Annotated in this window: 58 protein-coding genes, 2 pseudogenes and 1 CRISPR repeat array; of the genes and pseudogenes, 36 read left to right on the top strand and 24 right to left on the bottom strand. The window is 29.3% G+C overall.

The annotated features are described in order from the left end of the window. From F553_RS12580 to F553_RS0107050, 3 genes and pseudogenes are all read left to right on the top strand, one after another. Window positions 1-336 (top strand): annotated as a pseudogene (locus F553_RS12580) (S-layer homology domain-containing protein); the annotation flags it as partial. A 121-nt stretch (window positions 337-457) separates the two neighbouring features. Next, entirely contained in the window at window positions 458-1219 is a 762-nt protein-coding gene (locus tag F553_RS0107055; RefSeq protein ID WP_018999558.1) for a MurR/RpiR family transcriptional regulator, read from the top strand. Between the two features lie 133 nt (window positions 1220-1352). Next, window positions 1353-2159 carry a 2-thiouracil desulfurase family protein gene (locus tag F553_RS0107050; protein ID WP_018999557.1) on the top strand — a complete coding sequence of 269 codons (807 nt, stop codon included), beginning with the start codon at window positions 1353-1355 and terminating at the stop codon, window positions 2157-2159. Between the two features lie 93 nt (window positions 2160-2252). Here the strand turns inward: F553_RS0107050 and glgP are convergent, their stop codons facing one another. From glgP to F553_RS0107040, 3 genes are all read right to left on the bottom strand, one after another. Continuing rightward, the gene (gene glgP, locus F553_RS12110) at window positions 2253-3983 is read right to left on the bottom strand and encodes a glycogen/starch/alpha-glucan family phosphorylase (RefSeq protein ID WP_279625111.1); all 1731 of its coding nucleotides are present in this window, start codon (window positions 3981-3983) and stop codon (window positions 2253-2255) included. After that, entirely contained in the window at window positions 3971-4516 is a 546-nt protein-coding gene (locus F553_RS12705) for a glycogen/starch/alpha-glucan phosphorylase (RefSeq protein WP_279625110.1), read from the bottom strand. Before F553_RS12705 ends, glgP begins: the two co-directional genes overlap by 13 nt. 267 nt (window positions 4517-4783) lie before the next feature. Continuing rightward, window positions 4784-5200 carry a cupin domain-containing protein gene (locus F553_RS0107040; RefSeq protein ID WP_018999556.1) on the bottom strand — a complete coding sequence of 139 codons (417 nt, stop codon included), beginning with the start codon at window positions 5198-5200 and terminating at the stop codon, window positions 4784-4786. 197 nt (window positions 5201-5397) lie between these two features. Here F553_RS0107040 and F553_RS0107035 point away from each other — a divergent pair, with 197 nt between their 5' ends. After that, window positions 5398-5745: a hypothetical protein gene (locus F553_RS0107035; RefSeq protein ID WP_018999555.1), complete on the top strand. Its 348-nt coding sequence runs from the start codon at window positions 5398-5400 to the stop codon at window positions 5743-5745. A gap of 110 nt (window positions 5746-5855) precedes the next feature. Here F553_RS0107035 and F553_RS0107030 read toward each other — a convergent pair whose 3' ends face one another. The 5 genes from F553_RS0107030 to F553_RS0107010 form a co-directional block, all read right to left on the bottom strand. Beyond that, window positions 5856-6551: an LrgB family protein gene (locus F553_RS0107030; RefSeq protein WP_018999554.1), complete on the bottom strand. Its 696-nt coding sequence runs from the start codon at window positions 6549-6551 to the stop codon at window positions 5856-5858. 4 nt (window positions 6552-6555) lie between these two features. Next, window positions 6556-6921 (bottom strand): CidA/LrgA family protein, encoded by a 366-nt coding sequence (locus F553_RS0107025; RefSeq protein ID WP_018999553.1) that lies wholly within the window; start codon window positions 6919-6921, stop codon window positions 6556-6558. After that, window positions 6922-7599, bottom strand: coding sequence for a FadR/GntR family transcriptional regulator (locus F553_RS0107020; protein WP_008537446.1), 678 nt, complete (start codon window positions 7597-7599; stop codon window positions 6922-6924). A gap of 172 nt (window positions 7600-7771) precedes the next feature. After that, window positions 7772-8359: a hypothetical protein gene (locus F553_RS0107015; RefSeq protein ID WP_018999552.1), complete on the bottom strand. Its 588-nt coding sequence runs from the start codon at window positions 8357-8359 to the stop codon at window positions 7772-7774. 35 nt (window positions 8360-8394) lie between these two features. After that, a complete protein-coding gene (locus F553_RS0107010) occupies window positions 8395-9054 on the bottom strand; it encodes a Crp/Fnr family transcriptional regulator (protein ID WP_018999551.1) in 660 nt (219 codons plus the stop codon). Between the two features lie 141 nt (window positions 9055-9195). On the opposite strand from F553_RS0107010, the gene F553_RS0107005 reads away from it, so the two are divergent. From F553_RS0107005 to F553_RS12680, 17 genes are all read left to right on the top strand, one after another. Further along, window positions 9196-9429 (top strand): LSm family protein, encoded by a 234-nt coding sequence (locus F553_RS0107005; RefSeq protein WP_008537449.1) that lies wholly within the window; start codon window positions 9196-9198, stop codon window positions 9427-9429. 94 nt (window positions 9430-9523) lie between these two features. Further along, entirely contained in the window at window positions 9524-10369 is an 846-nt protein-coding gene (locus F553_RS0107000) for an aminotransferase class IV (protein WP_018999550.1), read from the top strand. Window positions 10370-10604: 235 nt separating this feature from the next. Next, a complete protein-coding gene (locus tag F553_RS0106995) occupies window positions 10605-11219 on the top strand; it encodes a MotA/TolQ/ExbB proton channel family protein (RefSeq protein ID WP_018999549.1) in 615 nt (204 codons plus the stop codon). 2 nt (window positions 11220-11221) lie between these two features. Then, window positions 11222-11623, top strand: a complete 402-nt coding sequence (locus F553_RS0106990) for an ExbD/TolR family protein (RefSeq protein ID WP_018999548.1) — start codon at window positions 11222-11224, stop codon at window positions 11621-11623. A 3-nt stretch (window positions 11624-11626) separates the two neighbouring features. Next, window positions 11627-12457 carry an energy transducer TonB gene (locus tag F553_RS0106985; protein ID WP_018999547.1) on the top strand — a complete coding sequence of 277 codons (831 nt, stop codon included), beginning with the start codon at window positions 11627-11629 and terminating at the stop codon, window positions 12455-12457. Window positions 12458-12480: 23 nt separating this feature from the next. Then, complete coding sequence (locus F553_RS11785) at window positions 12481-12705, top strand: hypothetical protein (protein ID WP_018999546.1); 225 nt, start codon at window positions 12481-12483, stop codon at window positions 12703-12705. A gap of 23 nt (window positions 12706-12728) precedes the next feature. Beyond that, window positions 12729-13706 carry an ABC transporter substrate-binding protein gene (locus F553_RS0106975; RefSeq protein WP_018999545.1) on the top strand — a complete coding sequence of 326 codons (978 nt, stop codon included), beginning with the start codon at window positions 12729-12731 and terminating at the stop codon, window positions 13704-13706. Between the two features lie 18 nt (window positions 13707-13724). Next, complete coding sequence (locus F553_RS0106970) at window positions 13725-14747, top strand: FecCD family ABC transporter permease (RefSeq protein WP_018999544.1); 1023 nt, start codon at window positions 13725-13727, stop codon at window positions 14745-14747. Continuing rightward, window positions 14744-15544, top strand: a complete 801-nt coding sequence (locus tag F553_RS0106965; RefSeq protein WP_018999543.1) for an ABC transporter ATP-binding protein — start codon at window positions 14744-14746, stop codon at window positions 15542-15544. Before F553_RS0106970 ends, F553_RS0106965 begins: the two co-directional genes overlap by 4 nt. Then, window positions 15544-16284, top strand: coding sequence for an ABC transporter ATP-binding protein (locus tag F553_RS0106960; RefSeq protein ID WP_018999542.1), 741 nt, complete (start codon window positions 15544-15546; stop codon window positions 16282-16284). The genes F553_RS0106965 and F553_RS0106960 overlap by 1 nt, the downstream gene beginning before the upstream one ends. Before the next feature lie 2 nt (window positions 16285-16286). Next, on the top strand, window positions 16287-17024 hold the full coding sequence (locus F553_RS0106955) for an ABC transporter permease (RefSeq protein WP_051081866.1): 738 nt from the start codon (window positions 16287-16289) through the stop codon (window positions 17022-17024). Between the two features lie 106 nt (window positions 17025-17130). Beyond that, complete coding sequence (locus F553_RS0106950) at window positions 17131-17670, top strand: flavodoxin family protein (RefSeq protein ID WP_008537463.1); 540 nt, start codon at window positions 17131-17133, stop codon at window positions 17668-17670. Further along, window positions 17667-19070: a heme anaerobic degradation radical SAM methyltransferase ChuW/HutW gene (gene hutW / locus F553_RS0106945; RefSeq protein ID WP_018999540.1), complete on the top strand. Its 1404-nt coding sequence runs from the start codon at window positions 17667-17669 to the stop codon at window positions 19068-19070. Before F553_RS0106950 ends, hutW begins: the two co-directional genes overlap by 4 nt. Window positions 19071-19187: 117 nt before the next feature. Further along, the gene (locus F553_RS0106940; RefSeq protein WP_018999539.1) at window positions 19188-21050 is read left to right on the top strand and encodes a TonB-dependent receptor plug domain-containing protein; all 1863 of its coding nucleotides are present in this window, start codon (window positions 19188-19190) and stop codon (window positions 21048-21050) included. 109 nt (window positions 21051-21159) lie between these two features. Further along, window positions 21160-23181, top strand: a complete 2022-nt coding sequence (locus F553_RS0106935; RefSeq protein WP_018999538.1) for a TonB-dependent receptor plug domain-containing protein — start codon at window positions 21160-21162, stop codon at window positions 23179-23181. A 92-nt stretch (window positions 23182-23273) separates the two neighbouring features. Continuing rightward, window positions 23274-23948 carry a ChaN family lipoprotein gene (locus F553_RS12105; RefSeq protein WP_018999537.1) on the top strand — a complete coding sequence of 225 codons (675 nt, stop codon included), beginning with the start codon at window positions 23274-23276 and terminating at the stop codon, window positions 23946-23948. Next, entirely contained in the window at window positions 23921-24148 is a 228-nt protein-coding gene (locus F553_RS12680; RefSeq protein ID WP_018999536.1) for a hypothetical protein, read from the top strand. The genes F553_RS12105 and F553_RS12680 overlap by 28 nt, the downstream gene beginning before the upstream one ends. A 432-nt stretch (window positions 24149-24580) precedes the next feature. On the opposite strand, the pseudogene F553_RS11775 reads toward F553_RS12680, so the two are convergent. The 5 genes and pseudogenes from F553_RS11775 to F553_RS11765 form a co-directional block, all read right to left on the bottom strand. Then, window positions 24581-24982 (bottom strand): annotated as a pseudogene (locus tag F553_RS11775) (transposase); the annotation flags it as partial. Window positions 24983-25121: 139 nt separating this feature from the next. Next, window positions 25122-25709 (bottom strand): Uma2 family endonuclease, encoded by a 588-nt coding sequence (locus F553_RS11770; RefSeq protein ID WP_018999533.1) that lies wholly within the window; start codon window positions 25707-25709, stop codon window positions 25122-25124. A 76-nt stretch (window positions 25710-25785) separates the two neighbouring features. Next, window positions 25786-26241 (bottom strand): hypothetical protein, encoded by a 456-nt coding sequence (locus tag F553_RS0106910; RefSeq protein WP_018999532.1) that lies wholly within the window; start codon window positions 26239-26241, stop codon window positions 25786-25788. Between the two features lie 14 nt (window positions 26242-26255). Further along, window positions 26256-27320, bottom strand: coding sequence for a hypothetical protein (locus tag F553_RS0106905; protein ID WP_018999531.1), 1065 nt, complete (start codon window positions 27318-27320; stop codon window positions 26256-26258). Window positions 27321-27390: 70 nt separating this feature from the next. Beyond that, window positions 27391-28710 (bottom strand): AbiH family protein, encoded by a 1320-nt coding sequence (locus tag F553_RS11765; RefSeq protein ID WP_018999530.1) that lies wholly within the window; start codon window positions 28708-28710, stop codon window positions 27391-27393. A gap of 410 nt (window positions 28711-29120) precedes the next feature. Here F553_RS11765 and hsdR point away from each other — a divergent pair, with 410 nt between their 5' ends. Genes hsdR through F553_RS12460 form a run of 3 tightly spaced genes read left to right on the top strand, consistent with a single transcriptional unit; the run spans window position 29121 to window position 34474 of the window. Beyond that, complete coding sequence (hsdR, locus tag F553_RS0106895) at window positions 29121-31490, top strand: EcoAI/FtnUII family type I restriction enzme subunit R (RefSeq protein WP_018999529.1); 2370 nt, start codon at window positions 29121-29123, stop codon at window positions 31488-31490. 21 nt (window positions 31491-31511) lie between these two features. Next, window positions 31512-32993: a class I SAM-dependent DNA methyltransferase gene (locus tag F553_RS0106890; RefSeq protein WP_018999528.1), complete on the top strand. Its 1482-nt coding sequence runs from the start codon at window positions 31512-31514 to the stop codon at window positions 32991-32993. Beyond that, on the top strand, window positions 32987-34474 hold the full coding sequence (locus F553_RS12460) for a restriction endonuclease subunit S (RefSeq protein ID WP_018999527.1): 1488 nt from the start codon (window positions 32987-32989) through the stop codon (window positions 34472-34474). The genes F553_RS0106890 and F553_RS12460 overlap by 7 nt, the downstream gene beginning before the upstream one ends. Before the next feature lie 166 nt (window positions 34475-34640). Next, window positions 34641-35787: direct repeats of the CRISPR family, unit length 30 nt; unit sequence ATTCAAATACAACTCTTGTTAAAGTTAAAT. 230 nt (window positions 35788-36017) lie between these two features. On the opposite strand, the gene sufU is transcribed toward F553_RS12460, so the two are convergent. Genes sufU through sufC form a run of 5 tightly spaced genes read right to left on the bottom strand, consistent with a single transcriptional unit; the run spans window position 36018 to window position 40948 of the window. Then, complete coding sequence (gene sufU, locus F553_RS0106875; protein ID WP_018999526.1) at window positions 36018-36455, bottom strand: Fe-S cluster assembly sulfur transfer protein SufU; 438 nt, start codon at window positions 36453-36455, stop codon at window positions 36018-36020. After that, on the bottom strand, window positions 36448-37671 hold the full coding sequence (locus tag F553_RS0106870) for a cysteine desulfurase (RefSeq protein WP_018999525.1): 1224 nt from the start codon (window positions 37669-37671) through the stop codon (window positions 36448-36450). Before F553_RS0106870 ends, sufU begins: the two co-directional genes overlap by 8 nt. Further along, window positions 37661-38749 (bottom strand): SufB/SufD family protein, encoded by a 1089-nt coding sequence (locus tag F553_RS0106865; RefSeq protein WP_018999524.1) that lies wholly within the window; start codon window positions 38747-38749, stop codon window positions 37661-37663. The genes F553_RS0106870 and F553_RS0106865 overlap by 11 nt, the downstream gene beginning before the upstream one ends. Before the next feature lie 14 nt (window positions 38750-38763). Beyond that, window positions 38764-40194 carry a Fe-S cluster assembly protein SufB gene (gene sufB / locus F553_RS0106860; RefSeq protein WP_018999523.1) on the bottom strand — a complete coding sequence of 477 codons (1431 nt, stop codon included), beginning with the start codon at window positions 40192-40194 and terminating at the stop codon, window positions 38764-38766. Between the two features lie 4 nt (window positions 40195-40198). Further along, window positions 40199-40948: a Fe-S cluster assembly ATPase SufC gene (gene sufC, locus F553_RS0106855; RefSeq protein ID WP_018999522.1), complete on the bottom strand. Its 750-nt coding sequence runs from the start codon at window positions 40946-40948 to the stop codon at window positions 40199-40201. A 345-nt stretch (window positions 40949-41293) separates the two neighbouring features. On the opposite strand from sufC, the gene F553_RS0106850 reads away from it, so the two are divergent. Together F553_RS0106850 and F553_RS0106845 are read left to right on the top strand one after the other, a co-directional pair. Next, a complete protein-coding gene (locus tag F553_RS0106850) occupies window positions 41294-42187 on the top strand; it encodes a fumarylacetoacetate hydrolase family protein (protein ID WP_018999521.1) in 894 nt (297 codons plus the stop codon). A gap of 221 nt (window positions 42188-42408) precedes the next feature. After that, window positions 42409-43608 (top strand): MFS transporter, encoded by a 1200-nt coding sequence (locus tag F553_RS0106845; protein WP_018999520.1) that lies wholly within the window; start codon window positions 42409-42411, stop codon window positions 43606-43608. Window positions 43609-43661: 53 nt separating this feature from the next. Here the strand turns inward: F553_RS0106845 and F553_RS0106840 are convergent, their stop codons facing one another. From F553_RS0106840 to F553_RS0106830, 3 genes are all read right to left on the bottom strand, one after another. Beyond that, window positions 43662-44546, bottom strand: a complete 885-nt coding sequence (locus tag F553_RS0106840) for a penicillin-binding transpeptidase domain-containing protein (RefSeq protein ID WP_018999519.1) — start codon at window positions 44544-44546, stop codon at window positions 43662-43664. Between the two features lie 99 nt (window positions 44547-44645). Further along, on the bottom strand, window positions 44646-47276 hold the full coding sequence (locus F553_RS0106835) for a heavy metal translocating P-type ATPase (protein ID WP_244263944.1): 2631 nt from the start codon (window positions 47274-47276) through the stop codon (window positions 44646-44648). 98 nt (window positions 47277-47374) lie between these two features. Further along, on the bottom strand, window positions 47375-48172 hold the full coding sequence (locus F553_RS0106830; protein WP_018999517.1) for an MBL fold metallo-hydrolase: 798 nt from the start codon (window positions 48170-48172) through the stop codon (window positions 47375-47377). A gap of 131 nt (window positions 48173-48303) precedes the next feature. Here F553_RS0106830 and F553_RS0106825 point away from each other — a divergent pair, with 131 nt between their 5' ends. The 10 genes from F553_RS0106825 (at window position 48304) to F553_RS0106780 (ending at window position 55747) form a co-directional block, all read left to right on the top strand. Continuing rightward, window positions 48304-48615, top strand: a complete 312-nt coding sequence (locus F553_RS0106825; RefSeq protein ID WP_018999516.1) for a winged helix-turn-helix transcriptional regulator — start codon at window positions 48304-48306, stop codon at window positions 48613-48615. 42 nt (window positions 48616-48657) lie between these two features. Continuing rightward, window positions 48658-49419: an EFR1 family ferrodoxin gene (locus F553_RS0106820; RefSeq protein ID WP_018999515.1), complete on the top strand. Its 762-nt coding sequence runs from the start codon at window positions 48658-48660 to the stop codon at window positions 49417-49419. A gap of 9 nt (window positions 49420-49428) precedes the next feature. Next, window positions 49429-49860, top strand: a complete 432-nt coding sequence (locus F553_RS0106815) for a rhodanese-like domain-containing protein (protein WP_008537590.1) — start codon at window positions 49429-49431, stop codon at window positions 49858-49860. A 36-nt stretch (window positions 49861-49896) separates the two neighbouring features. Continuing rightward, window positions 49897-50328 carry a thiamine pyrophosphate-dependent enzyme gene (locus F553_RS0106810; protein ID WP_018999514.1) on the top strand — a complete coding sequence of 144 codons (432 nt, stop codon included), beginning with the start codon at window positions 49897-49899 and terminating at the stop codon, window positions 50326-50328. Between the two features lie 129 nt (window positions 50329-50457). Beyond that, a complete protein-coding gene (locus tag F553_RS0106805; RefSeq protein WP_018999513.1) occupies window positions 50458-50994 on the top strand; it encodes a flavodoxin family protein in 537 nt (178 codons plus the stop codon). Between the two features lie 22 nt (window positions 50995-51016). After that, a complete protein-coding gene (locus F553_RS0106800) occupies window positions 51017-52309 on the top strand; it encodes a purple acid phosphatase family protein (RefSeq protein WP_018999512.1) in 1293 nt (430 codons plus the stop codon). Between the two features lie 79 nt (window positions 52310-52388). Then, on the top strand, window positions 52389-52727 hold the full coding sequence (locus tag F553_RS0106795; RefSeq protein WP_008537594.1) for a hypothetical protein: 339 nt from the start codon (window positions 52389-52391) through the stop codon (window positions 52725-52727). A gap of 173 nt (window positions 52728-52900) precedes the next feature. After that, window positions 52901-53773 (top strand): ribokinase, encoded by an 873-nt coding sequence (locus F553_RS0106790; RefSeq protein ID WP_018999511.1) that lies wholly within the window; start codon window positions 52901-52903, stop codon window positions 53771-53773. 58 nt (window positions 53774-53831) lie between these two features. After that, window positions 53832-54857, top strand: a complete 1026-nt coding sequence (locus tag F553_RS0106785; protein ID WP_018999510.1) for a LacI family DNA-binding transcriptional regulator — start codon at window positions 53832-53834, stop codon at window positions 54855-54857. Window positions 54858-55018: 161 nt separating this feature from the next. Next, entirely contained in the window at window positions 55019-55747 is a 729-nt protein-coding gene (locus F553_RS0106780) for a Bax inhibitor-1/YccA family protein (RefSeq protein ID WP_008537597.1), read from the top strand. Window positions 55748-55839: 92 nt separating this feature from the next. Here F553_RS0106780 and F553_RS0106775 read toward each other — a convergent pair whose 3' ends face one another. The 3 genes from F553_RS0106775 to F553_RS11755 form a co-directional block, all read right to left on the bottom strand. Then, entirely contained in the window at window positions 55840-56268 is a 429-nt protein-coding gene (locus tag F553_RS0106775) for a hypothetical protein (protein WP_018999509.1), read from the bottom strand. Between the two features lie 492 nt (window positions 56269-56760). Next, entirely contained in the window at window positions 56761-56997 is a 237-nt protein-coding gene (locus F553_RS0106770; RefSeq protein ID WP_018999508.1) for an Ada metal-binding domain-containing protein, read from the bottom strand. Between the two features lie 107 nt (window positions 56998-57104). Beyond that, on the bottom strand, window positions 57105-57266 hold a 162-nt coding region (locus tag F553_RS11755), incomplete at its 5' end, for an IS3 family transposase (protein ID WP_018999507.1).

Raw genomic sequence — 57266 nt, 5'->3', positions numbered from 1 at the left:
AAATCTGATTTAGATGGAGTAACAGATAGTGTTGGCAGTGAAGTGGTAAATGATGGATGGTTTAGTGAACTTCGCTATAAACAACACAATCCAAGTGATGTAGGTTCCTTTGCAATCTTTACAAACTATAGAAATGTAGGTGCATTCTCAACAATAGATGCAACAGTAGACTATACTGAAAACGTAAGAGGATGGACACTTGGCTTTGACTATGTACCAATGGAAAATACAACAATAGAAGTATTCTACACAACAGGTACACAAGTAAATGCAACAAGTACAGAAGGTAGACAAGATGTAGATATCTTCCGTGCACAAATGGAATTTTATTTCTAAGAATAATATTATATTGTAAATAATAAAAGAGCTTAGTTTTGTATTTACAAAGCTAGGTTCTTTTATTTAATTATAAAGTTTTTTATAAATATAATAATCTATATTTTTAGGAGATATTTTGATGTTATTAGAAGAATTAGTTAGTAAAAATTTAAATAAATTAAATCCTACAGATTTAATAATATGGAGATATATTTATGCTAATAAAGCTGAATGTCCATATATGTCAATTTATAATATAGCAATCAATTGTAATGTTTCTAAAACAACAGTACTTCGTTTTGCTAAAAAATTAGGATTAGATGGTTTTAGTGATTTAAAAACTATGTTAAAGATGGAATTAAATCAAAAGATAGAAAATTCTTCAATAGATATAGCACAAGCAACTATTAATTTATGTGAACAAGTAGGCAAAGGGATTGCTAAGCAAGATTTTACTAAATTAAATAAATTATTATATAATGCAAAAAGAATATTTGTATATGCTTCAGGTTATGTACAAAAAAATGTTGCTAGTGAAATATCACGTTTATTTGTTAATTGCAATATATTAGTTTATGAAATAAAAGTACCTGATGAATTTGCTACTATTATTAGAAATATAAGAAAAGGTGATTTATTTATTATTATTTCATTAAGTGGAGAATCTAAAAATGTTATAGATGTTGCACAAAAACTTTATTTACAAAAAATACCAATTATATCATTAACACAATTAGAAAGTAATACTTTAGCAACACTGAGTACAGGAAATATATATATAACTCCTGTAAGATTACCAGCTACAGTGGATTTTGAATATAAATCTATGTTAGGATTTTTTTTAGCAGTAGAAATATGGTTTGTTAGTTATAGTCAATATTGTATAGATAAAAATATATGATATATTTTATATGTTAATTTGCAATTTTGGGATAAGGTTATTTTGATAAATTTCTTGTACTATGATTTATAAGAATAATATAATAGAAAGAGTGATATAAATATAATTAAAATTTAAGATATAAGGTGAAGATATGAAAAGTATAAGAGTTGTAGCAGCTATAATTAAAGATAAAGATAAAATTTTGGCAACTAAAAGAAGTTATGGGGAGTTTAAAGGTGGTTGGGAATTCCCCGGTGGAAAGATAGAAGAAGGAGAAGATAAAAAAACAGCATTAATTAGAGAGATAAAAGAAGAATTAAATGCTAATATTGAAATTGATAGCTATTTTGCTACGATAGATTATACGTATCCTAATTTTCATATGATTATGGATTGCTATATTTGTAATATAGATGATTTTGCAATCAATGAAGAAATACATGATGAGGCAAAGTGGCTGACAAAAGATGAATTAGATAGTGTGAATTGGCTTGCAGCTGATGAAAAAATCGTAAATAAATTAAAAATATATTTAAGTTCAAAGATTGCAGTAAGTGCTTGTCTTTTAGGTGATAATTGTAGATATAATGGCAAAAATAATTATAATGAAGAAATAGAGCATTTATTAAAAGATAAAGAAGTATATAAAATTTGCCCAGAAATATTGACAGGACTTAGTATTCCTAGAAAGCCTGTAGAAATAAAAGATAATAAAGTCATAACGCAGGATAATGAGGATATGACAGAGATTTTTCTTCATGGTGTAGATATGGCATGGGAAAAATTAAAAGATAAAAATATAGATTTAGCTATATTGAAGGCGAATAGTCCAACATGTGGCAGTAAAACAATTTATGATGGAACTTTTTCACATACATTAGTAGAAGGAAATGGATTGTTTGCTAAATTATTAAAAGATAATAAAATCATGGTAATCAGTGAAAAAGATATAGAATAAAAAAATACCTAATGAGTTTATGTGATAAATTTTGCTTTATACATAGCTCATTAGGTATTTTTTATAGAATTAAATTAATAAATTTGTTTAAACTTATTTGTCTAAGTGCCAAATATCATTATTATATTCAGCGATTGTGCGGTCACTGGAGAAGTAACCAGCATTAGCTATATTGATTAAAGATTTTTTAGCCCAAGCTAAGCGGTCTTCGTAATCATTATATGCTTGGTCTTTTGTTTGAATATAAGCTTTTAAATCTAATAAACTCATGAACCAGTCTTTAGAAATTAATTCATGATGTAAACGATGGAGATTTTCTGCCTGTCCAATAGATGTCATTTCTTCAGAAATTAAAAAGTCTACGGCGTTTTTAATGATTTCATCATTATTATAATATTTTCCTGCATCATAATCGTTGTTGTTGTAATGAGCGATAACATCATCACTGCTTTCGCCGAAGATATAGATATTGTCATCGCCAACAAGTTCATGAATTTCTACATTGGCACCGTCTTCAGTACCGATTGTAATAGCACCATTGAGCATGAATTTCATATTACCAGTACCACTAGCTTCTTTACTTGCAAGAGAAATCTGTTCGGAGAAATCGCAAGCAGGAATGAGTTTTTCAGCGTTAGTTACATTGTAGTTTTCTACCATTACCACTTGAATGTATTTGGAAGCTACAGGGTCTTTAGCGATAATATCTTGAAGACATAAGATAGCATGAATTATGTCTTTAGCAATGATATAAGCTGGTGCAGCTTTAGCGCCAAAAATGAAAGTAATAGGTGTAGAAGGAACATAACCACTGCGGATTTTTTGAAGAAGTTGAATGATGTAGAGTAAATTCATTTGTTGACGTTTATATTCATGTAAGCGTTTAATTTGAATATCAAAAATGCTATTTGGATTTAAAGTTAAATGCATTGTTTTATTTAAATAGTTGCATAAATCCTGTTTACGATTTTGTTTGATAGTTAAGAGTTTATTTAAAACAGTTTCATCATCAACAAATTTCAATAAATCTTTTAATTTTGTAGCATCAGTTTTGTATTCATCACCAATTAAAGATGTGATATATTGACTTAACTCATGGTTGCAATGCAATAACCAACGGCGAAAAGTGATCCCATTTGTTTTGTTGTTGAATTTTTCTGGGTATAATTCATAGAAAGCTTTTAATTCGCTATTTTTAAGAATTTCAGTATGCAAGGAAGCAACACCATTGATACTATAGCCAAAATGAATATCCATATGAGCCATATGCACAAGGTTATGCTCATCAATGATTTGTACAGCTTTGTTATCACTGCGAGATTTAGCAATAGCATTTAATTCTTGGATAGTTGGAATGAGTTGAGGTACTACTTGTTTTAAATCTTCAAGATGCCATTTTTCAAGTGCTTCAGCTAAGATAGTGTGGTTTGTGTATGCACATGTTTTGGATACGATATCAATAGCTTCATGTAAATCGATACCTTCTAAAACTAAGCGATTGATTAATTCAGGAATTATCATAGATGGATGAGTATCATTGATTTGGATACATACATATTTATAAAGTTCATGTAAATCATGTCCTTTAGCTTTTTCTTCCATCAAGATTAATTGTGTAGCATTGCTTACCATGAAATACTGTTGATAGATACGAAGCATTTGACCTTCTTTGGTGCTATCATCAGGATAGAGGAATAAAGTTAAATTTTTACGAATGTCTTTTTGGTCAAAAGAAATACCATCATTAACGATAGTTTCGTCAATAGTATCAATATCGAAAAGATGTAATTTATTTAATCCTTTTTGATAGCCTAATACATCAATATCATATAGTTTGGATGAACAGTAAAACCATTAAATTCGACATCAAAACCAATATTAGTATCATTTAACCAAGATTTATCTGTAATCCATGGATTTTTTTCTTCTTTTTGAAGATGATTTTCAAATTTTTGTTTGAATAAACCAAAATGGTAATTTAAACCTACACCATCACCAGATAAATTTAAAGTTGCAATAGAGTCTAAGAAGCAAGCAGCAAGTCTTCCAAGACCACCATTACCTAAAGATGGTTCGAGTTCAATTTCTTCTATATCACTTAAATTTTTGCCATTATCAGCAAGTAATGTTTTTATTTCATCATAGATACCTAAATTTATTAGGTTGTTAGATAATAATTTACCTATTAAAAATTCAGCAGAAATATAATAAAGTTTACGAGGGGTTGAAGTTGGTTTTCTGTCATTGCTTAAATTTTTTACTAGCATTAATAATCCAGTATACAATTCTTCATTTGTACAATCTTCAATTGTTTTATTAAATTGAGCTTGTAAAATATTAGTTAATTTAGTTTGCATATTTTCTACTCCTTTAATATTAAACTTTGATTATGCACCACTATATTTAGATTAGAGAATAAGCAATATTTTGTAAAGGTTATTCTCTAGTTCTATATTATAATATATAGTGTCAATACTTAAGGTTTTTTCTAAAGAGTAAGAAAAAAGAATTAATTACATATATTAAATACATAGATAATAAAAACTGCATTTCTAAAATTATAGTAGGTTAATTTTAAAAATGCAGTTTCTAGTTTATAAATTTAATTTTATCTGGAATTTTTATTATTTTAATTGCAAATATTCTTCATCAGTTACAGGTTCAAGCCATTCATTAGAGCCACCAACAGCAGGAACTTCAATAGCTAAATGAGAAAAGAAACTATCTTTTGTAGCACCATGCCAATGTTTAACTTCTGCAGGAATATTGACAACATCACCAGCTTTTAATTTTTGAGCAGGTTTTCCCCATTCTTGATAATAACCTTCACCAGCTGTTACTAATAATATTTGACCGCCTTTATGATGAATATGCCAATTGTTGCGACAAGCAGGTTCAAAAGTAACGTTACCAATAGAAACACCTGTAGTAGTGAGCATATTCAAATGAGCTTGACCAATAAAAAATTTACTGAATTGCTCTGGTAATTTATCTCCTAATGGAAAAATTAAAGAATCGCTGAATTCTTTTAATGTAGACATATTATTACCTCCAAATAAATATTTTTCTATATATTGTTATACTACTTAGAGTGAACTTCAAGTCAAGGTTTTAAATAAAATATTGTGTATATTAAAATGGATTTCTCATTTGAAAAAGTATTTTATCTATGATAAAATATCTATAAAGTTCGGTTTTCCGAACTAATAGCTTTAATATTTAAAGGTATGGTGATATTATGGCAAATTTGAATAATTTCATGTTTAAGGTAAAAGATTATAATAAAAATAAATCAAATAATATTGTAAATAGTAATATTACTTTTAATGAATATGCAGATAAATGGTTAAAAGAATATCGTTTACAGATAAGAAAATTAGATTTGCCTATAGTTATTAATAATATAAATATTGGTAAATATTATTTTGGTCAAAAGAGATTAAAAGATATTACTTCTTTGGATTATCAACAATTTTTGATGAATTATTCTTTAGGGAGAAAGAAATCTTCTGTAGAACAGGCGAATTCAATTATTCAAAGTTTATTAAAATCAGCATTAAATATTGAACAATATAAATTTTATTGAGAATTTAAAAGATGAATTTAGAAATAAAAAAAGACTGCTAGAATTGCATCTTAAAATCATTTAACGAATTAAAATGCAATACAATAGCAGTCTTTTTTGGAGTGTAAAATTTATAATAAAGTTGCATAGAATGAAACAGCAATTACAGTAACAATACCAGCTACAGCAATAGTTAAGCTACTGATAGCAGCTTCGATAGGACCCATTTCAATTGCTTTTGCAGTTCCCATAGCATGAGCAGATGAACCGATTGCTACACCTTTGGCTACAGGTTCATAAATTTTAAATACTTTGCAGATATATTCAGCAGTCATATTGCCGAATACACCAGTGATGATGATAACAGCAATAGTGATAGTAACGATACCACCTAATTCTTCAGATATACCAATACCTATAGCAGTAGTAATGGATTTTGGTAAAAGTGTTACATATTCTGTATGACTAAAGCTAAATAAAATAGATAAAGCTAAGATACAACTCATACTAGTGATTACACCAGAAACGATACCAGCCATGATAGCTTTTACGTTCTTTTTCAATTCTTCTAGTTGTTCATATAAAGGAACAGCAAGACAGATTGTAGCTGGTGTTAATAAATAACCTAAATATTTAGCGCCTCGATTATATTCTTCATAATCAATATCGAAGGTTACTAAAAAAGTGATTATAAGACCTATTGCTATTAACAAAGGATTGAAAATGGCAATTTTTAATTTACGTTTTATGCGCAAACCTATTTCATAGGCTAATAAGCTAATAATCAAACCAAATAAAGCTGAATTAAAGATAAGATCCTGTAACATCTAATTAGCAAGCTCCTTTTTTCTTCTTACTAGATACAATAATAAATTGTGTTATATGACCAGAAATAACCATTACAATAACAGTAGTTAAGCTTACTACTAAGGTCAAAGGAATTAATAAGTCACGAATTACACTCCATGCATTTAAAAGTCCAACAGCAGCAGGAATGAACATGATAGGCATAGTTTCGATTAATAATTTACTAGCATCTTTGATAGCAGAGATATTTAGAATTTTGAATTTTAAAAGTAAAAGCATTAAAACTAAGCCATAAACACTAGCGGGAACAGGTAATGGAACGAGTTCCTTAAAAGTTTCAACGATAAAAGTTAAAGTTAAAATAATACCAAATTGTTCAAGTAATTTCACTTAAAGAACCGCCTTCCATTTTAATATTTCTTTATCAACTAAATCGTAATGGTGATTAATAGCTGCATAACCAGCTAATTCATTGCGATTGATGATGCAATTTAGAATTTCTTTGTGTGAATTGATAATTGTATTTTTGGTTTCAGCTGTAGCACTGGAAAAAATATTATCAATTAATGTACAACATACATTAGAAAGTGCATTCATCATGCTAATCATTAATTTGTTTTGAGAGATATGTAAAATAATATCATGAAATAATTTGTCATAGTGGCTTTCACGATGACATTGCTCCATTTTTGTTACTACTTTTTGTAGCAATTTTATTTCTCTATCAGTGCATTTTGTAAAAACATGGCGAAAACATTCTAAGGCAATAGCACGTCTGATTTGATTGATTTCAGTAAAATTAGATTGCTCTAAAAGCAACATGAAATTTATAGTGGCGGAGATATTGCCACTGATTTTATTAGATAAATAATTGCCAGAACCTTGACGGCTTTCAATAAAACCCATGCTTCCCATAATGCGAATTGCATCACGGATAGTATTGCGACTTAGAGAAAGTGTTTCAGATAATTTGCGTTCAGTAGGGAGTTTATCACCAACACTGAGATTACCAGAAATGATTAATTCCTTAATATATTCTAAAACTAAGATATAACCTCTATCTTCCAAATGTGTACCCCTATCTATTTAAATAATTGGTAGTACCAATTATTATACATTAAATTATGTTGAAGTCAAGAGAAAAAATCGATAAAATCTGCATAAAAAAAGAAGTAACATATAGTTACTTCTTATAAACTTATTATTTAGTTGATTATATATTTAGTTTTTAATTTTTTAGTTAAGATTTTTGTTGAAGTCTGTTGATTTCGTTGAAAAGTGTATTATATTTTTGTGGAGATAGACGTTTATTAAGTTTTTCTAGAAATATGTCTAATTTATATTTATATTGAGCAAAATTTCTTAAATTATTTTCATCTATAGATTTTATGGTGTTATGTGTTAATTTATAAATATTAATAAAAGCTGTTTGAATATCTGGGCTTAGATGCTTGAATAAATCATGGCTTTTATCATTGATTAGAAAATCTATATCTTGTTGAAATCTCAATAATTCATGGCGAGCGCCTATCATTAAAATTTCATTGCATTTGAACATATTCTTTTTGAATAAACCGATATAAGTTTGAAAATCTCTATTTTTAGTGATGCCAGCTTGAAGAAGTGACATAGATGAGATTTTTTGATGATAATCTTGCATTCGTGCTATATAAAAAAGCACTTCTTCCATTTGATAATCGCTTAAACTTTGTTTTTGCTGATAATAAGCAAAGTCTTTTTTAGTGGCATAGATGATTATTTGATAATGTTTTTTTAGATTTTGGAAATTTTTTCTAAATTTTATAAGCCAACGTAAAGATTTAAACATGTGATTACTCCTAAATTTTAATCATTTAATAAAAATTATAATAAAGTAAAATTATTTTTGTGATAACGAATTAGTTTATCTTTTTGCATGCGTGATAATTCAGCAGACATAGCACTTCTTTCAACAGAAAGAAAATCTGCAAGTTCTTGTCTATTGAAGGGAATGGTAAAGGAATTATTATTATTTTTTAAAGCTTCGCTAGATAGATAAGATAAGATTTTTTCACGAGTTGTTTTTTTGCTTAAATGGTCTATCTTTGTTGTTAATTGTATATTTTTTTTAGCTATGAGTAAAAGCATATTTTGAATAATTTTTGAATGAAAATTGCATGCAAATTGACAAGGTGAAGTTATTTTTTGATAGTTTAAAAACATAATTTCAGCTTTTTCAGCAGTTACAATGCTAAAACAATTATTGTTAATATTCGTGCAAACAAAACTTTCACCAAATAAATCGCCTGTTGAAAGCGTAGTGAGAATTGTTCGATTGCCCCAATAATCTTCTTTGATGATATTTACTCTACCTTTTAAAATTATACCTACTTCAACGAGTGGTTCGGAGGCTTTGAGTATATAAGAATTTTTCTCATAAGTTTTTATGTTCATTAAAAGGCATTTGAACATATTGATTAAATCCTTTGTATCAATACCAGAAAATAAAGCTGAGTTTTTTAGTATATCTAAATATTTTTGCATAAAACTACTCCTTTGTTGGAAAAACAACGTATATAATATTATACTAAATTATAAAATATTGTAAATAATTGTTTAATAGTTGATAATAAAGATGGTATAAGGTAAAATTATAATAATCAAAGTTTTAAGGAGCGATTGTGCATGTTTAATGAAGATTTTAAACAATACAAAGGTCACATTGTAAGAGTTATTTGTAATGATGGTAGAGAATATGTAGGAGAACCTACAATTTTTAGAGATCATGATGCTACATCTTTACCTGGTTCTGATTGTATTTCTTTTTATGAAAGCAATACATATCGTGTAGCAGACTTTTTCCGTGCTGAAATAAAAGATATTGTTGTTATTTGCAAACAAGAAGCGCAAGAAGCATAATTTAGTGAAATAAAAACCCGAAGAATTCTATTAATTTTGTGTATATATTTTAATAGTAATCTTCGGGTCTTTGTCTAATTAAAGGAGATTTTTTATGAAAACTTTAGGTTATTATAATGGAAAATATGATGAAATTGATAAAATAATGATACCTATGTCAGATCGTTCCCATTGGTTTGGCGATGGTGTATATGATGCCACTTGCGCTAGAAATTATAAAATCATGGCTATTGATGAACATGTTGATAGATTTTTTAATAGTGCTAGATTGTTAAATATCAATTTAGGATTTACTAAAGAGTATTTAAAAGATTTATTGAATGAATTAGTACAAAAATTAGATGATGATGAGCTGTTTGTATATTGGCAAGCTACTCGTGGTGGTAATGGTCTTAGAAGTCATAATTATGATAAAGAGCAAAAAGCTAATTTATGGATAACAATTTGCCCAGAAAAAATAACAGATAAAGATAGAGAATATAAATTGACTTCTATGGAAGATACAAGATTTTTACATTGTAATATTAAGACTTTAAATTTAATTCCTAGTGTAGTAGCTTATCAACATGCTAAGGAAAATAATTGTGATGAAACTGTATTTCATCGCGGGAATATAGTTACAGAATGTGCTCATAGTAATGTGCATATAATCAAAGATAAAAAATTTATCACTCATCCTGCTGATGAATATATTTTACCTGGTATTGCTAGAGCGCATTTATTAAAAGCATGTAAAGCATTGAACATTGAAGTAGAAGAAAGACCTTTTACAGTAGATGAATTAATCAATGCTGATGAAGTAATTGTAAGTAGTTCTGGTGATTTGTGTATTCGTGCTACAGAATTTGAAGGAAAAGCTGTAGGTAAAAAAGATAGTGATACTTTCAATAGATTGAAAGAGTATATTTATCAAGAATGGTTAGAATGTACTAAAAAATAAAATTGAATAGATTTAAAAATTGTTCATAAAACATTTGACAATGAGAATTGTTTTCAATATAATTGTTTATGTAATTTTTAAAAGAGAGTCTAGAACTCCATAGAATATATTTTTGAATAAAATTTTTGTGTGTATTTATCTTTATTTAGAGCATAGGAAAATTTTATTTTAGATTTATTCTATGGAGTTTTATCTTTTTAACGAAGATTATTATTTAGAGAAAGGTGCGTTTAAATTGGATTTTATTATTAGTGCATTAGAATTATTTCATCATGGTGGTTGGGTGATGTATCCACTTTTAGCTTGTTCTATTTTAGTTGTTGCTATTGGCATTGAGCGTTTTATCTATTATAAGAGAACTTGTGGCGATAATAAAGATATGGCTCAACAAATTTTAGCTTTAGCTAAAGAGCGTAATTGGCAAGAAACAGAAAAAGTATGTGCTAATAATCGTTGCTTTGTCAGTGATGTATTGGCGATAGGCTTAAAATATCGTGAGTGTCCCATGTCAATGAAGGAAAGTTTTGAGGAATATATTTCTGTTAGAGCAAATGGGTTAAAACGAAATTTAAATTATTTAGATACTATTGTTACAATGGCTCCACTGTTAGGTTTATTAGGTACAGTAGTGGGGATGATTAGTTCTTTTAAAGTATTAGATGTTGCTGGTGATAATCCTGCATTAATCACTGGTGGTGTAGGTGAGGCATTAATCGCAACTGCTACTGGTCTTTGTGTAGCCGTGCTAGCCTTGATTGTGCATAGTTATTTTAGCAATCGCTTAGATAGTGTTTTAACTGATGTAGAAAATGTTTGTACTGTAGTGATTAGTAAGGCAAGAGGTAAATAATAATGAATATACGTAGTAATCGCGTGGCAAGACCACCACGATTGATGATTATACCGATGATAGATATTATATTTTTCTTGATGGTGTTTTTCTTATTTAGCACTTTGCAAATGGTTTATCAAAAATCTATGCCTGTGAATTTGCCAGTAGCATCTTCTAGTCATCAAGAAGCACCAAAGCCAGTGTCTATTACACTAATGAAAGATGGCACAATCAGTATAGGTGATACAGTAGTAAGCATTGAAGAAATAAAATCACGAGTGGAACAATTAGCTGATAAAGCAGATACTCCTGTGATTTTAAGAGCTGATGAGAATGTAGAACATGGAAAAGTAATCAAAGTGATGGATGAAATCAAAAGTGCAGGTGTAACAAAATTATCCATAGCTACTCAGGAGAAATAATCAATGAAAAAACATATTTGGAAAAAATCTTTTTCAATATCATTTGTTTTTCATTTTATAGTGGTTATAACCATTGGTGCTATGGTAGCAGGCTTTCATCAGGAGATACAAAGACCAAAAGAAGAATTGATTACAGTCAATCTAGCGGACACACCAGAACAGATAGCAAAAGCTCAAGAAAAATCATCATTCAATTCATTTAGTAGAGATATAGAAAATATTTTTAAGCATAATGGTGATAATGATAATCAAAATATTGAAAATAAAAATAATGAAGTAAATGAAAATAAAGATATAAAACAAATAAATAATGTAGAAAATGAACAGATTGAAAAAGATGAAATTAGTGCAGAAGATGGAATTTTACCAGCTTCCAATAATATGACAAATACAATATCAGAAGATGATACGCAAGCAATTAGTGGCGGTATTGGTCAGGGAGATGGTGAGGATTTTTCTGGTAGCGAAAATAAAAACAGTGGCAGTGGAAATGGTGGCACAGCAGAAGGCATGGCTGGTGGTGATAATGGAAAAGCTAGTGGCGGAGCAAATGTTACCGAAGATAGATATAGTGTAGCAAGTAGATTTGCTCAAGCTGTGGAAAATCATAAATCTTATCCTTATGCAGCTGTCAAATTAAATCAGCAAGGTACAGTAATTATCAATGTAACTATTGATGCAAGTGGAAATTTAATCAGTGCAGGTGTAGTTTCTAGCGTTAATGGGAATTTAGATAAGGCTGCTTTAAATGCAGTATATAGTGCATGTCCATTTAGTCATGGTTTAGGCGAAAGTATTAGTATGAATGTTCCTGTTAATTTTTATTTGAATTGATATTGAGAAAAGAGCTGTTTTTGATGCAAGAAGTTATATTAAAACAAGAAAAAATCGAAAATATTATTATAGATAATGAAAAAAAGAACGAAAAGAAAACGTTAACTAAATTACCAGAACATAGATGTAAGCGATGTAATAGATTGCTTTTTTATGGAAAAGTTAAATATGTAGAAATAAAATGCCCTAAATGTAGTTGTATAAGTAAAATTGGCAAAGATGTAAATAAAATTTGTATAAAAAGTTGATTGAAAAATAAAGAGGTGAAAATATGAGTGGCTATTTGAGAAAAGTAATCTTTGGAATTATTTGTTTGATAGCTATTGGCGGATTGTTTTTAGGTTTTCGCTCACATGAAGGAGATACAAATAATACTAGCTCAACAAGAGTCGTTACAGATAGCACAGGTAGAGAGGTAACGATACCAACACATCCTAAACGTGTAGTATTATTAAATGCTTCTCATTTAGATTTATATTATTATGCTGGTGGCAAAGAGACTAATACAATAGTGGGAAAACCAACATCAGAAGCTTTGAGTGATGAAGTCAAAGAAGGAACAAAAAATATAGAGCAAATCGGTGTAATTCACAATCCTAGTGTAGAAACTATTTTGAAATTACAACCTGATTTAGTAATTGGTGTAAATGTACCTTTTCATCAGCAATTAATTCCTACTTTGGAAAAAGCTAATATTCCTGTGTTGATTAAATCTTTAGACACATATGAAGATGTGATATCCACTTTAGGTTTTTATGGAGAATTAACAGGAGAAGAAAAAATCGCTCAAGCAAAAATCAAGGAAATAGAAGCTGATTATGAAAAAGCGATTGCTAGAGCAGAAAATAAAACAGCTCCAAGAAGTTTGATAATCTGGGGTACGACAGATAGCTTTAGCATGGCAACAAGTAAATCATTTACAGGAGATTTATTAAAACGCTTAGGTGGTAATAATATAGCAGATAATGTGGATTCTGTAGCAAAAGACAGTGGCTATATCCCGTTAGGAATGGAATATATTGCTACACAAGATCCAGAGGCCATATTTGTAGTAACTCATGGTGATGTGGACGCAGTAAAAAATAGTATAGATGAAAATTTAGGGCAAAATCCTTTGTGGCAAGATATATCTGCTGTGAAAAATAATAGAGTATATGTATTACCATATCAGTTATTTGCTGTAAATCCTGGTACTAATATAGCTAAAGCGATAAATATATTGGCAGATGATTTATATTTACAAGAATAAAAAATATGAGGTATGGTAATGGCTATTGCTAGTATAAGTGAAAAGATAAGAGATCCTAGAAGTAAAAAACGCAATTTAGTGATGTTTTTGGGATTGATTTTGTTGGTAGCAGTTTTATTTATCAGCATGATTATAGGTACAGCAAATACATCATTTAGCGATTTATATAATGTGTTTGTAGGTGTTCAAAATACAGAAAGTTATAGAATTTTATATCACATCCGCATTCCTAGAGTGCTTACAGCAATGTTTGCAGGTATAAATTTAGCTATTGCAGGCTGTATATTACAAGGTGTATTGAAAAATCCATTGGCAGATCCAGGTATTATTGGGGTATCAGCAGGGGCTGGTCTTGCTGCTATGGTAGTCATGATTGTTTTACCTGAATATACGAATATGGTGCCAATCGTAGCTTTTGTAGGAGCGATGGTAGCGACTTTAATTTTATTTGCACTGGCATGGGAAGAGGGTATTCAGCCACTTAAATTGATTTTAGCTGGTGTCACAGTTTCAGCATTTTTTGCTGGTGGTATGACATGCTTGATGGTATTTTTCTCCGATAAAATTCAAGGCACAGTGAATTGGATGGCAGGTGGTTTTTCAGGTGCTTCATGGAAGCATGTAACTATGATTTTGCCATATACTATCATTGGTTTAGTAGGTGTGAGTATCAGCAGTAAATTGTTAAACGCTTTGCAATTAGGTGATGATGTAGCAAAAAGTTTGGGAACACGAGTGGAAGCTACAAGATTTTTCCTCGTTACGCTGGCGGCTTTATTAGCTGCTTCTGCTGTGAGTGTGGCAGGTATGCTCACATTTGTTGGTCTTATAGTACCACATATGATGCGTTTAGTAGTGGGTTCTGATTTTAACTATTTATTGCCAAGTTCAGCTATTTTTGGTGGAATTTTATTGATTGTAGCGGATACAGTAGCAAGGACTGCTTTTAGTCCTATAGAGGTGCCTGTAGGTGTATTTATGTCATTTATTGGTGCGCCGTTTTTCCTTTATTTATTGAAAAGGGGAATGCAAAAGAGATGATTTTACAAGCAGATAAACTTACATTGCAATATGGGCAAAAAATCATTGCTGATAAACTGAATTTTAAGGTAGATAAATCAGAGATAATAAGTATTATTGGGCCAAATGGTTCAGGAAAATCTACATTATTAAAATCTTTAGGTAGATTATTAAAGCCTACACATGGGACTGTTTTATTAGAAGGAAAAGACATTCAAAAAATGAAACCTGGTGATATAGCACGCAAAATGTCGATATTGCCACAATCTTCAACAGCTCCAATGGATATGACTGTTTATGATTTAGTCTGTTATGGTAGAATGCCACATCAAGGATTATTTTCTTCGCCAAATAAAATTGATGAAGAAAAAATCGAAGAAGCATTGACGCAGACAAATACATCACATATGCGATATCGAAGATTAGATACTTTATCTGGTGGCGAACGTCAAAGAGCATGGCTGGCAATGGCGATAGCTCAAAACCCAGAGATTTTATTATTAGATGAACCGACTACGTATTTAGATGTAAAACATCAATTGGATTTGATGAATTTAGTATATAAATTATATGAAACAAGAAAAATCACAGTGATTATGGTCTTGCATGATTTAAACCATGCTGCTAGATATAGTCATCGCTTAGTAGCGGTGAAAAAAGGCAAAATTTTTGCTGAAGGTTTGGTGCAAGATGTATTTACAGAAAAAATACTTTGTGATTTATATGATGTAGAAACGTCAGTCATGTCTTTAGAGCAAAATGGACAAAAACATTTAGTTTGTTTCCCTTATGATGTAAAACAAGGGGAGAAAAATTAGTGCAGGTTTTAAGTTTAAATAAGATAAATAAACAAATTAAGGATAAAATTATTTTAAAAGATATAAGTTTCACACTTGAAGAAGGCGAGATATTGGGGCTTTTAGGCCCTAATGGTGCTGGTAAAACGAGTATGATGAAGATAATATCTGGTTTAAGTAGAGCAAATTCAGGTAAGCTTGAGATTTTAGGGATTGATGCTGATAAAGAAAGGGCAAAGATAAAGTCTCAGCTAGGTTTTGTCATGCAGGATAATAATATGGAAAGAGAATTTTCTGTTAAAGAAGCTTTGCTATATTATGCTCGTTTGTATAAGGTGAAAAATTATAAATATGAAGTGGAAAAAATAATATCTCAATTTGAAATGAATACTTGGCAAGATAGAAAGATTGAGAAATTATCTGGCGGTATGGCTAGAAAAGCAATGATTGCTAGAGCTTTATTAGTAAAGCTTAAAATCTTATTGTTAGATGAACCAAGTGTGGGATTAGATCCTGATGTGAGATATGATATTTGGCAAGAAATAAAAAAATTAAAAAATATGGGGATAAGTGTAATTATCACTACTCATTATATGGAAGAAGCTGAATATCTTTGTGATAAAATCGCTATTTTAAAACAAGGAAGATTATTGGCGATAGATGAAGTAGAAAAAATAAAGCAGATAATGCAAAAAAATGAAAATGAAGATATAACTTTAGAAAAAGCTTTTTTACGATTTATCGGTAAGGAGGCTTATTGATTTTGAATTTTTTAGCAGTATATATGCGTGAAATGGCACTTTTGCAAAAGAAGATGGGAAAATTAGGATATATTTTCTCAGCGGTAATGTTTCCGATAATTTATTTATTTGCCTTTGGCATGGGAATTGGACCTGTAATGAATAATATCCATGGTGGTTATTTACCTTTTTTGGCAAAGGGAATGCTATCTATAACAGTCATGATGAATGCTTTTCAACAGACAGCATTATCAGTGAGTGTGGGGAGATTTTATTTTAAAACATTCCAGACATTATTATTGAGTCCGATTTCTGCTTTTCAAGTTATATTAGGCATCACTTTAGCTGGAGTTACTCGTGGCTTTATAGCTGGAGGTATTATCTATATCATAGCTATGGTATTTTTTGATGTGCCGATGTTGAGCTTTTGGGGACTTTTAGGGATTTTATTATCTGCCTTTTGCTTTGGTATTTTAGGGATTGCCATAGGTCTTTGGATCAAAAATCCAGATGCGTTATCTTCAGTGATAAATTTTATAATTACACCAATGACTTTCTTTTGTGGTACATTTTTTCCGTTGTATAATTTGCCGGATTGGTTGCAGATTGTAGTGGGGATTTTGCCATTGACTTTAGCGAATAATTTATTGCGTACAGAAGTATTTAGTGTGTATAGTTTGTTAGATATGATTTATTTAATAATTATCACATTAATCTTGTTGGTAATTAGTAGATATCAATTAAAAAATTATAATGAATAATCTAATTGATATAAAATAAAAGTTTTAAATTTTAGTGTGTTTAAGATAAATTTAGACTATAATTTGAGTAAAGATATATTTTTTATAGAAAAGAAGGAGATAAAAAATGAAATCAATAGTAGTTTATTCTAGTTTAACAGGTAATACAAAAATGGTAGGAGAAGCTATTGCCGAAGTTTTAGCTCCGAATTGTGATATTTATAAAGTAGAAGATAATCCTGATATTACAGGTTATGATTTAGTTGTTGTAGGTTTTTGGGTGGACAAAGGAACAGCTGATGCAAAAGCTAGTAAATTTTTGAAATCCATTCGCAATAGTAAAGTGGCTGTATATGCTACGCTAGGAGCTGAACCAGATTCAGAACATGCAAAAACTAGTTTGCAAAATGGTATAGATATGTTAGATAGTTCTAATGAGATTATGGGAAGATTTATCTGCCAAGGAAAGATTGATCCTAAATTATTAGAAGCGATGAAAAAAATGTTTGGCACGAAAGTTTCTAAAGAAAATTTTCATGCAGTAGATGAAAAGCGTTTGGAACGTCATCGCAAAGCTAGTACACACCCTGATGAGCAAGATTTGGCTAATGCAAAGAAAGTATTTAGTGAGATTAAAGCAAAAATGAGTGGTGAAATGAATTTATGAGCAAAATAAGAGAAATATTAGATAGTCTATCAACTGAACAATATAAGATGATGATAGGGGAAAAATCTTGTCAGCCTTTGACGGAGACTTTTAGCAAAAAAAGAGTAGTTCATCCAGGGGCAAATGGACAGATGGTACCACCTGTAAAACAGCAAGAAATTTGGCTTGAATATATGCAAAGAAAAGGAGATAAAAGTAAAAAGAAAGCAGTATATATACACATTCCTTTTTGTAGTCAAATTTGTCTATACTGTGGTTTTTTCCAGAATTATTCTAATGAAGAACGCGAAACCATGTATGTAGATAGATTAATCAAGCAATTATCAATGGCAAAAGAATATAAATATGTACAAGATAGTGTGATCAATGCTGTATTTTTTGGTGGCGGAACACCATCTACATTATCACCATATAATGCAGATAGATTATTAAAAACTATGAATGAAGTATTGCCACTTGCTAATGATTGCGAAATAACTATGGAAGCTCGCGTGCATGATTTAGTTGATGAAAAACTGCAAGTATGGTTTAAACATGGTGTAAATCGCATATCTGTGGGTGTACAATCTTTTGATACAGCTATCCGTCAAAGTATGGGACGCAAAGATGATAAAGAAACTGTTATTGAAAATCTCAAACGAGCTGCAAGTTATAATCAAGCAGTATTAATCATAGATTTGATTTATGGTTTACCTGCTCAAAGTGTGGATAACTTTGTAAATGATTTAAAAATAGCAGATAGTTTGCCAATTGATGGTATGGATTTGTATCAATTAAATGTGTTTGAACAATCTGCATTAAAAAAAGCGATAGATAATGGCAAAATACCACCTGCGGCAACGACAAAACAGCAGGCAAAATATTTAGAAGCAGCTATTTCATATTTAGATGAATTAGCTTATAAGCGATTGAGTGTCTGTCATTGGGCAAAAACAAACCGTGAACGCAGTATGTATAATACTTTGGCAAAATCAGGAGCTGATGTGATACCATTTGGTTCAGGGGCTGGCGGTTTTGTAGGAGATATTTCTATGTTTTTAAATAGAGATTTACAGCGTTATATGAATGCTATTGATGAAGGAAAATGGCCATTGATGGTTTTAACTAAAGAAGCAGAAGGCAAAGTTTTATTTAAGGATATTCAAGCACAAACTGAAAATTGTATGGTAAATATACAAAAATTAGCTCAAGTATATAGTGAAGAACTTTTGCAATTAGAAGAAGTACTTAATATTTGGGTGGAATATGGTTTATTTGAAAAATGTGGCCATACTTATAAAATGACAGTTGCTGGTCAATTTTGGCAAAATAATATCACACAGACAATAATAGAACTTACACAACAATTATTAATGGGCAAAAAATCTTTTGAAGTTCAGCCAATAGCAGCACAGGGTTAAATATATAAATAAAATAAGGCAGTTATGATTAATTTTGATAACTGCCATAATTTTTAAGATATAAATGATAATGATTATTATTAATAAAACTTAATTTTATAATAAAGGAGACGAGCAATGCTAACAAAAAAACGTAAATCTACACTTTTAACTTTATCTATATTGATGGGATTGACAAGTTGTACGCAAGCTAGTGAAGTAATCCAAACACCAGATGTAGTGGTAACAGCTACAAAAACACAGCAAGAAGTGAAAGCTGTACCTAATGCTGTAGAAGTCATCACCAGTGAAGATATTGAACAATTAGGAGCAACAGATATTTATTCTGCTTTGAAATTGGCAACAAATGTTGATGTTTCTCAAATTGGTGCAGGTCATAGATTGATGGTTCGTGGGAAAAATGCAGGTGCTTTAGTATTATTAGATGGCAGAAGAATGTCAAATGAATATTCATCAATGACTAGAGGAGCTTTTGATTTAGATAAAATAAATTTATCTAGTGTAGAACGCATTGAGATTGTTAGAGGTGCAGCCTCCGCTCAATATGGTGCAGATGCTGAAAGTGGAGTAATCAATATTATTACGAAAAAATCTAAAGAACAATCTGTAACTGTAGGAGTAAATACAGGAACCGATGTCATGAATAATTATTATCGTTTTGATTTAGGTCAGCAAGGTAAATTCAATGGGGTAATGAATGCTAATTTTGCTAAATATCGTAAACGTGAATTTGTTGGTGGCACAGGGACGAATTATTTTGGCCCTAGAACGAATTATGATTTTAGTGGAACGTATGCATTTGATGATAATAATGATTTAGATTTTTATATAGGTTATTATGATGAAAAATCAAAGAAAATAACAGATTATTCTTCTATGGGAATGGGCAAAAGTTCTACAAATTATGATAAAACAAATCAAGATTATAGTATAGCTTATAATGGAAAAGGCGATAATAGTAATTATATGATTAGAGCTTATTATAATCGATATGATAAGGAAGAATATAAAGGCAGTAAAAATAATGGTTATAAGCAAAATACATTTGATACTTTAGGTATTGAAGCTAAAAATACAGTACAAGCAGGAGATGAACATTTATTAACTTATGGTGTTGAATATAAAAATATAGGTGTAGAAGGCCCAATCTTAGCTTTAGGTGAAGGTAATAGCAAGGACAATTCTGCTTATGCTGGATATATTCAAGATGAATGGTTTATAAATGATAAAATTTTATTTATTCCAGCAGTGAGATATGACCATGATGAACAATTTGGCGGAAAAACGACACCAAAATTAGGTGCAACTTATTTTCTAAGTGATAATAGTCGTATAAAAGCGAATTGGGGTAAATCATGGAGAGCTCCAAATTTAGTAGAATTATATGCTGGGCAAGATCATGGTTTTATTACGATATATGGAAATCCAGATTTGAGACCAGAAGAAGCTACTACATGGGAACTCGGTTTTGAAGCTGAAAAAGATAATAATTGGTTGAAATTAAATTATTTTAATAGTAAATACGATAATTTAATAACATATGATAAGGTAAATGGAAAAAATACATTTATCAATGCTCAAGATGCCAAAACTGATGGCGTAGAATTTGAAGTAGGTCGCCAATTTGATGATAATTGGTCTATTAGAGCGACTAGTAATTGGCTCAATGCTAAAGATAGTGATGGGGAAAAAGTATCTGCGACAGCCGATAATATTTCCACTTTAGAATTGAATTATGATGATAATGATATTAATGGATATAGTGCTAAGCTTTGGAATTCTTGGGTAAGTAATTATCATTATGCTAATGAAAATTATGATTATAATACTTTAAATTTTGTAGTAAATAAAAAATTCGCCTTTGATGATGGTCGAAGTGGACGAGTTTATGCAGGTGTAGATAATATTGGAGATAAAAAAATAGGAGATATTTATTTAGAAGGTAGAATTTGGCGTGTAGGAGCAGAGATTACTTTTTAAATAAAAAATATTCATAGCTAAAGAAAAGCAAATAATACGTTTAATCTGTTTATATTAATGATAATGATTATTGTTAATATAAACAATTACATACAAAGGAGTTAATATAATGAGATTATCTACAAAAAAACAACAAACTTTATTGACTTTATCAGTGTTATTAGGTTTATCAAGTCCAGTATATGCACAAGATATACAAAATAATGATGTGATAGTTACACCAGATGTAGTAGTTACAGCGACACGAACTCAAGAGGAAGTAAAAGCTGTACCGCAAACTGTAGAAGTAATTACTAAAGAAGATATTGAACAATTAGGAGCAACAGATGTTTATTCTGCACTTCGTTTGGCAGCTAATGTAGATGTAACTTCAGCAGGTATGGCAGGTCATAATGTGATGATTCGCGGAATGAGTACAAATCATACTTTAATTTTAATAGATGGTAAAAGATTTGCTGGAGAAGATACAAGTGCCACACAAAACGTTTATGCCTTAGGTCGATTGAGTCTTTCAAATATTGAACGTATTGAAATTGTACGTGGCAGTGCTTCAGCACAATATGGTTCAGATGCTTTAGGTGGAGTAATTAATATCATCACTAAAAAATCAAAAGAGCCATCAGTTATGGTAGGTCTTTCTACAGGATCAGAAGCTATAAATAATTATTATCATATAGATTTTGGTAAACATGGAAATTTCAGTTCTACTTTTGATATGCGTTTTAGTGATGTACGCAAAAATATGCAAGCTGGAGATGAAGGCAGTAATTATTATGGCCCTATTCAAGATTTTAATTTTGCTGGAACATGGGATTTAGGTAATGATAAAGAAATTGATTTGACGCTTGGCTATTATAATGAACATACAAAAGCAGATTATGCTGATAAATATACATCAACAGGCGTTTTTCAAACTAGTAAGGATAAAAAAGAATGGTATGATTATAGAAGATATGATTATAGTTTAGGTTATAGTGGCAAAACTGATAATAGTGATTATATGATTAGGACTTTTTATAGTAGATTGGATAAAGAGAATAATTTATATAATTATCGCAATAATTTCCCAGGACCAATGGAAAATATTTTGGGTTCAATGTATCCAAAATATGATTGGGATAAATCCACTTATACGCTTTGGGGCATAGAAGGTAAGAATACTGTGCAATTAAGTGATAATCATCTTTTGACATTTGGCGGCGAATATCGTCAAAATAAAGTCGAAGGTACTCGTTTGAGTGATGGAGGTGATAATGTACATCAGGTAAGTCAATCAGGAAATGGAATAGTAAGTAATAAATATTATTCAGATAAAGAAATAAATACTTGGGCAGGATATATCCAAGATGAATGGCAAGTGAATGATAAATTATTAGTAATTCCATCTATGCGTTATGACCATGATAGTTCTTTTGGTGGGGAAGTTACACCAAAAATAGGTGCGACATATTTTATCAGTGATAATAGTCGCATTAAGGCTAATTGGGGTAAAGGCTTTAAAGCTCCAACTATTAGTGAATTATATATGGCAATGCATCGTGCAATGGGTGGGCAAACTGTCAATGTTTATGGTAATCCAGATTTAAAACCAGAAAAATCTACTTCATGGGATATCAGTTTTGAAGCTGAAAAAGATAATAATTTTGGTAAATTAACATATTTCAATAATGATGTTAAAAATTTAATTACTACAAAACAAATAGGTAGTAGTTATTATGATCAGAGATATATAAATGTAGATGAAGCTGAAATTGATGGTGTGGAAATGGAAATTGGTCGTAATTTAGACGATAAATGGACAATAAAAGCAACAAGTAATTGGCTAGATGCAACAGATAAAGTGAGTGGTGATCGTTTAGATAATAGAGCAAGAAATATGACTACATTGCAATTATTATATGATGACCATGATGATTGGGGATATAGTGCGATTTTATGGCAACAATGGGCTAATAAATACCATTATGATGATAATGATTATAATTTCACTACAACTAATTTTGTACTCAATAAAAAATTTGGTGAAGGAAATAGAGTTTATGCAGGTGTAGATAATATTTTTGACAAAAAGATTAGTGATATTGGTTTAGATGGTATGATCTGGCGTTTGGGTGCAGAATGGACTTTCTAAGATAATAAGATAAATTAAATAAAGTAGCAGGGTAAAATCTTGCTACTTTGTTTTATTTAATAAATAAATTTTTACTAAAAGGAGATGGTATTTTGAAAAAGTTTTGGCAGATAATTGCTTGTAGTGGGCTAGTATTGACTAGTTGCTTAGGAGGTATGGCTCAAGCACAAGATGAAAAATCTGACATAGAGTATTATTATCAAGGGGAAAAAATTAATTTAGATAAAGCGGTGAGCATTTCTCAAAATTATGATGTAGTATTTTTTGATGAATATCACGACCAAAAATCTATTCATGAAGCAGAATTATTATTTTTCCAAGAGATGTATAAACAAAATAAAGATATGATATTATCTATGGAAATGTTTGAAAGAGATGTTCAGCCAGTAATGGATAAATATTTAAATGATGAAATAACAGAAACAGAATTTATAAATAATTCTCGTCCATGGGAAAATTACCAAACAGATTATAAACCATTGGTAGAATTTGCTAAAGAAAAAGATATGTATGTTTTAGCATCAAATATTCCACGAAGAATAGCTAATCAATATACAAAAGTAGGCGATTTAGCTTTAATTGAAGATAGAGATAAAATTTATTTGCCAAAAAAACATTTAGTAGAGTATGAAAGATATTATGATAAATTCAAAAATTATATGTCTATGGGTGATGGTCAAAGTCATATGATGATGACACCAGAAAGAATAGAAGCTTTCTATAAAGCTCAATGTTTGCCATGGCAGAAAGTATTGTTGAATTTTTAAAGGAACATAAAGGCACAAAAGTCCTCCATGTACAAGGAAGTTTTCATGGTGATGAACATTTAGGCGTGGTAGAAAAAGTAAATAAACTAAATCCTAGCTTAAAGACTGTAGTTATAACACCTATTGAGGCTAAAGAATATGAGAAAATGAAGAATAATTATGGTGAGGATACTATAATTATGACTTTTGTGAGAAAATAATAATATAATAATTATAAATTTTTACTATATAAAAATTTATAAATTCAAATACAACACTTGTTAAAGTTAAATAATGTGTTATACTAAGTATAGGCAAAACATAACAAAAGAGTCATATAGACAGCAAAACCCCATGAAGTTCGCACCTTCATGGGGTTTCTTGCGTTATATAGCTAACGTTGAAGCTAGGCTAGTTGCCACATAAAATCGAAAAAAGCATGTCTAGCCCTTTGCAAATATAGTAGGCAACTACACTTGCCATGACAGCTTTTAAAAACATAACAAAATGAGACATATAGACACCTCCTAACTGTTACCAGTATAGGAAGGGCAACGAAAAATATTATAACATAAAAAATTTTTTTATGTTATGAATTGTTAATCCAAGTGAGACACTTCTTTTAAAAATAAATTAAATGGATTATCTCAATTCTTTTTTCTTCGTTTTCCTTTATGTCGTAAATTCTTAAATGAAATACCTTTTAATTTACCAATATAAATCCAATTATAAATGGTTTTAAAGGAAAGTTTACCATTTAAAAGTGCATTAGAAATCTGTTCTGGAGACCAATTTTCATGTAATTTTTCAGAAATAAGATTAGAAAGAAATTCATTATATTTACTAGAGTGAGAAGAATTTTTACGACGTTTAAGATATTTATTGTGAGCAGATGTAGAGACATATTCATTTTTAATTTTATTACGAGATAATTCTCGAGCAATAGTAGAATGATGGCGATGCAAAAATTTAGCAATAAAACGAGTAGAATAACCTAAAATAGAAAGAACCTCTATACGAATACGTTCAGATATGGTAAGATGATGATAGCTCATTATGAATTTTCCTTTCGTGTAGGTTTTGTGTGGTAACTTTATTTTATACGAAAATTCATAATGAGTTTTTTTATTTTTTAGGTGTCGCACTTCATTATATAATCCATCATATATATAATAATAGGTATAAAAGCTAAATCTATATATTTTCAAATATATCTTTTATTTTAATCACTAAATTATCACAAACAGATACTTTTATATCAGTGTAGATAGTCAATTTATTTTTATCGTCATTTGCTAAAGCATCATTTTCAGCTATTTCTTCATCTGTGAAATATGCATAAACATTGTCTAAGTAAAATCGACCATTATTATTTAAATATACTTCTACAGATTTATCTACAGTATTTACTATCCAGTATTCTTTTACGCCAAATTTTTCATAAATATCTTTTTTTATTCCTTTGTCATTTTTGGCTGTAGATGGAGACAAGACTTCTACTACTAAATCTGGAGCACCTTGTATATTTAAGTCAGTGATAATATCTTTATTACATATAATCATTACATCAGGAATAAAATGATTTTTTTCATCTAAATATACATCTACACCATCGGCAAAAGCTTCACATTTTTTACCTTTTAAATATATACTAAATTCTCTAAAAATATTACCTAATGCTCTGCTATGAGCTATTCTAGGACGTGGCGACATCATAATAATTTTTCCGTCAATTAGTTCAAAACGTTCCTTATAATCATCAGTATATGCAAGATTACTCATATTAGTCACCTCTTATTAAAATAAACTTTCTAATGAACTAAGAACCTTATTAGTAATAGCTCTTTGATGAGCTGTTTTATTTATTTTGGGTTGTATTCTTTATTGCTTTTTGTTCTTTATATTCAGCTAATTTTTTATCACGTCCTACAAGTTCTGAACTTCTATCACGTATTGTTTCTCCTAAAGTTGAAGGCATGATTATTTCTTTTATTTTATGCTCATTACCACTAGCTGTGGGTATTGAATGATTATTTTCATAAATAGCATATTCATGAGCAGAATATCGATTATCTTTATAGAAAATTTCTATATGTTCTAACATAAATATATTTTTTGCTGGTCTAATCAAACAAATCCATAAATCTGTACTATCTGTTACAGGATTGTATTTAATGGTTTCTTTATCTATATATGTTGTATATTCATTATCAGAAGATATCCAAAACCATCTATTTTCATTTATATTTTGAGCAAAAGCTGTAGATATAAATATCATTAAATTTAAGATACATATTATACATATTTTTTTCATGGTATCACCTATTATTATAATTCTGTTTGATATTTGATATTTTTATCAGGTGTTTGTATATTAGTTATTATTACATTAGTTGTAGTATTGGAAAATACTTTTATTAAGTTATTATCTTTATCTATAAATGGATTTAATTCAAAATTTGAAGTTATAGTATTTTCTTGATTAGGTTGCATTACTATATTGTCGGTAATAGTTTTTTCATAAACAATATTATTATTATTGTCTATAAATTGTATCTGGATATTGTTTATAGTTATATTTTGATCAGTTAAATTTTTTAAAGGGATATAAACAACGACTTTTCCATCAATTAAGCCAAATATATTTTGAGTTTGTAAATTAGCTTTTACATTAGCCATATTAATAGAAATATTTTGTGATATTTCATCAGATATTTGTTTATTTATTTCATCTAGTTTTTCTTTGGTAGCTTGAGTATATTCTTTGATAAATTCATCTAAATTTACAAAAGTATCAATTCGCCATGTGCCATCTTCTAATTTTGCCATACCGATTTTTAAAGTGAAATTTTTATCTGTTTTATTATCATAGAGAATTATATCAACAGTTGCACGATTTCCATTTGTTTCTGTATTTGCAATGTCTTTAAATTCTAGTCTAGTATATCCTTTGATTTTATTTTCATTTTGTTTTTCGCTATTAGCAATTTTATTATTTGTCTTATTCGTTTCAAATGGATTAGTCATATTAAAATTGCCATCACGAACATAATTAATAAATCCGTCTTTTAAAGATTTAACTATAGCTGGTTTTACTGTTTGAATTATTCCTTGAATAAGAGGATTATTCATATCATTAGTGGACATCTCTTGGGCTAAAAATCCATCTACTGCTTGAGTACATAAAGCTTCAGTATCGACATGTTTTTCAAAAGCTACTACATCATGATTTTGTACAGATTCTTGTATAAGTTTTAAACTATATTGAGGTGTTTTTATCCAATAGAAGAAATAAAATGCACACCCTGCTAAAATTAATAATACTATTAATCCTATAATTTTATATATTTTTTTATTATTTGTAGATTGAACTTCTGAATTAGTTTCTTCCATGATAAAATGCACTCCTTTAAATAAAAATTTTTATAATCAATATGATTAAAATAAGAAGGTATCATTAAATTTATTTTTTAGATGTTTGTTTAATAAAAATTATTCTATTTTGAAAATAGTATTTTTGAAATACATCTTTTCCTAACACTTTGATTAAGTTAGTAACTTCTTGTCTGTAATGTTTTTCATCATAATAGAATATTTTTACTGTAGAAGTATCTTTTTTTAGAACACTATTTATAATTTTTTCTAATATTTCTTTGTCGCTTTCATCTAATGAATGACCATGTATATATACTGTATCAAAATCTGCATAGTTTTCAGAGTCCGTAGAGTCTAGCCAACTAACATATTGATAGTCAGTCTTTTTATATATACGTTGAAAATATTTTTTGAAATATACAGTATCAATAATTTTGTTTTCTGTATCTTCTGTTAAGGTTTCATTTATACCTAATACTAGATTATTTTTATTTAATGAGCCATGAATAAAATCTATTTTATCATTATCTAATTTAGAATATAATTTTCTAAATGTATCAGTATAATTAAAGCTCAAAACATGTGTTATTTTATAATCGATATCAGAAATATCTTTAGTTTTTGTGAGATTAGAAATATCTTGTTCTAATAAATAATCTCTTAACATATTTGTTAATTCATTTAAATTACTTTCAAGATTTTTAATACTAGTATCATATTCTTTTTTTATATATTTACAATAATTAGCAGCTTCAGCAAATGGAAATAAATAATTTTTGAAGTAATAGCTTGATTTAGAATATATTTTATAAATAGTAGTATATTCATTTTCTCCCTTATAATAATTCATATTATCAATAAAATTATTAGTTTTAATTTCTTCTATTAGAGTTATTATTTTTTTTAATTCAGTTTCAATATCTATCCAATTATTACCTTGTAATTTATTTTGTTTATATTCAGTTATTAGATATGATAGTAGTTTATTATTTTTGATAATATATTTATTATCGTTTAAAATAATTTCATTTTTAGAAGCAGCTTTTTTATCAATAACATCAAAAAAATCTGTATATTGAGTTTTTAAGCCATGTTCTAAATCAAAACCATTTCCTACTATTAAAAGATTATTTTCAAGCGAAAATTCAAATTTTAAATTATAACTAGGTGGATTGTGAATAAAACTTTGTTCTACTGTGTCTTTAAAAATATTTATATTATTTGATATAAGATTTTGAATGATGTTTTCTTTATTTTCACTGTTACATATATTTTTTATTTCTATATAAGTTTTATTTACTGATTCATTTGAAGCAGAAAATATATGAGAATCATCAACAATATTAGATAATTTATTTTTTAATTTATTGTATGCTTGTAGTGGCAAATTATATACAGTAATATCCAAAATATTTCCTCCTTAAATTAATTTATAAAAATAAAATTTATAACTATAAGTATATATGATAATTATTTTTTATGTCCTAATTCTAGAAATTAGATAATATATTGTTTATCAATATCACTAGAATAGGACATCAATTCAGATGAGAACTTAGTGGTTATGTTTTTTGTACATATTTGGGAAAATGTTCTGTCAGCAGTATTATAAGAATGGTTTTTAAGTTTTTATCAATATAAATTATACAATTTTTATTTGTATTTTTGAATATATAAATTTATCAATGCTTAATTTATAAGGATTATGTAGTTTCAAAGGGATAATATATATTTAGATTAATTGATAATAAAATATTAATGTTGTAAACTTTATTATAAGTATAGTAATACGCTAATTTTTATATGGGAGTGTATTTTATGATAGTTGAATTGACAGAGGAAGATATAAAATTTAAATATATAACACCAGCGATAGAAAATGTTGGTTGGGATAAAGATAATGTATTTTATGAATACTATATAACAAATGGAGCTGTGCAAGTACGAGGTGATAAGGTAACACGAGGAAAACGCAAAAAAGCAGATTATGTACTGACTTATGGTGTGAATAAAAAACCATTGGCGATTATAGAAGCGAAGAAAATGAATTATTCTATAGGGCATGGTATGCCACAAGCTATGGAGTATGCTCAAATGTTAGATGTAAAATTTGCTTATTCTTCAAATGGAAAGGGTTTTATTGAATATGATTTTTTCACAGGGAAAACAAGAGAGATAAAATTAGAAGAATTTCCAACACCTGAACAATTATGGAAGCGTTATATTGAGGGTGAAAAATTGGATAAAGATATGCTTAGCGTTGTACAAGAAGCATATTATGTTGATCCACTGGCAAATAAAAAGCCTAGATATTATCAACAAGTAGCTATTGATAGAACTGTTGAAGCTGTTGCTAAAAATCAAAAACGTATTTTGTTAGTGATGGCAACAGGCACGGGAAAAACATATACAGCATTTCAGATTGTATATAGACTTATTAAAGCGAAAAAGGTAAATCGTGTACTTTATTTGGCTGATAGAAATATCTTGATAGATCAGACTATTGTACAAGATTTTAAACCATTTGAAAAAGTCATAACGAAAATAGAAAATAGATATTTAGATAGTTCCTATGAAATTTATATGAGTTTATATCATCAATTTATTGGTGAAAATGGTGAAGAAATTTTTCGTGCATTTAAACCAGAATTTTTTGATTTAATAATTGTAGATGAATGTCATCGTGGTAGTGCCAAAGAAGATTCACAGTGGCGAACTATTTTGGAATATTTTAATAGTGCAGTACAAATAGGTCTTACAGCGACACCGAAGGAAACAAAAGAAGTAAGTAATATAGCTTATTTTGGTGAACCTATATATACTTATAGTTTAAAACAAGGTATAGCTGATGGCTTTTTAGCACCATATAAAGTTATTCGTGTGAATATAGATAGAGATAGTGAAGGCTGGAGACCGTATAAAGGACAATTTGATAAAAATGGTCTGCAAATTGAGGATAAATTATATTTAGGAAAAGATTTTGATAAAAATTTAATTATTGATGAACGTACCCAAGAAGTAGCAAAGCGTATTACAAAATGGTTAAAAGAAAATGGTAGATATAGTAAAACTATTGTTTTTTGTGTGGATATAGAACATGCTGAAAGAATGAGGCAAGCACTTATAAATGAAAATAGCGATATCATGAAGGTTAATCCTAAATATATTATGCAAATAACAGGTGATAAAAAAGAAGGAAAAGCTATGTTAGATTATTTCATTGATCCTAGTGAAAAATATCCGACAATAGTTACTACATCAAAGTTAATGACTACAGGTGTAGATGCTAAGACTTGTAAATTAATTGTATTAGAAAATAATATAAATTCTATTATTGAGTTTAAACAAATTATTGGACGTGGCACTCGATTAAATCCAGATTATGATAAAAATTATTTTACTATCATGGATTTTAGGGGAGTAACGAGATTATTTGCAGATCCTAATTTTGATGGCGAGCCTATAGTTATCATTGAAGATGATGGAAAAGATGAAAATACAAGTATGAATACTACAGAAGAAACAGGCGAAGATATAGCAGGCGAAGATGGCGATATATTTACACCACCAATGGTGCATGAAGGCAAAGTAAAATATCATGTGGATAATGTAGATGTAAATATAGTAAATGAACGTGTACAATATCTTGATGCTAATGGAAAATTAATAACAGAAAGCGTTGTTGATTTCACTAAGAAAAATGTTCGCAAGGAATATGCTTCTTTAGATGAATTTATTAATGCTTGGAGCAGTACAGCGAAAAAGCAAGTTATTCTTGAAGAATTAGCAAAGTATAATGTTTCTATAGATGAACTATATAAGGCTACAGGTAAAAATGATATAGATGAATTTGATTTAATTTTGCATATTGTTTATGATCAAAAACCTTTGACGAGAAAAGAACGTATTAATAATGTGAAAAAAAGAGATTATTTTGCTAAGTATTCGCCAGTTTGTAGAGAAGTATTAGATGCTTTGATGGAACAATATAAGAATGAAGGCATAAGAGAAATACAAAATCTTCAAGTTTTACGCAATAAAAATTTTGCTAAATGGGGAACTGCACCAAAAATTGTAAAAATGTTTGGCGGTAAAGAAAAATATTTTCAGGCAGTAGATGAACTCACAAGTTTAATCTATAATAATGAAACATCCGCAAATCAAGGAAATAATATATATAATCTATAAAAGGAGTACATGAATTAAACTATGAGTTTAGGAGCATTTGTAAAAAACATTCAAAATATAATGCGTGGGGATAGCGGTGTAAATGGTGATGCACAGCGTATCGAGCAATTAACATGGCTATTATTTTTAAAAATTTATGCCAAGAAGGAAGAAGACTGGGAACTTTTTGATGAAAATTATAAATCTATATTGCCAGAAGAATGTAAATGGGAAAACTGGGCAGTAGATGATGCAGATGGTAAGTCTTTAACAGGAGATGATTTATTAGAATTTGTCAATGAAAAGTTATTCAAACAGTTAAAAGAAATAAAATTGCCAGAAAATGCTCCTATGAAGCATAAGATTTTAAGAGATGTATTTGTAAGCACCAATCAATATATGAAAGATGGTGTTTTACTACGTCAATTAATCAATGAAATCAATAAAATAGATTTTGATAATATCAAAGAATTGCACGCTTTTGGCGAAATTTATGAAACCATCTTGAAAAGTTTGCAAAGTGCAGGAAATGCAGGGGAATTTTATACACCTAGGGCAGTAACTGATTTTATCGTAGAAATGGTAAATCCAAAGCTTGGCGAAACTGTAGCTGATTTTGCTTGTGGAACAGGTGGATTTTTGACTTCTACATTAAATCATTTAGAAAAAAATATGAAAAATACAGAAGATAGAACACAGTATAATAATGCTATCTATGGTATAGAGAAAAAGCCTCTACCACATTTATTATGTGTAACAAATATGTTAGTGCATGATATAGATAATCCTGCTATTTATAATGCTAATTCCTTAGAAAAACGCAATGTAAGAGAATATAAAGATAATGAAAAATTTGAAGTTATTTTGATGAACCCACCTTATGGTGGAGCTGAAGGTGATGCAATAAAAAACAATTTCCCAGTAGATTTACGCAGTAGTGAAACAGCAGATTTATTCATATCTTTAATTATGTATCGTTTGAAAGAAAATGGTAGAGCAGCAGTTATCATACCAGATGGATTTTTGTTTGGTTTAGATAATGCCAAAGTGGCTATCAAGAAAAAATTATTTAGTGAATTTAATGTGCATACGATTGTTCGCCTGCCTGCTTCTGTGTTTGCTCCATATACACCTATTACTACAAATATTATCTTTTTTGATAATACAGGAACTACGAGAGAAACTTATTTTTATCGTTTGGATATGCCAGAAGAATATAAACATTTTTCTAAGACAAAACCAATGAAATTAGAACATTTTGCTGATTGTATAAAATGGTGGAATGATAGATGCGATATTCAAGATGAGGATACTGATACTTATAAGGCTAAAGTTTATACATTAGAAGAAATCGTAAATCGCAATTATGATATAGATTTATGCGGTTATCCTACAGTGGAAGAAGAAGTCTTATCTCCAGAAGAAACTATTTTAGAGTATAAAGAAAAAAGAGCTACTTTGAATGCCAAGATAGATAAGAAGCTCCAAGAAATAGAAAATATTTTAGGGGTAAAATTATGTTAGCAGATAAATTAAGAAAATCAGTATTGCAATCAGCTATACAGGGAAAATTGACAGAGCAATTAGCTACAGATGACAATGTAGAAGATTTATTACAAGCGATAAAAAAAGAAAAAGCACTTTTAATCAAAGAAAAGAAGATAAAAAAACAAAAACCATTACCAGAGATAACAGAAGATGAAATACCATTTGCTATACCTGAAAATTGGAAATGGGTAAGGCTAGATGATATATGTGTATATTTACAAAGAGGAAAATCACCAATATATTCAGATATAAAAAAATATCCTGTTGTATCTCAAAAATGTAATCAGTGGAGTGGATTTACTTTAGAGCCGGCAAAATATTTAGCACCAGAAGTATTAGAAAAATATTCTGATGAAAGATATTTAAAGAAACATGATATATTAATAAATTCAACGGGATTAGGCACAGTTGGAAGGGTATGTTTATTTAAAACAGATTCAAAATATCCTATTGTAGTAGCAGACAGTCATGTTACAGTTGTGCGTAGCACACGTTTAATAAGTGAAATATATATAAAATATTTTTTATCTTCTCCACATATTCAAGATAATATAGAAGATATGTGTAGTGGTTCAACTAAACAAAAAGAATTGGCATTGAATACAATAAAAAATTTATTAATACCATTGCCACCATTAGCAGAACAAAAGCGTATAGTAGAAAAGCTTGATAATGTTTTAGCTAATATAGAAAAACTAAAATCTAGTGAAGAAAAATTATCTATACTGCAAAAGAATTTCCCTGATAAATTAAAAAAATCTATATTGCAATCAGCTATACAAGGGAAATTGACAGAGCAGTTAGCTACAGATGATAATGTAGAAGATTTATTACAAGCAATAAAAGAAGAAAAAGAACGCTTAATCAAAGAGAAGAAGATAAAAAAACAAAAACCATTGCCAGAGATAACAGAAGATGAAATACCATTTACTATACCTGAAAATTGGAAATGGATAAGAATAAATGATGTTTCATCTATATATACAGGAAATAGTATTAATGCTAAAGAAAAAGAATTAAAATATAGTAATGTAAAACAAGGATATAATTATATTGCAACGAAAGATGTAGATTTTAATAATTGTATATTATATGAAAATGGTGTGAAAATTCCTTTTGAAACAAATTTCAAAATTGCTAAGAAAGGTGCTACTTTAATGTGTATTGAAGGTGGAAGTGCAGGAAGAAAAGTAGGATTTTTAAAAGAAGATGTTTGTTTTGGTAATAAGTTATGTTCATTTAATCCTATGAAAATTTATGATAGATATATTTTTTATGTAGTACAAGCACCTTTATTTATAAATAATTTTAAAATTAATATGACAGGAATAATAGGTGGAGTTAGTATAAATAAATTAAAGATGATATTAATACCATTACCACCGTTAGCAGAACAAAAGCGTATAGTAGAAAAATTAGATAAGCTCTTAGCTGATATAGAAGAATTAAAGATATAAGTCTATTTTTCTAATTTGCACGATAATAATAAGCTTTGTATTGCAAAATCTATGTAATATATTATACTAAGTATAGACGAAATCAAACTCATGATGACGCACAAAAGCCTTAGGAAGGGTCAGTTCCTAAGGCTTTTTTCATTGTTATACTAATGCTAGAGAGTTAATTTAAATACAAGACTTGTTAAAGTTAAATTGCTTGTCAACAAATTTTGGACACCATCTATCACGTATTCAAATACAACACTTGTTAAAGTTAAATTACTTGTTTTAGCCGTTTCCTACTATCTTTAATACTATTCAAATACAACTCTTGTTAAAGTTAAATCAGGTGCATAACAAGTCTGCACCATTCCGTACAAGCATTCAAATACAACTCTTGTTAAAGTTAAATAATAAAAAACCCCTATTTTGTGCTATAATAAAAATGATTCAAATACAACACTTGTTAAAGTTAAATTAATACCTATAATTTAGTTAGACGTGGAAAGCGCCAATTCAAATACAACTCTTGTTAAAGTTAAATGAAAAGTCTCGTCAATGGGCAATTCGTTGCGTACAATTCAAATACAACTCTTGTTAAAGTTAAATTGCCCTTCCGTTTAGAGCGTACAACCTTATTTATAAATTCAAATACAACTCTTGTTAAAGTTAAATTGCCCTTCCGTTTAGAGCGTACAACCTTATTTATAAATTCAAATACAACTCTTGTTAAAGTTAAATTGCCCTTCCGTTTAGAGCGTACAACCTTATTTATAAATTCAAATACAACTCTTGTTAAAGTTAAATTAATGTTATTATAAATACATAAGGAGGTATAACAAAATTCAAATACAACTCTTGTTAAAGTTAAATCCTATCATACCAAACAGAGCCTTCATACTCTTTTTATTCAAATACAACTCTTGTTAAAGTTAAATCGTATTAAATGCTGTTCAAGTGAATGCAAGAGATATTCAAATACAACTCTTGTTAAAGTTAAATCCTTCTAAACGTTCCATTAGGAAATTGAATAAGCCTATTCAAATACAACTCTTGTTAAAGTTAAATGGCAAGAAGCTAAGAGAACTCAATCAAAAGATTTTATTCAAATACAACACTTGTTAAAGTTAAATAATATGCAAAACTGTTGCTGTGAAATCAACCGAAACATATTCAAATACAACTCTTGTTAAAGTTAAATTTCAAGTTATTACTAAAGTATCAAGATAGAGATTTTATTCAAATACAACTCTTGTTAAAGTTAAATTTACATATCTCCTTCTAAAGATCTAATAAGTTTCATTCAAATACAACTCTTGTTAAAGTTAAATGCTAGAAAAATTAATCCTTATGGTTTTTATTATACTATTAAAAGTATTGATAAACAAGGATTTTAGTTATTTTTCACCAGCGATAATGAGATTTGAAGGGATTTAGTAAAAAAGTTTATTTATCAAGGATTAGCGAGATTTTTCTTGATTTTGTTTGGTAAATTTTAGATAAAAAAAGTATCATCTTAATTTTAGTTTTGAACTATTTAAATCAAGATGATACTTTTTATTTATTGAGAGTTTTGGAGGGCTTTGTCTAGGATTGTTTCCATAGTATGCCAGCTGAGTACGGCACATTTTACACGAGCTGGCATTTTGGATATATTTTTAAAGGTAAGAGCTTCATCTAAAGGGGCAAGCTCTTTTTCATCAGTGATTGTGCCTTGAACCATGCCAATGAATAAACGACATAATTCTTTAGCTTTATCGACTGGTTGATCGAGCATTAAATCAATCATGATATCTGTGGAAGCTTGGGAAATAGCACAACCTGAACCTTGGAAACTAGCATCTTCAATAATATTGTTATTGAGTTTTAAGGAGAGCGTGATTTCATCACCGCAATTAGGATTGATACCGTGTTGGTGATGTGTAGCATCTGCTAGTGAACATTTATTATTAGGGTGAAGGTTGTGTTCAGTTAAGATTTCATTATAGAGATTAAACATCGTATCCTAAATAACTCCTTACTTTTTTTATTTGTTCAATGAATTGATAAACATCTTCTTTTGTATTATAGAAATAAAAGCTTATGCGATTTGTTGATTGTGCATTTAGATATTTTAATAATGGGTGAGCACAATGATTGCCTGCACGAAGGGCTATATTCCCATGATAATCGACAAGTGAAGATACGTCATGAGGGTGAATATCTTGAATATTAAAGCTCAATACACCTTTATGCTTTTTATAATCTGGTGAGCCATAAATGGTGATATAAGGCAATTTAGATAATTCTTCCATGGCGATTTTCATTAATTTTTCTTCTTGTTGTTCAATGTAGGAAAATCCTACTTGATTTATATATTCGATAGCGGCTTTTAATGCTATTGCTCCAGATACGTTAGGTGTACCAGCTTCAAATTTTTCTGGAAGTGGGGCAAATGTAGCATCTTGTTCGGATACTGTTTCGATCATTTCGCCACCGCGTAAGAATGGAGGCATTTGCTCAAGTATGGATTTTTTTCCATATAAAACGCCAATTCCCATAGGTGCTAACATTTTATGACCGGAGAATGCGTAAAAATCACAATCTAAATCTTGGACGTCTGTTGCCATATGAGGAGCACCTTGAGCACCATCAACAATGGCGATAGCACCTACTTCATGAGCTTTTTTTATTATAGCTTTTAAAGGAGTGGCAACGCCTAAGACATTTGAAACTTGAGTGATAGAAACTATCTTTGTTTTAGGTGTGATTTTTGTTTGGATTTCTTCATCAGAAATAATACCTTCATCATTTATATACATATATTTTAATGTAGCTTTTTTTAATTTTGCTATCATTTGCCATGGAAGTATATTGCTATGATGTTCAAGAATGGAGATTACGATTTCATCGCCTTCTTGGATATTTTCCATGCCGTAAGTGTAGGCGATGAGGTTTAAGGATTCAGTAGTATTTCTAGTGAAGATAATCTCACAATCTTCATTGGCATTGATGAATTGTGCTACACTGTGGCGAGCTTGTTCGTATTCACTTGTAGCAGTAGCACTCAATTTATAAAGACCACGAAGAGGATTTGCGTTTTGAGATGTGTAATAATTTTCTAGGGATTTTATCACACTTAGTGGTTTTTGCGTAGTAGCAGCACTATCTAAATAAACGACAGGGTTTGCTTCATCATTTAATATAGGGAAATCTTGGCGAAAATTAGTTTTCATGATAGAAAGCCTCCTGTTGATAAGTGGAAATATAAGTGTGAAGTTCTTCAGGTAAATTTGTTGTGATTAATTGAAGTTTGGAGTCAATTTGCATTTGGCGAATTTGTCTTTCATTTAAGCCACGAGTTTGCAGATAAAATAATTGTTCCTTATCCATTTCACCGATAGAAGCGGAGTGATTGCCTTCGATATTATCTTCACCGCAGAGAATTAGAGGAATTGATTTATTGTGGATATCTTCATCAAGTAATAATACATTTTCTGCTTCTGTACCTATAGAACCTTTGCAACCTTGTTTAAAATCTAAAGTTGCACGATGTGTTTTTTGAGCGTTATGCATTAAGATACCATTTGTCGTTAAATTAGTTTTGGTCTTTTGACCTAGGATATTGACAATATAGTTCATATCGAGCATTTGATTTTTAGCAGTTAAATAATCTGTTTGGAAATCTAGTTGTGCATTATTTTGTAGTAAATCAATATTTGCACCTAGATAATTTTTATTTGCACCTAAAGCAATTTGTTGAATGGATATACGAGCATTTTCTTGAGCAAGTGTGCCGATATCATCAAAATTAAAATAATCCTTGCCAAGTGTTTGCAGTTGGATTATTTTAATTTGGGCATTTTTTTCAGCGAAAATTTTTGTACTGCTCGCATGAAAACCTTGATTATGATAAGGGGAATTATAAACGATAATTATAGTAGCTTGACTATTTTCTTGAGCGTAAATATAATTATCATCAATTAAATCAAGATTATCGGTTAAATCATAAATAAAGATTAAAGGTTTTTGGGTAATCGTATTTGCTTTGATAGTGAAATAATTTTTATTACTAGCATTATTTACTACAAATTTATCAGTATCTGAGCCGATACCAGTAGTGATGTGAGGAAAGTTGGCAAAAGTTATATCTTTTTGTGAAGCTAGGGAAATATTTTCCGTGGAATTGATGATTTGAGGTTTGAGGGGAGTTAATTTATCTATATTATCATAAGATATAGTTGTATCATTTAATTTTAACCAACGCCATGTTGGCATTGGTAAACTATTTGCATGTTCAAATTTTATATTCATAGTCATATCTCCTTTTAGCCAATGGCACCTTCCATTTCTAATTGAATTAAATGATTCATTTCTACAGCATATTCTACTGGTAATTCTTTGGATATTGGATTAGCAAATCCATTTACAATCATAGCACGAGCAGCGGCTTCACTTAGACCTCTACTCATGAGATAAAATACAGCTTGATCACTAATGCGACCGATTTTGGCTTCGTGTCCAACACTGGCTTTATTTGTACGCACGTCCATTGCTGGAATTGTATCTGAACGAGAAATATTATCAAGCATTAAAGATTGGCAAGAAACTAGGGCTTTACTGTGCTGGGCTTGTTTGGCTACAACGACAGAACTTCTAAATGTACTAGCACCACCATCTTTAGAAATGGATTTTGTATTGATTAAAGAAGATGTATGAGGGGCATTATGCACCATCTTAGCTCCTGTATCGAGGTTTTGCCCTTTACCTGCAAATGTAATTCCTGTAAATTCTGCTTTGGCATTTTCACCTGCAAGAATTGTCATTGGATAAAGGTAAGAGATATGAGAGCCAAATGAGCCAGAAATCCATTCCATAGTAGCATTTTTACCTACTTTTGCTCTTTTTGTATTGAGATTGTACATATTTTTTGACCAGTTTTCGATTGTGGAGTAACGCAATTTTGCATCATCAGCGACGAATAATTCTACACAGCCAGCATGTAAATTAGCTACATTATATTTAGGAGCAGAACAGCCTTCGATGAAGTGAAGGTCAGCTCCTTTATCTACGATAATCAAAGTATGTTCAAATTGCCCTGCACCTGCTGCATTTAGGCGGAAATAAGATTGAAGTGGAATGTCCACTTTTACTCCAGGTGGTACATATACGAAAGAGCCACCTGACCAGACTGCACCATGTAAGGCTGCAAATTTATGATCGCGAGGTGTTACAAGTTTCATAAAATGTTCACGTATCATAGGTTCATAAGGGCCTTTGAGAGCAGTTTCGATATCTGTATAAATTACACCTAGTTTGGCAACTTCTTCTTTGAGATTGTGATAAACGACCTCAGAGTCGTATTGGGCACCGACACCAGCTAGGGATTTTTGTTCAGCTTGAGGAATACCTAATTTATCGAAAGTATCTTTGATATCTTCAGGTACATTTTTCCATGAACCTTGCATATCAGTATTTGGTTTTACATAAGTTACGATATTGTCGATATTTAAATCATCAATAGATGGCCCCCATGGTGGTACATCTAAGCTGTGGTAGATTTCTAAAGAACGTAAGCGAAATTCACGCATCCACTCAGGATCATTTTTTTTAGCAGATAATTCTTCTACGATTTCAGGAGTGAGACCTTTTTTGAGACGATAAGCATCTTTTTCTGCTTTTTTAAAATCATAACGATTTTCTACACGTTCAGCAGTTTGATTTATATATTCATTTTGTCTTTTTTCTGCTTCATTCATGATTTTATTCTCCTTGTCCAGTGATAAAAGGTTCATAGCCTTGTTCGTTGATGATTTTTATTAAAGAAGCATCTCCTGTTTTGATGATTTTTCCATTGATTAAGATATGAACATAATCAATATGGAGATATTCAAGGATTTTGCTATTGTGAGTGATAATTAATAAAGATTTTTGCTCATCTTGTTGGAATGTCTGTATACCGCGAGAAACAGTTTTTACAGCGTCAACATCAAGACCAGAGTCTGTTTCATCTAGGATAGCTAATTTAGGATTTAGCATTAATAATTGAAGCATTTCAATTTTTTTGCGTTCGCCACCAGAAAATCCTACATTTAACTCACGATTAATCCATTGTTCATTGATACCGAGTGTCTTAGTAACAGTTTTTAATTTATCGCGAAAAGCTTTTAGGCGGATTTTTTCTTTTGTTTCCATAGCAGTACGGATAAATTGAGAGATAGAAACACCAGGGATTTCTATAGGGCTTTGGAAAGATAAGAATAATCCTTTTTGAGCACGTTCATCAGTTCTAGCAGAAGTAATATCTTCATCTTCGAAAAATATACTTCCACGGTCTACTTTATATTGAGAATTGCCCATAATAACATTGCCTAATGTAGATTTTCCTGCACCATTAGGGCCCATTAAAATATGAGTTTCACCTTTATTTATAGTTAAATTTAAATTTTGTAAAATTGTTTTATCTTCAGCACTAGCGTATAAGTCCGTAATATTTAAAAGAGATTTAGTCATGAAATATATCCTCCTATCCTACTTTTATAGTAGGTTTAAAGTTTATGAAAATATGATAATTACTTGTTTATATATAGATTTAAAATATATTTATAAATTAAAAGAATAAAAGAAATTTATATCTTATTTACTATTATTTTAGTATGAATAGTATATAATGTCAAGATGAATATAAAATAATTTATTAGAGTAAATACAATAATAAATTTAGTTTGGTAAAAGAACTATATAAAATTATTTTCCTTAAAACCTATTTATTGAATAGGATTATAAAATAGAAGGATTTTAGATAAAAAATGTATAATATATATTTTAGTTAGTATGTGAGGAAAGGAATGAAAGATAATGAAGTTTGTAAATTTTAAAATAGAAGATAAGATATTGATAGGTGTTTTAGCAAATGATGAAGATAAGATAATAGCACTTAATGATTTATATGCAGATAAAACTTTTTGCTGTATGCAAGATGTGATTGAACAATTAAATGAAGATGATATAAAAAATATACAGACAAAATTAGATGATGAAAATAATGATTTTAAGAGCTATAAATTGAGTGAAGTTAAATTATTATCACCAATAGAAAGACCAATACATGACATTTTATGTGTGGGTGTAAATTATCAAGCTCATTTAGAAGAAGCTAGTGAACGAGCAAAAAATTTCAAGAAAACAAGTAATGATGCAGTTTATTTTGGCAAGCGTGCGATTAAAATAATTGGTACAAATGAAGATGTACAAGCTTGTTTAGACATAGATAATGCTTTAGATTATGAAGTGGAATTGGCGGTAATCATAGGAAAAACTGGCAAAAATATACCTGTGGATAAAGTAGAAGATTATATTTTTGGTTATAGTATTTTCAATGATTTTTCTTCACGTAGATTGCAATTAAAACATATGCAATGGTTTAAGGGAAAATCTCTAGATACTTATAGTGCTATGGGCCCTGTTATTTTGCATAAATCAGCTTTGCCATTTCCTGTAGAGGTGGATATAAAATGCAGTGTAAATGGGGAACTTCGCCAAAATTCAAATACAAAATTATTTTTAAATGATATACCAAAAGTAGTATCAGAATTATCACAAGGAATGACTTTAGAAGCAGGAGATATCATTGCTACAGGTACACCATCAGGTGTAGGTATGGGATATAAACCAGGAAAATGGCTAAAATCTGGAGATGAAGTAGTTTGTGAAATTCCTCCAATCGGTAAATTAATAAATAAAATCAAATGATTTTGGGAAAAAGAGTAGATTTTAAAATCTACTCTTTTAATTTTGTGTTTATTGTGTAAAAAAGAAAAGACATTTAGCAATGTTTTTAATATATGAAAGCATAGTATTTATAAAAAAAAATATATATAATAGTAAACGTTTAACGAGTTAAATTACTTATTATTAGTAATAATAAGTACAGGGAATATAAATAAAAAAATAGTAAAGGAGATCATAACATTATGTTTAATATCAGAGTAATCATGTTGATTATGCTTAGTTTTGTATTGGGTACTTGTGAATATGTGGTTATTGGTATTTTGCCGAATATTGCAGAAGATTTGAATGTATCAATCACGCAAACAGGTTTATTGATTTCTGCATTTGCCATAGTTTATTCAGTGGGCGCACCTTTAATTACGGCATATCTATCAAGATTTCCTAGATATCGTACGGTTTTAAGTTTAATGTTTTTATTTACACTAGGTAATGTGGCTTGTATGTTAGCACCTAATTATCCAGTTATGTTAGCTTCAAGAATATTTTTGGCAGCTGTATCTAGTGCTTTAATTTCAATGTCAATGACATTTGCTCCAGATGTTGCACCAAGAAAATACACTTCTTCGGTAATATCTTGGATTTTTGCTGGCTTTAATATTGCTTCAGTATTTGGTGTTCCATTTAGTATGTTTATCGTACAATTTGCAAGTTGGCGTGTAGCATTTGCTTTTATCGTTGTTGTTAGTGTTTTATTGTTATTATTAATGGTTAAATTTTTACCAACGAAAAACTTACCACCAACTAATAATATTATGGAACAATTAGTATTATTAAAAGATAGACGTATTATTATGGCAGTAAGTGCAATGATTTTAAGTGGTTCTTCTGCATATTGTTTCTATACTTATTTATCTCCAATTTTATTAGATAAAATGGGCTTATCTGCTAATTTATTGACTTTAGCATTTGTTATCTTTGGTGTAGCGGCAATGATTAGTAATTTGTTATCTCCTATGCTCAATTATTGGGGCGGTATGCGTATTTTATGGATGATATTTGCAGGACAAGCAATATTTTCTATTTTATTGACTTTTACTATGGAATCATTTATTTTAGGCAGTGTGGTTATTTGCTGTTTAGGTGTATTGATGTATTTATTAAACACACCAACACAGATGTATTATTTACAGGTGTCCAAGAAATTCTATCCAGGAACTTTAGCATTAGCAGGTTCACTTACATCATCTTCTTATAATGTAGGTATTGCTGTAGGTTCCTTTGCAGGTTCATTATCTGTTGATTTAGCAGGATTAAACAGCGTAGGTATCACAGGTGGGGTATTTGCTATTTTGGCTACAATCATAAGTTATTTATTAGCAAGTAGAATAAAAAGAGAGTATAAAGAAGTAATTGTAAGAGCAATGCGTATGTTAAATAAATAAAAAAGAAGGCTTTTCTTAGTAGTAGTGAAAATGATACTAAGAAAAGCCTTTTGTTATTTATTTAGATTTTTAATGATATTAATAGCGATTTCTTTGGCAGTGGAGCTTAATGCTTGAGGATTTTTAGGGTCATCTAAACGTACAGAATAATATGTTTGTTGATTATTGATCTCATAAAAACCAGTGAACCAAGCATCAGTATTTTCACCGTTTACTTTACCAAAACCAGTTTTGCCATAAATTTTTAGACCAGTGTTATTATCTTCATAAACTAACATTAATTCTTTTAGTTTAGCTAAAGCCATAGGATTTTCATTGGTAGAAAATAGGCGATTTAATAATTGTACTTGTTCTAATGGTGAAATCTTTAAAGAAGTTTCTAGCCAGAAGCCTTTTAAATCTCTAGGATCATCATCTAAATCTGTTTTTCCGTCCCAATCGGAAATATCTTTATTGCCATAATCGAATTTATCGATATATTTTTGCATAGTATCTTGTCCGATTTCATCAATGACTTGGCGATAATACCAAACACAAGATGTTTTAAATGCTGTATCTAAATCGATATCTTTATTCCATGCATCATACCAGTAAATAGTGCCATTCCATTTTCGAAGAGAATTATTAATGTCAATAGTCTTATTGTCTAAAGCTACATAAGTGGAAAAAATTTTGAAGGTAGAGCAAGGAGAAGATTGTTTGGTGCTTAATTCATCATTGTAAATATTATATGTATTTATATCAGGTGTATAAAATACAGCCGTACCATTAATATTTTCAAAATAAGAAGATAAATCAATGGAATTTTTTGTTGTTTGAGTTGTTTGCATGGAAGTGTTTTGATTGCTTGATGAAGTTGAATTTTCAGCAGAGGTGCAATTTGTAGTGAATAAACAAATTGTTATAACGCAGATGATTTTTACAAGTGTTTTAAACATAAAAAAATCCTTTCTATAAAATATGATTTTTAATATTATAACATAGACTTAAAAATTTTCAATAGATTATAGAAAGGATTTTTAATTATTTTATATTATTTATTTTATAGCAGTAACTTCATAGCCTGCTTCAACAATGGCATTAGTTATTTGCTCATCTGTAACATTTTGATTTACATGAATAACAGCATTTTTATTTTCAAGACTTACTTTTACATCACTGACACCATCTATTTTTTCCAGTGCTTCTGTAGCATGTTTTACACAGTGTTGGCACATCATACCTTCAATAGATATAATTTTTTCAGTCTGTTTTTCATTATTTTTGTGGAATAAATTATTTAATAATCCCATATTATCGTCTCCTTTTGATGTATTTAAATCTATTGCTTGAATATTTATGGCAGTAGATGAATTATCTTTATTTATGGATGAAGTTTGATAATTATTTTGGAAAAAACGCAAACGAAGAGCATTAGTTACGACAAAAACGGAGCTAAAACTCATGGCTAGAGCACCAATCATAGGATTTAGTTTTAAACCAAAAGCAGTATAAAATAAGCCCATGGCAATAGGAATACCTATGATATTATAGATAAATGCCCAGAAGAGATTTTCACGGATATTTTTGATAACGGCTTTACTTAATTTTATAGCAGTTACTACATCGAGTAAATTATTTTTCATCAAAATAATATCAGCGGAGTCAATAGCGATATCTGTACCAGCACCGATAGCAATACCAACATCAGCACGAGCAAGTGCAGGAGCATCATTTATGCCATCACCTACCATAGCTACTTTTTGTCCTTGATTTTGGAGTTGACGAATTTTAGCTTCTTTATCTTGAGGTAATACATCAGAAATTATATTATTTTCTTCAAGATTTATTTGCTTAGCTATCTGTTTTGCTGTGATTTGATTATCACCCGTTAACATATAGATATTGATACCGAGATTTTTTAATTCTTGAATGGCTTGAGGACTTGTTGCTTTAATTGTATCAGCGATAGCTATTAAGCCAAGGATTTTATCATCTTTAGTGAAGTATAAAGGTGTTTTTCCTTGCTGGGCTAATTTATTGCCTAGGGAAAATAGCGGTTCATTTTCAATATCATGAGCGATTAATAATTTTTGATTGCCTGCAAGACAAATGGATTTGTCAATAATACCGGATAATCCTTGCCCTGCTATTTGTTTAAAATTTTCTACAGCTAGAGTCGATATATTGTGTTTATCTGCTACTTGAAGAATGGCTTCACCTAAAGGGTGTTCAGATAATTTTTCTAATGAAGAGGCAATAGTTAATAATTGTTGAAGTGTTACTTCTTTTGAAGTATAAATATCTGTTACTTGAGGTTTGCCTTGAGTTATTGTGCCTGTTTTATCGAGAACAACTGTATTGATATTGTGAAGAGTTTCTAAAGCTTGGGCTGATTTAGATAAAATACCTAAACTTGCACCTTTGCCTGTGCCAACCATGATAGCTGTAGGTGTAGCAAGTCCTAAAGCACAAGGACAAGAAATAACTAATACACAGATACCAATAGATAAAGCAAATTCTAAACTTTCGCCCTTAAATAACCAGATGATAGTGGCAATAATAGCGAATGTTATTACAATAGGAACAAAGATAGCACTGGTTTTATCAGCGATTTTGGCAATAGGTGCTTTGGAACTAGTGGCATCATCAACTAAATTTATGATTTGAGCTAAAGTAGTATTTTCGCCAATTTTAGTAACACGCATTTTAAAATAGCCTGATTTATTGATTGTACCACCAATTACAGTTTGGTCAATGGTTTTATCACAAGGAATAGGTTCACCAGTGAGTGAAGATTCATCAATAACGCCATGACCTTCAATAATAATGCCATCTGTAGGAATACTTGCACCTGCTTTGACGATTAGAATGTCATTTAGTTTTACATCATCAATAGAAATTTCTTGTTCTTGATTATTTTCTAAGCGAAGAGCTGTTTTCGGTGCTAAATTCATCAATTTGGTGATAGCATCAGATGTTTTATTTTTAGCTCTACTTTCGAGAAATTTTCCTAAGGTAATCAAGGTCAAAATCATACCTGCTGATTCAAAATATAAATCCATACTGAAATGATGAGCTGTAGAGAAATCTCCATGACCTAAGGCAAAGCTTATTTTATAAATGGCATAAATACCATAGATAATGGCAGCACTTGAGCCAAGGGCAATCAAAGAATCCATATTAGGCGAAAGTTGAAATAATGTTTTGAAGCCTACGCTATAATATTTGAAATTGACGAATACTATAGGAATTAATAATAAAAATTGAGTAAAAGCAAACGAAAGAGCATTTTCTGTACCTAGAAGTAAAGAGGGCATAGGTAAGGAAAACATATGTCCCATAGAAATATAAAATAGAGGTAACATGAAAATAATAGAGATAAATAAACGTTTTTTCATTTGTGCATGAATATCTTCTACTTTATTTTCAATTTTTATAGGACTTTGTTTGTTCAAAGATTGATTATAATGCAATGAAGCACCATAGCCAGCTTTTTCTACAGCTTGAATGATTTCATTTGTGGATAATAATTTTTCATCAAATTCCACAACCATAGAATTTTTTAGTAAATTCACTGAGTGATTGATTATACCAGGTAATTTACCGACAGCTTTTTCTACTCTACTAGAGCAAGCCGAACATGTCATACCTGTGATATCAAAATGTTCTTTTTGCAAGAATATCACTTCTTTTCTTTAGGATATATAATTTATATATCAATTATAATAAAAATGATAATTAATTTCAATATTTAAAGAGATTTTTCTGATAAATGTATTTTTGTTTAGATAATTTCTCCATCTTTTGGCACGAAGATATAATCGGTTAATTTATGTTGAGTGATAAATTCGCTTAATTGTTGACGGTTTAAAGTGGCATGACCTACAGTATCTAAATGACTAGCTATTATTTTTAAATTAGGAGCATATTGATGAAGTTTTAAAATATCATCAGTTCCCATGATGATAGAGCCACTATGTTCAAATTGGGCATCTGCACAGTTGATGATAATTTTAGCAGGTGCATATTGAGCAATAGCATTTTTGACAAAATCACAAAATATAGTGTCGCCAGCTAGATATAAAGTTTCTTCGTCTTTATGTTGGAAAATAACCCCCATAGCTTCATAGCGGACACTCATGTTAAAATAATTACTTGTAAATTCAAAATATGGCACTGTTAGAGCTTTTATACCATGTTGACAATCAACTTTATAGAGCTTGATATCATCAAATGAATTGCCTTCTTTTGTTAAAACTTCGATATTAGTAAAGTCATGATTTATCAATAATTGTTTATCAATATCATCTTGAACGTAGATTTTTAAATTTCTAGGTAGTGCCTGAACTGCAAATTCATCAAAATGGTCGATATGGTAATGTGTTAAAATTACAGCATCAATATTATCAATGATTTTGGAAAAGGCAAAGGGTAAATCTACAAGAGGCCATTTAGTATTGGGATTAAAACATTTTGGTATTGGTGGATAAAAATCTTTAGGTGCAAACATCGGATCAATTAGAAATCTTTTATTGGCATAAGTTATGATTAAAGTAGCGTTGCGTATTTGTTGAATTTTCATTATAAAAATCCTTTCTGATATAGATTTATAAATTTGTTATAATAATATCACGGATAAAAATGTTTATGAAGAAGGTACTTTAAAGTATTATAGTTTCTTCAAAGATAGTAAAGAAATGGAAGAGGAGCAATATGGAAAAAGAATTATTACCTTGTGATGTAGCTGTATCTTTACAAATTTTTGGAACAAAGATAAAAATATTAGTAGTTAAAGAATTGTTAAAAGGAACAAAAAGATTTTCAGAATTAAATAGAGCTATTCCTTGTACACAAAAAGTATTAACATCTAATTTACGTGAATTGGAAAAAGATAAAATCATATCTCGCAAAGTCTATGCTGTAGTTCCACCTAAAGTGGAATATTCCTTGACGGAAATAGGTAAAACAATAGAGCCTATAATAAATTTGATGAGTGAATGGGGAGCGTATTATAGGAATTTATAAAATCTATTTAAGGAATAAAAGAAATGGAGAATTTAATAAGTAATGATATATTATTTTTCAGGAACTGGAAATTCGTATCAAGTGGCGAAATTATTGGCATATTTAACACAAGATAAAATGCAAGATATCAGCACTGTAAAAGATTATAAGCATGATGATAGTGTAATGGGATTTGTTTTTCCTGTACATTGTTATGATGTTTTAGATTTAATGCAGGATTTTATAAAAAAATTAGAGATAAAAAGCGATAAGAAAATATATTGTTATGCTGTAGTTACTTGTGGCGGTAAAGTAGGAAATAGTTTTATAACAATGCAAGATTTATTAAAAGCTAAAAATATAGATTTAGCATATAGAAATGAGGTATATTTACCAGATAATATCTTAAGTTTTTGGGGTAAAAAATACGATTATAGCTCATTGAATACGTATAAAGATAAAGTATTAAAAATTGCAGAAGAATTAAATCAACGTAAAACTAGTAATAATGTTTTAGTAAAAAAATCATGGTGGTATGTAATAAAGAAATACATTTCATGGTTATTTATAAAGAAATGTTTACAAAAGAAGACAGTCAAAAAGAATTGTATTCATTGCAAGCGATGTGTAAAACTTTGCCCTACAAACAATATCATTGAAGAAGCAGGAAAAATAAAGTTTAAGTCAAATAATAATTGTATATACTGTTTAGCATGTATTCAGTGGTGTCCAATGCAGGCGATTAATTTTGGCAATTATAATTTAAAGGATAAGCAATATCATCATCCAGAAGTAGTAGAAAATGAATTGTTTAAACGTTGGTGAGGTGTAATTATGTTTAAATATGTGAAGTATATATTAGTAGTTATGGTATTAGGTATGGGTTTAATAGCTTTTAATCAAATAGCAAAAGCTGATAATGAAGTTGTAGATGTAGGTGAAAATATCAGCTTTCGACAAATTGATCCTGAACAAGCAAAACAGTTTATGGACAGTGAAGAAAATTATGTGATTTTAGATGTAAGAACTAAACCGGAATATGAAGATGGTCATATTAAAAATGCTATATCTTTGCCAAATGAAGAAATTAGCCCTGATAATAAACTATTACAAGAATTATTATCTGATAAAGAACAAATGATATTAGTTTATTGTAGAAGTGGTAGAAGAGCTACAGACGCTTCAATTAAATTAGCTAAGATGGGTTATGTAAATGTTTATAATTTTGGTGGCATTGTAAATTGGCCATATGAAATTGTGAAATAGATATAAAACTATTGATGAAGAGAGGAGTTATATATAATGAATAATAGAGCTGAAGCATTTAAAAAATTTTTAGAGGAAAAAAATATTAATAGTTTTCAGGTAAATGAATTTGAAAATAATGAATTTAATACAGTAGTTTTTCGTTCAAATCTTGATATTAAAGGACAAAAATTGCCTGTACTTGTTATTTTAGATGATAGTATTTATGGCATGATAAGGGTTTTTGTAGCAGCTAAGGCTTTAAATAAAGATAATGAAACAGAACTAAGAATAGGGATAAATGAATTAAATAAAACGTATAAATCATTTAAATATTATTTTGACAATGAAGATAATTTAATTTTAGATTGCTGTATTCTTCTCAACGAAATAGAAAAAGAAGGTAACTTGATTTATACTATGTTTGATGTGATTATAAAACATTTGAATAATGAGTATAAAAATTTAATGCAGTTAATTTGGAAATAAGAAATACAATGCTTAAGTATTTATTATAAATTAATAAATATTTAAGCATTTTTTTATTGACATGAAGTTTACTCTAAGGTTTATAGTATAAATAACAAAAGAAATGTATTATTTAGAGGAGAGATTACAATGAAAAAGAATGTTGTTATATTGTCAGCTAGTCCAAGAAGAAATGGAAATTCTGATATTTTATGTGATGAATTTATGAAAGGTGCTACTGAAGCTGGTCATGATGTAGAAAAAATTTTTTTAGCAGATAAAAATATTAAATATTGTACAGGTTGTGGTGTTTGCAATACTACACATGAATGTGTGCAAAAAGATGATATGAAAGAGATTTTAGTTAAATTACTCAAAGCTGATGTTATCGTCATGGCTAGTCCTGTTTATTTTTATACAATTAATGCACAGATGAAGACTTTAATTGATAGAATTGTGCCTCAATATACAAGTTTAAGCAATAAAGAATTTTATTTTATAATCACAGCAGCAGAAACTGACTTAAATATGATGGAAAGAAGTATTGAATGCTTTAGAGGCTTATTAGATTGTTTAGAAAATCCAACTGAAAAAGGTATTATTTATGGTGTGGGTGCTTGGCAAAAAGGAGAAATAAAAGGCACTAAAGCTATGCAAGAAGCATATGAAATGGGGAAAAATGTTTGATAAAAGAATATGAGGTGATTTAATGAAAAAAAGAATAATTATTAGTGTATTGTTATTAATAATTATCTGTGCAGTAGGAATAATGTCATATTCACCACTTAGAAATAAAATAGAACAGGTATTTTTTGCTACAAAAGTATATAATTTACTAAATAGTGAAGAATATATGAATTTACATCAAGTAATCACAAAAGATAGTGCTAATAGTAGAACTATTATGTGGCAATCTTTGAATGATAGAGAAGATTTTATTTTAGAATATAAGCAGGAAAATGAAGATGAAATTTTACAAGCTAAACCACAGAAAAGTATTTTAGATATTGATAATAAGAAGATTTATATTTATGCTGTAACTTTAGAAAATTTAAAAGCTGATATGGTCTATGATTATAGATTAGGCTTTGAAAATAATCGCAGTGATTGGTATAAATTAAAAACAGCAAAAGAAAACAATAATAAATTCAAAGCTTTAATTTTTCCTGACTCTCAATCAAATGATTATACTGAATGGAAATCATTGGCAATGAATGCTTGGCAAAATAATCAAGATAGTGATTTCTTTATAAATATGGGCGATTTAGTAGATAATGGATATGATTTAGTGCAGTGGAATGGCTGGTTTGATGGCGTAGAACCAATGGTAAATAATATACCAGTAGCACCAGTGCAAGGAAATCATGAGACTTATACTACTGATTGGCAAGTAGCTATGCCGAATGTGTATTTAGAAATGTTTAAATTACCAACAAATGGCAATGATAAATATCAAAATCAATATTATTCATTTGATTATGGTGATGTTCATTTTACTGTGATTAATACTCAAGATGATGAAATGGCAGAATTTGAGCCAGATTTATTGAATGAACAGATTAAATGGCTAGAAAATGATTTAGCTACTACAGATAAAAAATGGAAAATTGTATTAATGCATAGAGATATTTTAAATTATGGCAGAGATGCAAAACCATTAGGTGATGAAATAAGCTTTTCCAGACATGGTGAAATCTATATGCCGATATTTGATAAATATGATGTTGATGCAGTATTAACAGCACATTTACACACTTATAGACGTAGAGCTTTAATCAGAGATTTTGCACAAAATGAACAGGGAACGTTGTATATACTCACAGGCGTAGCAGGTAATGTACGTTATCCAAGTTTATGGCATAAAAATCCACTTGATGAATATGTACCACCACAGCCAGAAACTAATAATTATTTAGTTTTAGAAGCTGATGAAAATAGTTTAACTTTTAATTGTTATTTGCCAGATAATACACAGATAGATACAGTCACTTTGACAAAATAATAATATATTAACAATAGAATTTATGGTATAATGAAAAACATTGATATTTAGTATAATACATAAATAGCGAGGTTTTAAAATGTTACCATTAAATTCTCAAAAGGCTTTATTTTCTGGAGAAGAAGCAAATGTAATAAGATTTGCTTTGAGTATTTTTTTACAGACTGACTTTGCTGGATTGACTTCGAAAAAAGAAGAAGAAAAAGCAAAAGATTTAGCACATTTATCTTTAGATAAATTTACTAATCATGTAAATGATTTTACATTTAAAGAACTTTGTGTAATGGCTGGTGCTGTGGATAATTTAATCGCTTTGATTGAAGATGGCGAAACTTTTGGTATCAGTGAAACACAGATGAGAAACTGTAAATTCTTTTTACCAGCAGTAAAACAAAAATTAATAGAGCTTGTAAAATAAAAAGGGCTTTCTACAAGATTTTTTATCTATGTAGAAAGCTTTTTTCTTATAAATAATTTTTTATTTTTAGATAATATTGACTAATTGAAAAAATGATTGTATTATAATTATAGTTTTTAAAAATCAAGTAAAACGTTTTATTAAAATAGATAAAAATAAAGGAGAAGTTATTTATGAAGATTTTAAATTTCGGTTCGTTAAATATTGATAAGGTTTATGCTGTTGAAGAAATTGTAAAAGGTGGAGAAACTATCGACTCTATAAGTTTTAGTGAAAGTGTAGGCGGTAAAGGTTTAAATCAGTCAATTGCCGTAGCTAAAGCCGGCGGAAATATCATGCATGCTGGTTGTGTTGGTAAAGATGGAGAGATTTTATTACAAGCTTTAAAAGATAATAATGTAGATACATCTTTGATTAAAACAGTAGAGACAGCAAGCGGACAGGCTATTATTCAAGTTGATAAACATGGACAAAATTGCATTATTTTATTCCATGGAGCTAATTATGAAGTGGATAAAGCTTATATTGATGAAGTAATGCAAGATTTTGCACAAGGTGATATTTTAATTTTACAAAATGAAATTTCCAATATTGATTATATTATTGAAGTAGCAAAAGCTAAACAAATGAAAATTTATCTAAATCCTTCACCAATCAATGAAAACCTTAATAAATATAATATGCAGGCAATAGATGGAGTTTTTGTCAATGAACATGAAGGGGCATATTTAGCTGATAAAGAAAAAGTTGAAGATATATTAGATAGTTTAGCTAGCAAATATCCTGAATTAGAAATTATTTTAACTTTTGGTGATAAAGGTGCATATTATCGTCATAAAGATATAAATATTTTCCAACCTGCATATAAAGTTGATGCTGTAGATACAACAGCTGCTGGAGATACTTTTACAGGATATTTCATTGCTTTAAGACAACAAGGTAAATCTATTGAAGAAAGTTTACAAAAAGCAAGTAAAGCGTCTTCAATTACAGTATCAAGAAAAGGAGCAAGTATTTCTATTCCTAAAATTGCAGAAGTGGATTGAACTGAAAAAACATTTTTTCTATAATATTTATAAATAAATAATAAAGGTTTGAATAAATATGAAGTCACGTGTTACTATCAAGGATATAGCACAAAAAACAGGTTTTTCAGTTACAACAATTTCTTTGGTATTAAATGATAAAGCAAATCATATTCCTCGAGAAACAAAATTAATCATTGCTAAAGCTGTAAAAGAAATGGGATATAGACCAAACAAAATGGCTGTAGGCTTAGTAAAAAAGCAAAGCAATATTATTGGTTTTGTATTACCGGATATTAGAAATCAGTTTTTTTCATATACAGCTAAAGTTTTAGAAGATGAATGTCATAAATACGACTGGAATTTATTGATTTGTAATTCAGATAATAATCATAAACAAGAATTAAAGCATTTAAAAATGCTCTGTGATTATATGGTCGATGGTATCTTTTTAAGTATGGCAGCTAATAGCACGGAAAAAGAAGTTGAAGAAACCATAAATTTTTTAGAGGATAATAAGATACCATATTGTCTAATTGACCGTGATATGTTTGATATCGGCAAATATAAAATCAGTGTTGACCATTTGCAAGGTGCATATTTGGCGACAGAACATTTGATAAAATTAGGGCATAAGAAGATAGGCTGTATAACTGGGCCTTTAATTTTAGATGATGCACGACAAAGACTAGCAGGCTATAAACAAGCATTGAAAGATAATGGCATAAAAATAGATGAAAATCTAATTTTTGAAGGAGATTATTCTTTTGAAAAAGGGAAAATAGGCTGTGATAATTTATTAGCGAAAAATATAACGGCAGTATTTGCAGCAAATGATTTCTCGGCTATGGGGGCATTAGCTAGTATTAAAGAACATAATTTAATAGTACCTAGAGATATTTCTATTGTGGGTTATGATGATATTGCGTTTGCGTCATTATTAGAAGTTCCTTTGACAACAGTTCGTCAACCGATAGATGCAATTGGACAAAAGGCAACAGAAGTAATTAATCAATTAGTAAATAGTGAGGAAAATATAGATAGTAAAATCATTATTTTAGAACCTAAATTGATTGTTAGAAGTAGTACAAAAACTATAAGTTAAAAAATTGAGTATACCTAAAGATACTTAACTAATATATAATTTTCCTGAATAGATATGCATGAATTTTTGATTTAAATTTAATAAATCCTACCTATTCTACTATAAAATAGTATGATATAATAAAAAGAAAGAATTTATGTATGTTTAAGGAGAGGATTTTAATGGCAAATCCAGCTATGAAAATAATAGGCAAGGCGTCTACAGAATATGTAGATTCTCCTGCCACTTTGAAAGGTACGATTACAAAGGCATTTGGCTTGACACTTGTTACTATTGCTTCAGCAATTGCTTCTGGTGTATTTTTAGCCAATAGCCCAGCTGCTTATGGTGTATTGATATTAGGTATGATTGTGGGTGTAGTTTTAACGCTTGTTACTTGCTTTAAACCACATTTAGCACCAATGACAACACCTGGCTATGCCGTTTTTGAAGGTGCAGTGCTTGGTATTATTTCTGCTCAATTTGAAAGAATGTATTTTGGTATTTCTGCTATTGCAGTAGGAATTACTTTGGCTACAATGATTTTAATGCTTGTTTTATGGAAAACACGTATTATAAAAGTTACAGAAACAGTACGTTCTGTGATTATTTCCATGACAGGTGCTGTAGCGATTTTCTATTTCGTGAATATCATTGCAAGTTTATTCGGTTTCCATATGATGCCAACAAGTGGTATTTTTGGTATAGCGATTGGCTTTATTATCGCAGGTGTAGCAGCATTTAATTTGCTTTTAGACTTTGATAATATTGAACAAGCTGTAGCTTATGGGGCTCCGAAGTACTATGAATACTTCTGTGCTTTTGGTTTACTCTTAACTCTTGTATGGCTCTATATCGAGATTTTAAGACTTTTACAGATGATTATGGCTATGTTTGGCAATGATGACTGATAAATAAAATGATTAAAGATTAATAAAAAAGCTATTTGAGATTATCCTAAAAAATGGATATATGCTCAAATAGCTTTTTTATTTGTTAATTATTAAATATGAAAGAATGTAAATACTAAAAATCCGATACAACTTGCAATAATACCTGCACAAGAAGGCATGAAATATCTTGTTCTAACTAAGCAATAAAAAAGGCTGATGGTAAAAATAGGAATGAAGATAAAAGGTATACATAAACCTAAAATCATAGCTATGCTTTTGTTAGCTAGAGCAATTACAATTAAAGGTACGATATTAAATAAATGTCTAAATTTTCTTAGCTTGAGACTATATTTATACATTAAGAAGATACCTAGTGGATAAAATAAAAGCCATGTAATGATGATAAATGAATCTTTTTTATAAAATTTATCTTGTTTTATATTAGCAAGATATAAATCTGTTTGTTCTTTGTGAGCATCACCGAAATTGATTAATTTTTTAGTTAAAAAGTTTGGTGCTTGTTTGTTAGAGTTCTCCATGATAATATTCATCTCTTTTCATAACTTTTTAGTAAATTTCATTGGAAGCTTAGCGTAATATTATTTAGATTAATAAAATAGAATATCACTAGAATTTAATAGAGAATGATTAATTGCAAATAATTTATATTTGATGATTTATCAACATTAATAATTAAAAATTTCTCTAAATGATTAGCTTCTTGATTAGTACATTAGTTAGCTTGAAAATAATATGTTTAATTGTCATTTTAGTGAAATACTTCTTTAATTAATCTTTGTGGATATACACTCCTTTGAAATTTATTAATAGTTTTAAGAGATTTATTAGAAAAAGGGATATTTGATTTGTTTTTATCTAAGTATAAACTAATGTACTATTTAAAGTATATTCGTTTTATTCTAATAATTCAATTAAATTTTCAAAAATGATTAATAAAAAATAAAAAGACTTAGTTTACTAAATGAAAAACCAAGTCTTAATTAAAATTTTAATTGATTAAATTTAATATTTTATGGTTTACATACTTTGCAAGGTACATATCCATAGCTAAAAGCTTCTTCACGACTACTAAAATATATGGCATTACCAGGATTGATTTTTTTAGCCCAGCGACAATCTGTATAGTGAAATTTATTGCTTTGAGATGAACCAATATAAGTTGTAGCTGTTGCTATATTTAAGGTCATCAATAAAGTAACTAAAGTTAATAAAATAATGGCAGTTTTCTTTTTGACTTGTTTAAACATAAGATACACCTCTATTATTTTTTTAATATATTATATGTAGTATATAAATATTATTAGAGAAAAAGATAGACAAATTTGATATGCACCCAAAATATTGGACATATTAATTAAGCTACTAATTGAGACTTAGTTCTGTATTCTACAGGACTAAGTCCTTTTAGTTTTATCTTTATCCGTTTTGTATTATAATATTTTATATAAGATTTTAACTCTTTTATAAAATCTTCAACGGATTTGAATTTTTTTAAATAGAATAATTCGCTTTTTAG

This window comes from Megamonas rupellensis DSM 19944 (genome assembly GCF_000378365.1).
GTDB classification, from domain to species: Bacteria; Bacillota; Negativicutes; order Selenomonadales; family Selenomonadaceae; genus Megamonas; species Megamonas funiformis.
This window is presented reverse-complemented; position numbering and strand designations above follow the sequence as displayed.

Excerpts from the sequence above, each read along its gene's own strand:
- F553_RS0107055 (WP_018999558.1), top strand. The coding sequence starts at position 458 with ATGTTATTAGAAGAATTAGTTAGTAAAAATTTAAATAAATTAAATCCT.
- F553_RS0107050 (WP_018999557.1), top strand. The coding sequence starts at position 1,353 with ATGAAAAGTATAAGAGTTGTAGCAGCTATAATTAAAGATAAAGATAAA.
- F553_RS12705 (WP_279625110.1), bottom strand. The coding sequence starts at position 4,516 with ATGCAAACTAAATTAACTAATATTTTACAAGCTCAATTTAATAAAACA.
- F553_RS0107040 (WP_018999556.1), bottom strand. The coding sequence starts at position 5,200 with ATGTCTACATTAAAAGAATTCAGCGATTCTTTAATTTTTCCATTAGGA.
- F553_RS0107035 (WP_018999555.1), top strand. The coding sequence starts at position 5,398 with ATGGCAAATTTGAATAATTTCATGTTTAAGGTAAAAGATTATAATAAA.
- F553_RS0107030 (WP_018999554.1), bottom strand. The coding sequence starts at position 6,551 with ATGTTACAGGATCTTATCTTTAATTCAGCTTTATTTGGTTTGATTATT.
- F553_RS0107015 (WP_018999552.1), bottom strand. The coding sequence starts at position 8,359 with ATGTTTAAATCTTTACGTTGGCTTATAAAATTTAGAAAAAATTTCCAA.
- F553_RS0107010 (WP_018999551.1), bottom strand. The coding sequence starts at position 9,054 with ATGCAAAAATATTTAGATATACTAAAAAACTCAGCTTTATTTTCTGGT.
- F553_RS0107005 (WP_008537449.1), top strand. The coding sequence starts at position 9,196 with ATGTTTAATGAAGATTTTAAACAATACAAAGGTCACATTGTAAGAGTT.
- F553_RS0107000 (WP_018999550.1), top strand. The coding sequence starts at position 9,524 with ATGAAAACTTTAGGTTATTATAATGGAAAATATGATGAAATTGATAAA.
- F553_RS0106990 (WP_018999548.1), top strand. The coding sequence starts at position 11,222 with ATGAATATACGTAGTAATCGCGTGGCAAGACCACCACGATTGATGATT.
- F553_RS0106985 (WP_018999547.1), top strand. The coding sequence starts at position 11,627 with ATGAAAAAACATATTTGGAAAAAATCTTTTTCAATATCATTTGTTTTT.
- F553_RS11785 (WP_018999546.1), top strand. The coding sequence starts at position 12,481 with ATGCAAGAAGTTATATTAAAACAAGAAAAAATCGAAAATATTATTATA.
- F553_RS0106975 (WP_018999545.1), top strand. The coding sequence starts at position 12,729 with ATGAGTGGCTATTTGAGAAAAGTAATCTTTGGAATTATTTGTTTGATA.
- F553_RS0106970 (WP_018999544.1), top strand. The coding sequence starts at position 13,725 with ATGGCTATTGCTAGTATAAGTGAAAAGATAAGAGATCCTAGAAGTAAA.
- F553_RS0106965 (WP_018999543.1), top strand. The coding sequence starts at position 14,744 with ATGATTTTACAAGCAGATAAACTTACATTGCAATATGGGCAAAAAATC.
- F553_RS0106950 (WP_008537463.1), top strand. The coding sequence starts at position 17,131 with ATGAAATCAATAGTAGTTTATTCTAGTTTAACAGGTAATACAAAAATG.
- hutW (WP_018999540.1), top strand. The coding sequence starts at position 17,667 with ATGAGCAAAATAAGAGAAATATTAGATAGTCTATCAACTGAACAATAT.
- F553_RS0106940 (WP_018999539.1), top strand. The coding sequence starts at position 19,188 with ATGCTAACAAAAAAACGTAAATCTACACTTTTAACTTTATCTATATTG.
- F553_RS0106935 (WP_018999538.1), top strand. The coding sequence starts at position 21,160 with ATGAGATTATCTACAAAAAAACAACAAACTTTATTGACTTTATCAGTG.
- F553_RS12680 (WP_018999536.1), top strand. The coding sequence starts at position 23,921 with ATGGCAGAAAGTATTGTTGAATTTTTAAAGGAACATAAAGGCACAAAA.
- F553_RS11770 (WP_018999533.1), bottom strand. The coding sequence starts at position 25,709 with ATGAGTAATCTTGCATATACTGATGATTATAAGGAACGTTTTGAACTA.
- F553_RS0106910 (WP_018999532.1), bottom strand. The coding sequence starts at position 26,241 with ATGAAAAAAATATGTATAATATGTATCTTAAATTTAATGATATTTATA.
- F553_RS0106905 (WP_018999531.1), bottom strand. The coding sequence starts at position 27,320 with ATGGAAGAAACTAATTCAGAAGTTCAATCTACAAATAATAAAAAAATA.
- hsdR (WP_018999529.1), top strand. The coding sequence starts at position 29,121 with ATGATAGTTGAATTGACAGAGGAAGATATAAAATTTAAATATATAACA.
- F553_RS0106890 (WP_018999528.1), top strand. The coding sequence starts at position 31,512 with ATGAGTTTAGGAGCATTTGTAAAAAACATTCAAAATATAATGCGTGGG.
- F553_RS12460 (WP_018999527.1), top strand. The coding sequence starts at position 32,987 with ATGTTAGCAGATAAATTAAGAAAATCAGTATTGCAATCAGCTATACAG.
- sufU (WP_018999526.1), bottom strand. The coding sequence starts at position 36,455 with ATGTTTAATCTCTATAATGAAATCTTAACTGAACACAACCTTCACCCT.
- F553_RS0106870 (WP_018999525.1), bottom strand. The coding sequence starts at position 37,671 with ATGAAAACTAATTTTCGCCAAGATTTCCCTATATTAAATGATGAAGCA.
- F553_RS0106865 (WP_018999524.1), bottom strand. The coding sequence starts at position 38,749 with ATGAATATAAAATTTGAACATGCAAATAGTTTACCAATGCCAACATGG.
- sufB (WP_018999523.1), bottom strand. The coding sequence starts at position 40,194 with ATGAATGAAGCAGAAAAAAGACAAAATGAATATATAAATCAAACTGCT.
- sufC (WP_018999522.1), bottom strand. The coding sequence starts at position 40,948 with ATGACTAAATCTCTTTTAAATATTACGGACTTATACGCTAGTGCTGAA.
- F553_RS0106850 (WP_018999521.1), top strand. The coding sequence starts at position 41,294 with ATGAAGTTTGTAAATTTTAAAATAGAAGATAAGATATTGATAGGTGTT.
- F553_RS0106845 (WP_018999520.1), top strand. The coding sequence starts at position 42,409 with ATGTTTAATATCAGAGTAATCATGTTGATTATGCTTAGTTTTGTATTG.
- F553_RS0106840 (WP_018999519.1), bottom strand. The coding sequence starts at position 44,546 with ATGTTTAAAACACTTGTAAAAATCATCTGCGTTATAACAATTTGTTTA.
- F553_RS0106830 (WP_018999517.1), bottom strand. The coding sequence starts at position 48,172 with ATGAAAATTCAACAAATACGCAACGCTACTTTAATCATAACTTATGCC.
- F553_RS0106825 (WP_018999516.1), top strand. The coding sequence starts at position 48,304 with ATGGAAAAAGAATTATTACCTTGTGATGTAGCTGTATCTTTACAAATT.
- F553_RS0106820 (WP_018999515.1), top strand. The coding sequence starts at position 48,658 with ATGATATATTATTTTTCAGGAACTGGAAATTCGTATCAAGTGGCGAAA.
- F553_RS0106815 (WP_008537590.1), top strand. The coding sequence starts at position 49,429 with ATGTTTAAATATGTGAAGTATATATTAGTAGTTATGGTATTAGGTATG.
- F553_RS0106810 (WP_018999514.1), top strand. The coding sequence starts at position 49,897 with ATGAATAATAGAGCTGAAGCATTTAAAAAATTTTTAGAGGAAAAAAAT.
- F553_RS0106805 (WP_018999513.1), top strand. The coding sequence starts at position 50,458 with ATGAAAAAGAATGTTGTTATATTGTCAGCTAGTCCAAGAAGAAATGGA.
- F553_RS0106800 (WP_018999512.1), top strand. The coding sequence starts at position 51,017 with ATGAAAAAAAGAATAATTATTAGTGTATTGTTATTAATAATTATCTGT.
- F553_RS0106795 (WP_008537594.1), top strand. The coding sequence starts at position 52,389 with ATGTTACCATTAAATTCTCAAAAGGCTTTATTTTCTGGAGAAGAAGCA.
- F553_RS0106790 (WP_018999511.1), top strand. The coding sequence starts at position 52,901 with ATGAAGATTTTAAATTTCGGTTCGTTAAATATTGATAAGGTTTATGCT.
- F553_RS0106785 (WP_018999510.1), top strand. The coding sequence starts at position 53,832 with ATGAAGTCACGTGTTACTATCAAGGATATAGCACAAAAAACAGGTTTT.
- F553_RS0106780 (WP_008537597.1), top strand. The coding sequence starts at position 55,019 with ATGGCAAATCCAGCTATGAAAATAATAGGCAAGGCGTCTACAGAATAT.
- F553_RS0106775 (WP_018999509.1), bottom strand. The coding sequence starts at position 56,268 with ATGGAGAACTCTAACAAACAAGCACCAAACTTTTTAACTAAAAAATTA.
- F553_RS0106770 (WP_018999508.1), bottom strand. The coding sequence starts at position 56,997 with ATGTTTAAACAAGTCAAAAAGAAAACTGCCATTATTTTATTAACTTTA.